The sequence below is a fragment of the Gordonia sp. ABKF26 genome (assembly GCF_041103195.1).
In the GTDB taxonomy this organism is placed as follows: Bacteria; Actinomycetota; Actinomycetes; order Mycobacteriales; family Mycobacteriaceae; genus Gordonia; species Gordonia terrae.
The window spans coordinates 4766195-4823865 of the sequence record NZ_JBGCVZ010000003.1 but is presented as its reverse complement, the minus strand read 5'-3'; the positions used below and the strand labels follow the sequence as shown (position 1 = coordinate 4823865).

At 67.2% G+C, this 57671-nt stretch carries 45 protein-coding genes (1 of these 45 cut by a window edge); 25 read left to right on the top strand and 20 right to left on the bottom strand.

The features are described 5' to 3' along the window. The 3 genes from AB4Z55_RS22270 to AB4Z55_RS22260 all read left to right on the top strand — a co-directional run. Window positions 1-475 carry the 3' portion of a TIGR04338 family metallohydrolase gene (locus AB4Z55_RS22270; RefSeq protein WP_369520565.1) on the top strand. It extends 44 nt beyond the left edge of the window, so 475 of the gene's 519 nt are visible here — the last part of the coding sequence; the start codon falls outside the window, past its left edge; it ends in the stop codon at window positions 473-475. A gap of 99 nt (window positions 476-574) precedes the next feature. Next, the gene (locus tag AB4Z55_RS22265; protein ID WP_239402528.1) at window positions 575-1057 is read left to right on the top strand and encodes a helix-turn-helix domain-containing protein; all 483 of its coding nucleotides are present in this window, start codon (window positions 575-577) and stop codon (window positions 1055-1057) included. After that, window positions 1009-1905, top strand: a complete 897-nt coding sequence (locus AB4Z55_RS22260; RefSeq protein ID WP_369521038.1) for an IS3 family transposase — start codon at window positions 1009-1011, stop codon at window positions 1903-1905. The genes AB4Z55_RS22265 and AB4Z55_RS22260 overlap by 49 nt, the downstream gene beginning before the upstream one ends. A gap of 84 nt (window positions 1906-1989) precedes the next feature. Here AB4Z55_RS22260 and AB4Z55_RS22255 read toward each other — a convergent pair whose 3' ends face one another. From AB4Z55_RS22255 to AB4Z55_RS22245, 3 genes are all read right to left on the bottom strand, one after another. Continuing rightward, window positions 1990-3603, bottom strand: coding sequence for a cytosine permease (locus AB4Z55_RS22255; protein ID WP_004021723.1), 1614 nt, complete (start codon window positions 3601-3603; stop codon window positions 1990-1992). A 116-nt stretch (window positions 3604-3719) separates the two neighbouring features. Further along, window positions 3720-5732, bottom strand: coding sequence for a hydantoinase B/oxoprolinase family protein (locus AB4Z55_RS22250; protein ID WP_239399892.1), 2013 nt, complete (start codon window positions 5730-5732; stop codon window positions 3720-3722). 37 nt (window positions 5733-5769) lie between these two features. Further along, complete coding sequence (locus AB4Z55_RS22245; RefSeq protein ID WP_369520564.1) at window positions 5770-7821, bottom strand: hydantoinase/oxoprolinase family protein; 2052 nt, start codon at window positions 7819-7821, stop codon at window positions 5770-5772. Between the two features lie 308 nt (window positions 7822-8129). Here AB4Z55_RS22245 and AB4Z55_RS22240 point away from each other — a divergent pair, with 308 nt between their 5' ends. After that, window positions 8130-9662, top strand: a complete 1533-nt coding sequence (locus AB4Z55_RS22240) for a PucR family transcriptional regulator (RefSeq protein ID WP_369520563.1) — start codon at window positions 8130-8132, stop codon at window positions 9660-9662. Here AB4Z55_RS22240 and AB4Z55_RS22235 read toward each other — a convergent pair. The 3 genes from AB4Z55_RS22235 to AB4Z55_RS22225 all read right to left on the bottom strand — a co-directional run bounded on the left by AB4Z55_RS22235 (window position 9603) and on the right by AB4Z55_RS22225 (window position 14246). Beyond that, window positions 9603-10721: a transporter substrate-binding protein gene (locus tag AB4Z55_RS22235; RefSeq protein ID WP_239399886.1), complete on the bottom strand. Its 1119-nt coding sequence runs from the start codon at window positions 10719-10721 to the stop codon at window positions 9603-9605. The genes AB4Z55_RS22240 and AB4Z55_RS22235 overlap by 60 nt on opposite strands. Before the next feature lie 95 nt (window positions 10722-10816). Then, window positions 10817-12844, bottom strand: a complete 2028-nt coding sequence (locus AB4Z55_RS22230; protein ID WP_033206350.1) for a CocE/NonD family hydrolase — start codon at window positions 12842-12844, stop codon at window positions 10817-10819. A gap of 214 nt (window positions 12845-13058) precedes the next feature. Next, window positions 13059-14246, bottom strand: coding sequence for a glycoside hydrolase family 76 protein (locus tag AB4Z55_RS22225; protein ID WP_354560506.1), 1188 nt, complete (start codon window positions 14244-14246; stop codon window positions 13059-13061). 279 nt (window positions 14247-14525) lie between these two features. On the opposite strand from AB4Z55_RS22225, the gene rplJ reads away from it, so the two are divergent. The 15 genes from rplJ (at window position 14526) to AB4Z55_RS22150 (ending at window position 35971) form a co-directional block, all read left to right on the top strand. Further along, window positions 14526-15056 (top strand): 50S ribosomal protein L10, encoded by a 531-nt coding sequence (gene rplJ, locus AB4Z55_RS22220; RefSeq protein ID WP_004019499.1) that lies wholly within the window; start codon window positions 14526-14528, stop codon window positions 15054-15056. 86 nt (window positions 15057-15142) lie between these two features. Beyond that, window positions 15143-15532, top strand: a complete 390-nt coding sequence (gene rplL, locus AB4Z55_RS22215) for a 50S ribosomal protein L7/L12 (protein WP_004019500.1) — start codon at window positions 15143-15145, stop codon at window positions 15530-15532. A 435-nt stretch (window positions 15533-15967) separates the two neighbouring features. Further along, the gene (locus tag AB4Z55_RS22210; protein ID WP_064569568.1) at window positions 15968-17194 is read left to right on the top strand and encodes an ABC transporter ATP-binding protein; all 1227 of its coding nucleotides are present in this window, start codon (window positions 15968-15970) and stop codon (window positions 17192-17194) included. 2 nt (window positions 17195-17196) lie between these two features. Beyond that, window positions 17197-18003, top strand: coding sequence for an ABC transporter permease (locus tag AB4Z55_RS22205; protein ID WP_004023366.1), 807 nt, complete (start codon window positions 17197-17199; stop codon window positions 18001-18003). Window positions 18004-18005: 2 nt separating this feature from the next. Further along, complete coding sequence (locus tag AB4Z55_RS22200) at window positions 18006-18887, top strand: ABC transporter permease (protein ID WP_004023367.1); 882 nt, start codon at window positions 18006-18008, stop codon at window positions 18885-18887. A gap of 1 nt (window position 18888) precedes the next feature. Next, window positions 18889-20259 carry an MCE family protein gene (locus tag AB4Z55_RS22195; protein WP_064569567.1) on the top strand — a complete coding sequence of 457 codons (1371 nt, stop codon included), beginning with the start codon at window positions 18889-18891 and terminating at the stop codon, window positions 20257-20259. After that, window positions 20256-21338 (top strand): MCE family protein, encoded by a 1083-nt coding sequence (locus AB4Z55_RS22190; protein WP_004023369.1) that lies wholly within the window; start codon window positions 20256-20258, stop codon window positions 21336-21338. The genes AB4Z55_RS22195 and AB4Z55_RS22190 overlap by 4 nt, the downstream gene beginning before the upstream one ends. Window positions 21339-21343: 5 nt before the next feature. Next, window positions 21344-22450 carry an MCE family protein gene (locus tag AB4Z55_RS22185; protein ID WP_004023370.1) on the top strand — a complete coding sequence of 369 codons (1107 nt, stop codon included), beginning with the start codon at window positions 21344-21346 and terminating at the stop codon, window positions 22448-22450. Next, window positions 22450-23781: an MCE family protein gene (locus tag AB4Z55_RS22180; protein ID WP_369520562.1), complete on the top strand. Its 1332-nt coding sequence runs from the start codon at window positions 22450-22452 to the stop codon at window positions 23779-23781. The genes AB4Z55_RS22185 and AB4Z55_RS22180 overlap by 1 nt, the downstream gene beginning before the upstream one ends. Then, window positions 23781-25112 (top strand): MCE family protein, encoded by a 1332-nt coding sequence (locus tag AB4Z55_RS22175; RefSeq protein ID WP_239399876.1) that lies wholly within the window; start codon window positions 23781-23783, stop codon window positions 25110-25112. The genes AB4Z55_RS22180 and AB4Z55_RS22175 overlap by 1 nt, the downstream gene beginning before the upstream one ends. Further along, window positions 25109-26350, top strand: a complete 1242-nt coding sequence (locus tag AB4Z55_RS22170) for an MCE family protein (RefSeq protein ID WP_369520561.1) — start codon at window positions 25109-25111, stop codon at window positions 26348-26350. Before AB4Z55_RS22175 ends, AB4Z55_RS22170 begins: the two co-directional genes overlap by 4 nt. A 100-nt stretch (window positions 26351-26450) precedes the next feature. After that, window positions 26451-27089: a hypothetical protein gene (locus AB4Z55_RS22165; protein ID WP_369520560.1), complete on the top strand. Its 639-nt coding sequence runs from the start codon at window positions 26451-26453 to the stop codon at window positions 27087-27089. Beyond that, window positions 27089-28102: a hypothetical protein gene (locus AB4Z55_RS22160; RefSeq protein ID WP_369520559.1), complete on the top strand. Its 1014-nt coding sequence runs from the start codon at window positions 27089-27091 to the stop codon at window positions 28100-28102. Before AB4Z55_RS22165 ends, AB4Z55_RS22160 begins: the two co-directional genes overlap by 1 nt. A 360-nt stretch (window positions 28103-28462) precedes the next feature. Continuing rightward, window positions 28463-31951: a DNA-directed RNA polymerase subunit beta gene (locus tag AB4Z55_RS22155; protein WP_004023376.1), complete on the top strand. Its 3489-nt coding sequence runs from the start codon at window positions 28463-28465 to the stop codon at window positions 31949-31951. Between the two features lie 63 nt (window positions 31952-32014). Continuing rightward, window positions 32015-35971, top strand: coding sequence for a DNA-directed RNA polymerase subunit beta' (locus tag AB4Z55_RS22150; protein WP_004023377.1), 3957 nt, complete (start codon window positions 32015-32017; stop codon window positions 35969-35971). An 80-nt stretch (window positions 35972-36051) separates the two neighbouring features. Here the strand turns inward: AB4Z55_RS22150 and AB4Z55_RS22145 are convergent, their stop codons facing one another. Next, window positions 36052-36756: a TetR/AcrR family transcriptional regulator gene (locus tag AB4Z55_RS22145; RefSeq protein WP_004023378.1), complete on the bottom strand. Its 705-nt coding sequence runs from the start codon at window positions 36754-36756 to the stop codon at window positions 36052-36054. Window positions 36757-36867: 111 nt separating this feature from the next. Between AB4Z55_RS22145 and AB4Z55_RS22140 the strand changes: the two genes are divergently transcribed. Then, window positions 36868-38322, top strand: coding sequence for an MFS transporter (locus AB4Z55_RS22140; RefSeq protein ID WP_369520558.1), 1455 nt, complete (start codon window positions 36868-36870; stop codon window positions 38320-38322). Between the two features lie 9 nt (window positions 38323-38331). On the opposite strand, the gene AB4Z55_RS22135 is transcribed toward AB4Z55_RS22140, so the two are convergent. Both AB4Z55_RS22135 and AB4Z55_RS22130 read right to left on the bottom strand, forming a co-directional pair. Then, window positions 38332-39324: an alpha/beta hydrolase gene (locus AB4Z55_RS22135; RefSeq protein ID WP_369520557.1), complete on the bottom strand. Its 993-nt coding sequence runs from the start codon at window positions 39322-39324 to the stop codon at window positions 38332-38334. 46 nt (window positions 39325-39370) lie between these two features. After that, the gene (locus AB4Z55_RS22130) at window positions 39371-40885 is read right to left on the bottom strand and encodes an acyl-CoA synthetase (protein WP_369520556.1); all 1515 of its coding nucleotides are present in this window, start codon (window positions 40883-40885) and stop codon (window positions 39371-39373) included. Window positions 40886-41028: 143 nt separating this feature from the next. On the opposite strand from AB4Z55_RS22130, the gene AB4Z55_RS22125 reads away from it, so the two are divergent. Then, window positions 41029-42006 carry an IS481 family transposase gene (locus tag AB4Z55_RS22125; RefSeq protein ID WP_369520555.1) on the top strand — a complete coding sequence of 326 codons (978 nt, stop codon included), beginning with the start codon at window positions 41029-41031 and terminating at the stop codon, window positions 42004-42006. Here the strand turns inward: AB4Z55_RS22125 and AB4Z55_RS22120 are convergent. The 3 genes from AB4Z55_RS22120 to AB4Z55_RS22110 form a co-directional block, all read right to left on the bottom strand. Further along, window positions 42003-42839: an SDR family oxidoreductase gene (locus AB4Z55_RS22120; protein ID WP_369520554.1), complete on the bottom strand. Its 837-nt coding sequence runs from the start codon at window positions 42837-42839 to the stop codon at window positions 42003-42005. The two genes, AB4Z55_RS22125 and AB4Z55_RS22120, sit on opposite strands and share 4 nt — an antisense overlap. Before the next feature lie 45 nt (window positions 42840-42884). Further along, window positions 42885-43682, bottom strand: coding sequence for a maleylpyruvate isomerase family mycothiol-dependent enzyme (locus tag AB4Z55_RS22115; protein ID WP_369520553.1), 798 nt, complete (start codon window positions 43680-43682; stop codon window positions 42885-42887). A gap of 70 nt (window positions 43683-43752) precedes the next feature. Then, window positions 43753-45207, bottom strand: a complete 1455-nt coding sequence (locus AB4Z55_RS22110; protein WP_369520552.1) for an aldehyde dehydrogenase — start codon at window positions 45205-45207, stop codon at window positions 43753-43755. A gap of 113 nt (window positions 45208-45320) precedes the next feature. Between AB4Z55_RS22110 and AB4Z55_RS22105 the strand changes: the two genes are divergently transcribed. After that, window positions 45321-46406, top strand: a complete 1086-nt coding sequence (locus AB4Z55_RS22105) for an AraC family transcriptional regulator (RefSeq protein ID WP_369520551.1) — start codon at window positions 45321-45323, stop codon at window positions 46404-46406. Here AB4Z55_RS22105 and glsA read toward each other — a convergent pair. The 7 genes from glsA to AB4Z55_RS22070 form a co-directional block, all read right to left on the bottom strand. Beyond that, on the bottom strand, window positions 46337-47551 hold the full coding sequence (gene glsA, locus AB4Z55_RS22100) for a glutaminase A (RefSeq protein ID WP_369520550.1): 1215 nt from the start codon (window positions 47549-47551) through the stop codon (window positions 46337-46339). The two genes, AB4Z55_RS22105 and glsA, sit on opposite strands and share 70 nt — an antisense overlap. Window positions 47552-47582: 31 nt before the next feature. Beyond that, complete coding sequence (locus AB4Z55_RS22095; protein ID WP_064569555.1) at window positions 47583-47954, bottom strand: VOC family protein; 372 nt, start codon at window positions 47952-47954, stop codon at window positions 47583-47585. A 161-nt stretch (window positions 47955-48115) separates the two neighbouring features. Next, window positions 48116-48991 (bottom strand): endonuclease domain-containing protein, encoded by an 876-nt coding sequence (locus AB4Z55_RS22090; protein ID WP_369520549.1) that lies wholly within the window; start codon window positions 48989-48991, stop codon window positions 48116-48118. A gap of 131 nt (window positions 48992-49122) precedes the next feature. After that, a complete protein-coding gene (locus tag AB4Z55_RS22085; RefSeq protein WP_369520548.1) occupies window positions 49123-50004 on the bottom strand; it encodes a helix-turn-helix domain-containing protein in 882 nt (293 codons plus the stop codon). A 64-nt stretch (window positions 50005-50068) separates the two neighbouring features. Beyond that, window positions 50069-50395, bottom strand: a complete 327-nt coding sequence (locus tag AB4Z55_RS22080) for a hypothetical protein (protein ID WP_004021206.1) — start codon at window positions 50393-50395, stop codon at window positions 50069-50071. Between the two features lie 146 nt (window positions 50396-50541). Continuing rightward, window positions 50542-51081 (bottom strand): RNA polymerase sigma factor, encoded by a 540-nt coding sequence (locus AB4Z55_RS22075; RefSeq protein ID WP_239399851.1) that lies wholly within the window; start codon window positions 51079-51081, stop codon window positions 50542-50544. Between the two features lie 63 nt (window positions 51082-51144). Continuing rightward, window positions 51145-51495: a hypothetical protein gene (locus AB4Z55_RS22070; RefSeq protein ID WP_369520547.1), complete on the bottom strand. Its 351-nt coding sequence runs from the start codon at window positions 51493-51495 to the stop codon at window positions 51145-51147. 203 nt (window positions 51496-51698) lie between these two features. Between AB4Z55_RS22070 and AB4Z55_RS22065 the strand changes: the two genes are divergently transcribed. The 3 genes from AB4Z55_RS22065 to AB4Z55_RS22055 are packed head-to-tail and all read left to right on the top strand — an operon-like array spanning window position 51699 to window position 56756. Continuing rightward, complete coding sequence (locus AB4Z55_RS22065) at window positions 51699-53093, top strand: dynamin family protein (protein WP_369520546.1); 1395 nt, start codon at window positions 51699-51701, stop codon at window positions 53091-53093. A gap of 3 nt (window positions 53094-53096) precedes the next feature. Next, a complete protein-coding gene (locus tag AB4Z55_RS22060; RefSeq protein ID WP_369520545.1) occupies window positions 53097-54980 on the top strand; it encodes a dynamin family protein in 1884 nt (627 codons plus the stop codon). Window positions 54981-55025: 45 nt separating this feature from the next. Next, window positions 55026-56756, top strand: coding sequence for an Hsp70 family protein (locus AB4Z55_RS22055; RefSeq protein ID WP_369520544.1), 1731 nt, complete (start codon window positions 55026-55028; stop codon window positions 56754-56756). A 48-nt stretch (window positions 56757-56804) separates the two neighbouring features. On the opposite strand, the gene AB4Z55_RS22050 is transcribed toward AB4Z55_RS22055, so the two are convergent. Continuing rightward, the gene (locus tag AB4Z55_RS22050) at window positions 56805-57392 is read right to left on the bottom strand and encodes a hypothetical protein (protein WP_369520543.1); all 588 of its coding nucleotides are present in this window, start codon (window positions 57390-57392) and stop codon (window positions 56805-56807) included. Between the last annotated feature and the right edge of the window lie 279 nt (window positions 57393-57671).

The following is a 57671-nucleotide window of genomic DNA, read 5'->3' as shown; positions in this document are numbered from 1 at the left end:
ACACCTCGTGCACCGTCTGTTCGACAACGTGTCGTCGTCGCGGACGGTGCAGCTCGCCGGCACCGAGGTGACTCTCCCCGCCGAGGTTCGGTTCGCCTCGATCGACGCCGTCGACGACTACGTGCGCAGGGTGCTCGAGCTACCCGGGGTGCGGTCGAGCTTCGAGCGTGCGGCTCAACCGGTCTCGGTCCGCGAGCGGCGCGGCCAGCGGTCCGCGCACTACGCCGCCCGGGTTCGCAGATCCGACGGCGTGCCGGTCGGCGCCGAGATCGCCATCCCGTCCGCGGCCGAGGGGCGCTGGGCGCTGCGCGAACTGGTGGTGCTCCACGAGCTCGCCCACCACCTGGACGGCACGACCGGTCCGGCGCACGGACGCGGATTCGTGCTGACGCTCATCGAACTCGTCGGGCTCGTACTGGGGCCCGAAGCCGCGTTCGTGTATCGCGTCGTGCTGTCGGACTCCGGAGTCGGCTGACCGGCAGATCCACCGCCGATCGACAGGTCCACCCCCGGGTATGGACTGCTCCCCGGGAGTTGGACTGAAAATCAGTTTCGACTACCCGGGGAGAGTTGTATGCATCCACGTAGTTCGTTGTCGGTGGAGCAGCGTGAGCGGGCGGTAGCCTTTTTCGAGGAAGGTTTCGCTGATCGCTGGGTCGCTAGGAAGGTAGGCGCGTCACGCGATGCGGTGAAGACGCTGTATCAGCGTTGGCGAATTCATGGCAGGGGTGCATTGGTGGAGAAGCGAGTCCAGGGCACGTACTCATTCGAGTTCAAAGTCGCTCTGGTGCAGCGTTTCCTGGCCGGCGAGAACGCGCTCACGCTCAGTCAAGAGGCCGGCCTGTCCTCCCCTCAACAGCTCAAAGCGTGGGCGCGAATCTACCGTCGTGACGGCGTCGATGGGCTCAAACCCAAGCCGCGTGGCCGCCCTCGCACCCAGCCGGTCGAAGAGCTCAGCGAGCTGGAACAGTTACGTCGGGACAACGAGCGGTTGCGGGCGGAGAACGCATACTTGGGAAAATTGCAGGCCTTGAGGCAGCAGCACCGACGGTCCTGAAGGTTCACGCCGTCGTCTCCCTCAAGGCAGAACATCGACTGGGCGATCTGCTCGCCGCGGCTGGGCTGGCACGCTCGACGTTCTTCTACCACCAGGCCCGACTCGCCCGCCCCGACCCATGGGAACAGACCAAGGCCGCGATCAGCGAGATCTTTCACGCCAACAAGGGCCGGTACGGCCACCGGCGAGTACACCGCGAGTTGGTCAACAGTGGCGAGCAGATCGCGAAGAAGACCGTGCTGGCGCTGATGCGTCAGCTCGGTCTGGCCTGTCAGGTCCGCCGGCGTCGTTACGTGTCGTACCAGGGCCAGACCGGGGTCATCGCCGACAACCTACTCAACCGCGACTTCACCGCCGAGGCGCCCAACCAGAAGTGGGTCACCGACGTGACCGAGTTCCATATCGGCGAGAACAGGCTGTACTTGTCACCGATCTTGGACCTGTACAACCGCGAGATCATTGCCTACTCGATCAGTCGATCGCCGAATCTAGATCTGACCCACTCGTCTTTGCGGGCCGCACTTGCCACCCTCGAACCCGGCCAGCGCCCGTTGGTGCACTCCGATCAAGGTTTCCAATACCAGCACAAAACTTGGGGACGTTTACTCGCCGAAGCCGGTGCGCAGCAATCGATGTCACGTAAAGGGAACTGCTACGACAATGCCGTGATGGAAGCGTTCTTCGGACACCTGAAGGAGGAATGCTTCCACCACGTCACCTACCTCGACACTCAAGCCCTCGAGGCCGCCCTGCATGACTACATCCATTGGTACAACTACAACCGCACCTCCGAACGCCTCGAGGGTCTAAGCCCGGTGCAATACCGGACTCAGACCCTCGTGGCGTAACCTCCCGAATTACCAGTCCAACTCCTGGGGACCAGTCCAGGTACGGCGGTGGACCTGTCGACCAGTGATGGATGTGCGCGAGTCCTAACGCGTCGTCGCCTCCCGGTCGGCGGCTCGCTGGAACTCGAGATCGTCGGATGCGCAGGCCAGACAGATCGGCGCGTGACCCGCGGACGGGTCGCGGTCCATCTCGTAGGCGATGTAGCTGTCCTCGCAGCGATGGCACCGGATGCGTGCCTCCCACATGTCGTCGACCTCGTCGCGGGGATCGTGCGGACGCACCATGGTGAACCAGCCCTCGCGGCGGAACGCCAGAGCCACCGCATAGATGAGACCGGCCACGACGAACGCGATGGGTGACGCCCAGACGGCGCCGAAGGTGCCGCCGAACAGGACGAGTGCGATGCCGATCACGGACGCGACCGCCCACGCGCCCACGCCTGCTGGGTTCACCGTCGGGACTCGACCCGGACGGAACTCCAGCGAATCGGCCGGGATCCTGCGCAGACGCATCCAGCCGATGTGCGTCAGCGCGATGGCGACCCACCCCACGATGAGGACACCCTGGTACTGCAGGGAAGTGGTGATCCAGGACAGCACGTTGGTCAGCATCATCAGGTAGACGATCACCGCGACGACACCTACCCAGAAGGTCCTGGGCATCGAGAACTTGACGGTCCGGGCGAAGAAGTTCTGGAAATTGGTGGACGCCAGGTAGAAATTGCCGCTGTTGACCCGAGTCTGGCTGACGACGACCCACAGCAGACCCCAGATCCCCATCATGCCGACGATCCCGAGGATCGCCGACTCCTCCGAGAGAGGTCCGGCGATGGTGATGGTCTGGGCGAGGAACATCCCGACAGCCGCGTTGACCAGGAGCGTGACGACATAGAACGGGGTGCCGAAGGACACGCGGGCATTGAAGCCGGCATCCTGCGGGCGGCCGAATCGGGCGTAGTCCCAGGCCATCATGGTGACGACCCAGACGCCCATGTAGATGACGAAGGCATACCACCAGCCGGGCACCCCGAGATCGGCTGCGGCTTCCGGCTCATAGGTGAGCCAGTCGTTGCTGTAACCGTATTCGGCGATCGCCCACACCACGGAACCGACCAGTCCGATGACGTAGAGCGGCAGCAGGACCCCGTTGAGCCGGTCGAGCCAGGTGGCGACGCCGCGCCACGCCAGGGGCGCCTGGTATGCGACGACCACGAACGCCCAGAACGCGATCGGGAGACCACCGAAGTAGGCGTGCAGGGCCGATGCGACGATCGCACCCTCCGCCACCACGTAGTAAGCGATGGTGATCCCGAACAGGGCTGCGGCGAAAGCGGATCCGGCGCGACCGAACACGACGCGGGAGAACAGCGAGACGCTGGTCCCGGTCTGGTTGGCGAACTTGGCGGCGACGGAGTTGATGGCACCGTAGGCCACCACCGAGAGTCCGATGCCGATGAGGGCGTCGGTGGCGCCCACGGAGAGGGAGACGGTGGCGCCGACGACCACGAAGAACATCGCGCTCATCAGGCCGAACCAGGCCATCGACACCGACGAACGCGACGTTCGCCACGAGTTGGGCACGATGTGCATGGAGTAGTCCTCGGCGGCGGCACGAGCCAGGACCTGGGGATCGTCGGTGTAGGTGACGTCCAGGGGCGGAACCCCGCCCGCCCTGGAGGATGAAATATCGAGAGTCATTGCTTTCCTAGGTGTTCGAGTGGTGGTCAGATGCGAAGCCAGCGGCGGGTGGATGGCGTCGATGCCACCACCCGCCGCTGGGTGTCGTACGAATCGGTCCCCGGAGCGGGGGGATGTCAGACGGTTGCCGGCTCCGACACCGTCAGCGTGCCCGGGACGAAATCGACGGCGGGGTCATCGGTCCAGTGGATGACGGTGCGCCGCTGCAACATCTGCCGGAACTGGGACGTCGTGTTGGTGAGCACCGCACCGCTGCCCCAGTCCAGGATCACGCCGTACTGGCGGACGCAGTCCATCTCGTTGATCAGACCGGAGCGATATTCTCCGGAGACCGCCTCCGGGTCACGCTCGATCCATGCATGCCGATTGCTGCGGATGTACTCGCGCGCACCAATGGTGGCTTCGAGATCGACTTCGTAGGCGAAGATCTCGGGATCGACCTCCTTGATGACCACGCCGTAGTCCTTCTCCGCGCGGGCGATCGAGACGTAACCGTCGATGACGTCCTCCAGCACCGCGTCGACGTCACGCTGGAGCGGGTCGCCGAGGCCGCCGCCACCGGCCGATGGGCGGGTGAACTCGTCTCCGGACTTGATGGGGACCGCGGCGAAGATCGAGCCGAGGTATTGCTCGTCGTCGGTGCCCTTGTTGAGCCAGACGCCATGGGGGATCGACGGCAGGCCGCCCCACAGTCCCCAGGTGACCGACCGTTCGCGATCGCAGCAGTAGGACATGACGGTGTTGTCGCTGGCCCACAGCTTTCCGCCCTTCTCGGCGCCGAGTCCGCCCCGGAACTTACCGGGGCCGCCGGAGTCGGGCACCAGGTCGTGGCACGACGTCAGAACCGGGGCCAGCCGTTCCTGTCCCTCGAAAGGCTGTGTGCCGTACTGGACTCCGAAGACGGCTGCGGACGCGTTGTAACCGTCGGCGCCGTTGCGGGCGCCCCAGCCGCCCATCATCCAGTCGTACCACATGAAATTCGGATTGCCTTCTCCGCGTTGATCGCGACCGCCCACCAGGAGGTACTCCAGGTTGAACGTGCAGGCCATCGCGCGCTCGGGCTGGATGTCCGACCAGATCTCGAAGACCGAACTCATGATCTTCTCGAACGGGCCCGAGCAGAAGCCGGCACACGGTGACGGCCAGTCGGCATTGACCACCGACCCGAGCGGCCCGAGGTCCGCCGTCACGACGCGGTAGAACCCGGAATTCAGTGGGATGTCCGGGAATTGCATCTTGGTACCGGCGACGATGCCGGCGAACGACCCGCCGAATCCGGCGTTGAGCATCGACGAGATCGACGCGTGCGACTCGCTGAGGTCGTAGTGGACGGTGTCCCCGGAGATCGTCATCCGTGTCTTGATCGGGATGAGGCCTTCGCCGCGCGCCGGGTCCTGGTCGATGTAGTCCTCGGTGTACCAGACCCCGTCCGGGAGCTCGGCGATCTTGGCGCGGGTGAGATCCTCGACGTAGTCCTGCACCTCGGCCATCGCGGTCTTGATGGTCTCGACGCCGTACTTGTCGCACAGACGCTGGATCTCGCGCTCGGCCACGCGGGTCGCCTCGGCCTGTGCCTGCATGTCGCCGATGATGTCGCGCGGGTTGCGGGTGTTCTTCGCGATGAGATAGGCCACGTCCTCGAGGAACAGGTCCTTGCTCCACAACCTCGTCGGCGGGATCCGCAGTCCCTCACCCATGTGATCGAGTGCTTTGACGTTGAACGATCCGGGAGTGGCACCGCCGACGTCGGCCCAGTGGCCGTTGGCCTGGGCGTAGCCGAGGAGTTCACCTTGGTAATAGATGGGCCGGATGATTCGGGTGTCGTTGAAATGGCTTCCGCCCTCGTAGACGTCGTTGATCACGAAGACATCGCCGGGATGGATGTCGCCTTCGAACTGCCGGATGACCGCCTTGGCGGTGTAGTGCAGGGTTCCGACGTGGGCGGCGATGTCGCCGGTGCCCTGCATGACCGTGTTGCCCTCGGTGTCGCAGAGGGCCGAGGAGAAGTCCCGCGAGTAGATGACGAACGAGTAGCAGGTGCGCAGGATCTGTTCGGCCATCTGGTCGACGGTGTTGATGAAGGCGTTCTTCAGCACCTCGAAGGTGACCGGGTCGAGTGTTGTTGCCATGGTGTGGTTTTCCTGTTCTGTCAGAGTCGATGGGAGATCACTCGGCGGCGGTGAGCAGGAGGTTGCCCCACTCATCGACCCGCGCGGAGGTCCGCGGCGGGACGACGGTCGTCGAATCGAGCTGGTCGACGATGCACGGCCCGGTGAGTACGGCTCCGGGCGGCAGGCCGGCTCGGTCATAGACCGGCGTGGCCAGTCGTGCGACCTCGTCGGGGAACAGCACGTCCCGCACCTCGAGGGGTTCCGGGGTGAAGGTCTCTGGATCGACCAGGTCGGCGGGGGCCGCGTCCATCCGCGGCGTGAGTCCGATGGCGCGCAACGAGATCCGGTAGATCTCGACGCCGGTGTCCTCCGCCGCGAAGTTGTGCTCCTTGAGATGTGTCGCGTGGAAGGTCGCGACGACCTCGTCCAGGTTTGTCAGCGGCATCGAGACCGGCACCGCGATCGCCCGCCACTGTCCCTCGTAGCGCATGTCGAGGTAGTACTCGAAGAGCATGTCGTCGGGATCGACGTGCTCGGCCGTCAGACGCTCCCGTCCCTCCTCCTGCAGTTCGGCGAAGGTGGCGGTGAGGTGGTCGAGGTCGGCGCCCGCGGCGTCGGCGAGATACATCCGGGTGATGTCGTGCTGGATGTCGACCAGCATGCAACCCATCGCCGAGGTGACTCCCGGGTGCGGCGGGATGATGACGGTCGGGATGCCCAGGTCCTTGGCGAGATAGGCGGCGTGCAGGGGTCCGGCTCCGCCGAAACCGACCAGCGCGAAGTCCCGCGGGTCGTGGCCCTTGCGGATGGAGATCAGGCGGATCGCGTCGGCCATGTTGGCGTTGGCGACCTTGATGATCGACTGGGCCGCCGTCTCGACGTCGAGACCCAGTGGTGCCGAGATCTTCTCCAGGGCGGCCCGCGCCATCGACTCGTCGAGCTCCTTCACACCGCCGGCCAGCTTCTTGCCGACGGTGCCCAGGATCAGGTTGGCATCGGTGTTGGTGGCGAGATCCCCGGACGCGCCGTAGCAGGCCGGCCCGGGGTCGGACCCCGCGGATTGTGGACCGTTGCGCAGCGAACCGGCGTCGTCGAGCCAGGCGATCGAACCGCCTCCCGCGCCGATGGTCAGCACTTCGATGCTGGGGAAGCAGATCGGGTGGCCGAACGCGACGCTCCACATGTTGGTCGTTGCCAGCACGCCGTTGTCGGTGAGCGACACGTCGGTGGAGGTCCCGCCCATGTCGAACCCGATCGAGTTCTCGAACCCGCACGTGCGGGCGATGTGTCGACTCGCGATGGCTCCCGCCGCGATGCCGGAGGCGGCCAGGCGGGCGCCGTATTTCTCGGCCATGGTCGGGGTCATGACCCCGCCGCCCGAATGGAGCAGTAGGACGTCGTTGTCGTATCCGGCTTCGGCGAGCCGGCCCTCGAGCGTCCGGGCGTAGGGGCCGATGATCGGGACCAGGGCGGCGTTGGCGACCGTCGTCGAGAACCGCTCGTACTCGAAGATCTCCGGCAGCACATCGCTCGAGGTGGTGATCGACACACCCGGCAGTTCCTCGGCGAGGATCTCGGCCATCCGGTTCTCGTGGGCGGGGTTGGTGAAGGAGTTGACGAAACAGACTGCCACGGTCTCGATCTCGCGTCGGCGCAGGATGCGGGCGACCTCGCGCGCGGAGCCCTCGTCGAGCGGCTCGAGGACGGTGCCGTCGTAACCGATCCGTTCGGGAACGGTCAGGCGGTGACGACGCGGGACCACCGGCGGGGCGACCTCCTGGTACGGGTCCCAGGACTCACGGTCGCCGCGCCGGATCTCGATCACGTCCCGGAACCCCTCGGTCGTCACCAGCGCGACCTTCGGGAACTTCCTCGTGATGAGCGCGTTGGTCGCGATCGTCGTTCCGTGCGAGAAGAATTCGACATCCTCCCACGCGACGCCGGCCTGCTCCATACCGGCCAGCACGCCCTCGATGGGATTGCTCTGGGTCGGATACTTGGCCGTGACGATCGTGCCGTCGGACTGCTGGATGAAGACGTCGGTGAACGTCCCACCGATGTCGACGGCGGTGCGGACCTTGTCGGTCCGGTTGATGGCTTTCGTCATGGGTACTTCCTCGTGGCTCAGCGGTCTCGGGACGCTCATCACGAAACCCGGCGCGGCGCCGTCGAACAATTGGCTCACCAGCCAGTGGTGCGGCGCGCAGGGCTGGACGGACGCACGCGGCCGACCGGCCGCGAGCACGCGACCTGCACAAACCGTCGTACTCGGCGCGTAACGCGGATGTGTCCGACATGGACCGGAAACGTGATGTCACACAACGGAAACAACGACGATGGTGCCCGGTCGGGTGGTGAGAACGACTGCGAGCGCCGATAATCGACGAACACCGATGGCGGCGAGGAGGCGATGGGATGGCGACCGTGGGCGACGTCGTCATCGGCGTGGGTCTGCTGTCGGTCACGCCGGGGGCCGCCGGGCGGACGCGACACGTCGAGGTGTCCGGCACCTGCGAGGCCGGTCGGATCGAGCCCGCGGACGTCGGCGCGGGCGACATCGTGCACATGGGGTCGACGGGATGGCCCGCTGCGGGCGCGCCGGAGGTGTTCGCGGCGACCCTGCGGCAGCGCGCAGCGGCCGCCGTGGTGGTGGACACCGACGACGACAACCTTTCCGCCGAGTTCGTGTCGGCCTGCGTGAGTCACGGTGTGCCGATCTACATGCTCCCCAGGACCAAGACGTTCCGTGACGTCGAGGTGGTCGTCACGCCGCATGCCGTCGTCGACGACACCGTCGGCGAATCCGGTCCGGTGGCCTCGATTCTGGCGTCCCTCGGAGCGTTTCACCGCGCGTCGGGCATCAGCGGGGCGGTGCTCCTCGACGGCGCGGTCCTCACCGCATCGTCGGCGACCGTCGATACCGATCTGCTGAGGAAGACCACCGCGTTGACCCCCGCCGTCCTGCATGCGATCGGTGGAACCGCGGCGGCCCTGCACATCACCCTGCCGAGGTCTGGTGCGGCGCTGGTCCTCTCGAACCCGCGCCGCCGACCATTCGAATCGACTCGGGTCCGCAAACTCGCGAACGACATCGACGCCGATGCGCACCTGCTGCGGGTGAACCGGGCGATGCGCAGACCGTTGGAGGGGGGCCTCGTCCGCGAGCTGATCGAGGCGCGGATCCCATCGTCGGCGATGGATTCGTGGGTGGGGTCCTTCGGCTACGGGCCGGGCGATCGCGTCCACTCGGTGGCGGTGGTCATCGGTCCGCACAGCGACACCTCGTCGGCGCGGGTCGTCGACGCCCTGCACGACCTGGGTGCCTGCGCCGGGTTGGCAACCGTTGCAGCAGCACATGACTCGGTGGCCTACGCGCTGATCAAGACCGGCACGGAGAAAGACTCGGTGCCACCGGCGGGACGCGACTTCGACGCACATCTGCAGGTGTTCACCGACGTCTTCGTCGCCCGGCACGCCGAGCTCGCCGTCGGCGGCAGCTCCTACGTCATCCGGAGCAGCGACGACCTGACCAGGGGGCTCATCAACGCGCGACAGATGGCCGAGCGGAACTCCCGCGCCGACGACGAGTCGCCGGCCACGATCGCGCTTCCGGTGCCGCTCGCCGCGACATTGCTGGCCGGTGACCCGGAACGGTCGGCGGAGCTGCGCCGTTCGCTGCTCGATCCCGTCCTCGCCTACGACAGGGAGAAGGACACGAGCTACGTGTCGACCCTCAGCACGTTCTTCGCGCTCGACTGCCACTCCGGCGCGACGGCCAACGAACTGGGCATCCACATCAACACACTGCGATATCGGCTGTCGCGCATCGAGAAGCTGACCGGACGTGGCTTGCAGTCGATGGTCGATCGCACCGACTACTACCTGGCCCTATGCGTCGGCGAGACGTCCCGCGGACGGGGGGACCGGAGCCGGCGGCCGACTCCCTGACCACCACGGATCGGGCTGGCGTGCGGCGAAGTCGGCGATGACCTCGTACCTGCCACCCGCGGCACGACCGACATAGGACGGGTGCGAGCTGTAGTGGTTGGCGCGGAAGAAGAACGGCGCGCCTTCGGGATTCTCCTCGAATCGGATGCCGATCAGGGCGCGGGACAGGGCGTCGACGTCGAGCGATCGGGCCTGCTCGGCGGCCAGCGCGAGCGCGTGCACCGCGTTGAAGGCCCCGACCTGGGCGGCGTGACTCCAGCGCTGGCCCCGCACGTCGGCCAGCTCGCGCCGGAACGTGTCGTTCACCGGCGACGACAGCTCGGCGAAGTAGGTCGCGACCATGTAGTGACCGTCGCTGACCGCGGTCGGCATGTGGGCCAGGTCCAGCTCGGTGGTGACGGTCGCCGCGATCGGCATCGTGTCCGCGGTCAATCCGCCGAGGTGGTACTGGGTGTAGAAGGCCGTCGTCGAGTCGGCGCCGACGAGATTGCAGACCACCACGTCGGGTCGCACGCGTCCGATGTCGTCGATGATCGATTCGAACCTGGTCTCTCCGAGGGGTGCATAGCGGTCGCCGACGATCTCGATCCCGAGGCTCCCGGCGAGTCGGCGGATGGCTTCGGCCAGAACCCGCGGATAGATGTAGTCCGAGCCGGCGATGTATACGCGCCGGCCGAGAGTGCCGGCGATCCACGCGAGATAGTCGGCGACGTACTGGTTGGGTGCGGCACCGCAGTAGAAGATGCGCGAGTCGGTCTCTTCGCCCTCGAAGTAGGTGGGATACATCAACAGCGAGGCGTTCGCATGGATGGCCGGGGTCAGCGCCAGGCGTGCCGCCGAGGTGTACCCACCGACGATGGCGTCGACGTTCTCGGTGGTGCACAGATGATCCACCCCGCGGGCGGTCGACGACACCTCGGAGTGGTCGTCATAGATCGCGACCTGGACGTCCGAGCCCAGAACGCCACCGCGCGAGTTGATCTGGTGGACCGCGAGCATCGCCCCGTCCAGGATCGACTGCTCCATCTCCGCCTGGGCGCCTGACAACGAATACAGCATGCCGAGTCTCACGTCGGTCCCCGATCGGCGCGATCCGTGTGCATGGCAGCCACTATGCCAGTTGGGCCGCCCCTCGGCTTGTCCGGCGAATGCCCTCAGCGCAGCCCGTCGCCGGCCAGCAGCGTCAGGTGGCTCGGGTGGTCGGGGTCGAGGACCAGACGCTGATGGCGACGCCCGCGTGCCTTGATGAGATCGGGTACCAGGGTCAGGTAACGCGGCAGGCTCGCGGCGTAGACATCGACCCGGAGACGATGGCCCGGCTGGAGGACCGCATCGGTGGGGACGAGGTCGACGTCGATGCGGATCGCTTCGTCGGCGGGTACGGGCAGCTTGCGCTTGCGGGACAGGTAGTGGTGCGCCGAGAGCAGGCTGCCGTCGTCGGCGTAGGTCGACTTCGACTGGTCCAGAGCGCGATTCGACGCCGACAACGCACCGTTGGTCAATACGACCGACGTGCCGTCGGGAGCGACATCGTTGACGGTCACCGCCCAAATGGCCTCGTGTGCGGTCGTCGCGACGTTGAGCCGGAGGTTCATCGCGCCGCTGATCGGGGTGGCCTCGCCGACCGGCTCCGTGGTGAACGACAATGCGCCACGCTCCTGGTATCGCGCATCCCGGGCGAAGTCGGCGCCGAGGGCGAGCGTCGCGCCCGCGGTCACCTGGGTCATGTCGCGGGAGCGGAGGCCCCGGCTGTCCGGGCGCACGTGCAGGGACGACACAGACTGTGCGGGAGCGGTGCTCAGTGAACCGTCGTGGACGCAGTGATCCGCGGTCGACGACGGTTCGCCGGTCAGGTAGAGCCGGGTCGGGGCCACCCCGGGACGGGGGAAGCTCTGCCCCGCGGTCCATGCGCCACCCTGCTGCAGCATCGTGACCGGCCCGTAGTACTCGATCCCGTTGCGGTGTCCCTTGAGCCAGCGGTCGAACCACGCGCGTTCGAGGACGTCGAGGCGTGGCGGCGCGAACTGCCCGCCGTAGCCCGACCCGACGTCGAGGTGATAGCCGTCGCCGACGATCATCTGTTTGCGGCCCGGCTCCATCTGCAGACGTTCGTACACCCCGGTTGCGCTGCGGCCGAACAGATCATGCCAGGCTCCGACGGTGAAGGTCGGCGCCTCGATGCGGTCGACGATCGGGTCGCGGTCATCGAAGTACGGGTCGTCGAAGATGCGGGGATCGCGTGCGGTGAGGAATCCCCACAGCAGCGAGGGGATCTCGGTGGCCGGGGACTTCACCCGATCGATCGCCCAGCGCACCGCGTCACCGCGCACGAGGTCGCGGATCACGTTGGCGGGGTTGGGAACCCACTTGAGCATGTTGACCGCGGACAGCCACACCGGGATGAAGGCCGACGGCATGCCGCCGGTGATGTAGATGTCGCGCACCAGGTCGTCGCACCCCTCGACGGCGAACACGGCCTTGAGTGCGGCGGGCCGCTTGTCGGCGGCCTGCAGCGAGTTGATGGCGGAGTACGACCAGCCCGCCATCCCGACGGTCCCGTCGCACCACTCCTGCCCGGTCACCCAGTCGATGACCTCCACCGAGTCCTGTTGCTCGCGAGGACCGAGGATCTGCCATTTGCCGAGGCTCGCACCGGTACCGCGGACGTCGACGACAACCTGCACATACCCGCTGCGCACCAGGTTGCGGTTGATGCCGAAGACGTCGAAGACGCCACCCGACAGCGTCTGCGTCAGCGTCGTGAGGCCCTCGAGGGCCGTTCCGGTCCCGTCGATGGAGCGGGAGGCGGTGTGCAACGCCTTCCCGAGCACCGGCGCGTGGAGGGTCTGGTCGATGAAGTCGATGGCCGCGCGGTTGTACGGGTTGATGTTGATGACCGCGGGGTACGGCGTGAGGACCGTCTGACCGAACCGGTTGGCGGGCCGGATGACCGTGGCGCGCAGGACCACCCCGTCACTCATGGTGATGGAGACGTCGCGGTCGATGACGACCCGAGGGTAGAGCTGCTTGCCGTCGACCTGCTCGCGCCAGCGGATGCCGTCGGCGCCGCCGGTGGGATCGCCGAGGGGGAGGGTGCCGAAATGCGGCGCACCGGTGGTGCGGGTGCGCGTCGACGGAACGACACGTGCGCGCGACCGTGTGGGATCCAGCTGGTACGTCATGGTGCATCACCCTGCCTGGGATGAGGTGACGCACCCGCGGGTTGTTGCACGGATCGAGACGGCCGGGTGGACACCGACACCCCGTCGTGTCGGTCGCTTGCTTCCCGGCCCGTCCGCTGGCTGCGGATTACAGTGTGGTCCAGGTCACTTCACGCATTTGCTGAAGGATAACTCAGCGTCGATATCGGATGGCTAACGAGGTGGCGTCTTTTGGTCATGGGCGAGTGTGTTCCTGGTCACATTCGGGTAAACCAAGGTCGATGGCGGCGGCCGCCTCGAGCACCATCCACGCCGACAGCTGGACCGACAGGTCTCGCTCCGGGATCTCCGACGGATTGACCGCACCCTCGACGAACTGGGCTTTTGCCCCGTTGCCGGTCGGGATCACCGCTTGCCGGCGCCAGTCGCTGGAGAACACCGCGTGGCCGGCGACCTCGCGGCGGTTGGCCCATGCGGCGTCGGCGCTGCGGGTGACGATCCGGGCGGCGCGCTCTCGCAGGTCATCCGAACCGTCGACGTCGGGCAGGTCGGTGGCGACGAGTGCCAGGTAACGGGCCAGCACGCCGTGGAAGAGCCCGCCGTCCCCGCCGCCGCCTCCGTTGATCACCCCGTCGGTGCAGGAGTGGCGTTCGACGGCGCCGAGGAGCCGGGTCAGACGGTCGAGGTGCCGACGATCTCCGGTCGCACGCAACGCCTCCAGCTCGGCGCCCAGGACGACGCCCTGACAGTAGGTGTAGGTGCCGGTCTCGGGCTTCAGCGAACCGTCGGGAAGCTTCTTGAGTCCGTCGATGACCAGATGGGTGTCGGGATCGATGAGGTTGGCGTCCATCCAGTCGCACATCGCCACCGCGCGCTCGACGTGACCCGTGCGCGCCAGCAGGATCGCGGCCGGACCGTTGGCCGGCGCGTTGAAGAACTGATCGGCCTTGCGCCACGGGATTCCGCCGCCGTCGTCGGGCACCCACGCGTCGAGCATCTGGCCGGCGAGGGTGCGGAGTCCGCCCGCGTGGTCGAGGTGAAGGTGACGGTCGGCGCGTTCGATGGCGAGGCCGAGCCAGGCCATGTCGTCGTAATAGTTGTTGGTCCAGCGGCCGCCGTTGCGGATTCGGATGCCGCGCAGCAGCCGGTTGACGTCGTCGGCGACGTCGGGGTCGAAGGAACGGTCCGCTCCCACTCGGTGGATCGCGGCGTCGACGAGGAGGTCCACGAGGTGCGCGTGCCACCAGTAGTGCCAGGATCCGAACTGCGCCTGCATTCGTCCGATCGGCCATGCCACGGCCGCGGCGCGTGTCCCCGGCAGCCAGAACGCGCGTTGCAGATGCCGGTCGTAGACGGCGCTCGCGGCGGCCGCTGCGCGGCCGTTCGGGTCGTGCCGGTCCGGCGATTTGGATTGTTCGTCCACGTCCGCGTAGCCTAGTCGTCGATGTGATGCACACCCGTGTGTCGTATCGGTTCAACCAGAGACCGTTGGTCGTCGGGATTTCCCGGACGAAGGCGCGACGAGGTCGCCGGCCCACGCAGGATGAACGAGGAATGTCGCCCCACACGAACAGTGTGTGCGGTCACGCCCCGTGCCTGTGTGCCGGGGCGTTTGTCATCTCCGCCCTCGATCGCCTCCCGTTGCCCGTCGCTCTCTTGTTGGACTCGACCAACTCATAGTGACGAGGAGAGGAGGCGAAGTATGGCCAAGTCCGAAAAGGTCGCCGCAGTTGCGGAGATCGCGGAGCAGTTCAAGAGCTCCACGGCGACGGTTGTCACGGAATACCGTGGCCTGTCCGTCACCCAGATCAGCACGCTGCGACGTTCCCTCGGTGAGGGTGCAACCTACTCCGTCGCCAAGAACACCCTGGTGAAGCGTGCCGCTGCTGAGGCGGGCGTGGAAGGGCTCGACGAGCTGTTCACCGGTCCGACCGCCATCGCCTTCATCGAGGGTGAGCCGGTCGTGGCCGCGAAGGCGATCAAGACTTTCGCCAAGGACAACAAGGCGCTGGTCATCAAGGGCGGGTACATGGACGGCCGCGCGCTGTCCATTGCCGAGATCGAGCAGATCGCCGACCTTGAGACCCGTGAGGTCTTGCTGGCCAAGCTCGCCGGTGCCATGAAGGGCAACTTGGCAAAGGCTGCCGGTCTGTTCAACCAGCCGGCTTCGCAGGTGGCGCGCCTGGCCGCGGCCCTGCAGGAGAAGAAGAACGAAGCCGGCGAGACCGAATAGGTCGCCCGCCGCACCACCGCAATCCCCGAACCGTACGGGGATGAACACCAAGCCCCGTACGGGGACATACAGGAAGGACGCCGATCATGGCGAAGCTCACCGCTGACGAGCTCATCGATCAGTTCAAGGAACTGACCCTGCTGGAGCTCAGCGATTTCGTGAAGAAGTTCGAAGAGGTCTTCGAGGTCACCGCGGCTGCTCCCGTCGCCGTCGCCGCTGCCGGTGCGCCGGCTGCCGGTGGCGCCGAGGCTGCTGCCGAGCAGGACGAGTTCGACGTCATCCTCGAGGGTGCCGGCGACAAGAAGATCCAGGTCATCAAGGTCGTCCGCGAGGTCGTCTCGGGCCTGGGCCTGAAGGAAGCCAAGGACCTCGTCGAGAGCGCTCCGAAGGCTCTGCTGGAGAAGGTCGACAAGGAGGCCGCCGAGGCTGCCAAGGCCAAGCTCGAAGAGGCCGGCGCCAAGGTTTCGGTCAAGTAAGACCGAGTCACGCGCAAGCGTTCACGAGCCCGGGACAGCATCGCTGTCCCGGGCTCGTTGCTGTCCGAGGGGTCGTAACGCCGAGTTCGGTTCGTTCGAATCAGTAACAGACATCACGTCGACACCCCGCCCGCCGAGCATCGTCCGGCGGGCGTCGGGTCGTCGATCCGATGTTCCGCAGGTGGAGCCCAGGTCTGCGGTGGCCGTCACATCGGGGGCCGTGACCCGACTTCCCTCACCGCGAACCATCGGATATTGTCATCGTCGCGGCGAGAGTTACCGGGCGGTAGGTTTCCCCGCAGCCAATGCTGAGAACCATGCGGTGGCGTTGTGGGGTGGGTCAAGTCGGTTAGAGTGACCGCAACCACAAATGCCACCGGTTGGTGCGCGGTCACACCGTGGCCGCCTCGGGGGCAGCGATCGTCTGGAGGAATTGTGGGTGTTGAGGTCAGCGTCGAAGGACTCACCAAGTCGTTCGGTTCGCAGAACATTTGGCGTGATGTCTCTCTGACCCTGCCGGAGGGGGAGGTCTCCGCGCTGCTGGGTCCGTCGGGTACCGGTAAGTCGGTGTTCCTGAAGACCTTGATCGGTCTGCTGCATCCCGAGCAGGGGTCGGTGATCATCGATGGCACCGACATCACGCAGTGTTCGGCCAAGGAGCTCTACGAGATCCGCAAGCTGTTCGGTGTGCTGTTCCAGGACGGTGCGTTGTTCGGGTCGATGAGTTTGTTCGACAACATCGCGTTCCCGCTTCGTGAGCACACGAAGAAGAAGGAGAACGAGGTCCGCGACATCGTTATGGAGAAGATCGACCTCGTCGGTCTGACCGGTGCCGAGGACAAACTCCCGGGTGAGATCTCCGGTGGTATGCGCAAGCGTGCCGGTCTGGCGCGTGCGCTGGTGCTGGATCCGCAGATCATTCTGTGTGACGAGCCGGACTCGGGTCTGGATCCGGTGCGTACCGCGTATATCTCGCAGTTGTTGATCGACATCAACGCCCAGATCGATGCGACGATCCTGATCGTGACGCACAACATCAACATCGCGCGGACGATCCCGGACAACATCGGCATGTTGTTCCGCAAGGAGTTGGTGATGTTCGGTCCGCGTGAGCAGTTGCTGACCTCGGAGCAGCCGGTGGTCAAGCAGTTCCTCTCCGGTGACCGGTTCGGTCCGATCGGCATGTCGGAGGAGAAGGACGAGGCGGTGCAGAAGCAGGAAGAGGCGATGCAGGCCGCGGGTATCTCCGGTGGTGGTACCAAGGAGGACTTCACCGAGATCATCCCGCAGGTGCAGCCCAATCCCGGTATGCCCGAGCGCAAGGCGATCGCCCGTCACCGCGAGCGCGTCCATCAGATGCTTCCCGACCTGCCGCAGAACGCCCAGGAGGCGATCCGCCGCAGCCAGGAACAGGAAGACCAGATCCGCGAGGAGAGCCGCGCCCACGCCGACAACATGGCGAACGGCAACGACCCGGGCGCGAACAACCAGGGCGGCAATGAGTGGACCCCCGCGCAGGGAAATGTGGCGGTCGCGGATTCCAAGACCGACGTCATCGACTACGGCGGCAGTGATGCCCCGACCGAGCAGTGGCACACACCCGGTGATGCACTGACCAAGCCCAGCCATCGTGCTGATGGGAACGAAGGGCGGAATCCCTAAGGATGAGCAGTGCCACCACGCGTGGCGTCGATCGAATCGCGCAAGCCGGGACAGGTGCCCTGTCGCAGACCGGCAATATTGTTCAGCTCTTCGTCGATGTTGCACGCCAGACCTTTGTGCGCCCGTTTCAGTGGCGGGAGTTCATCCAGCAGGCGTGGTTCATCGCCAGCGTGACGATCCTGCCGACGGCACTGATCGCGATTCCGTTCGGTGCGATCGTCTCGCTGCAGACGGGTTCGCTCATCAAGCAGCTCGGTGCGGAGTCCTACACCGGTGCGGCGAGCGTTCTCGTCGTCATCCAGCAGGGTTCGCCCCTGGTGACGTCGTTGCTGATCGCCGGTGCGGCCGGGTCGGCCGTCGCCGCCGACCTCGGGTCGCGGACCATCCGCGAGGAGATCGACGCGATGGAGGTGCTCGGCATCAACCCGATCCAGCGCCTCGTCGTACCGCGTGTGCTGGCCATGGTCCTGGTCGCGATGCTGCTCAACGGACTGGTCGCCGTCATCGGCATCGGTGGTGGCTACTTCTTCAACGTCGTCGTCCAGGGCGGAACGCCGGGCGCCTACCTCGCGTCGTTCGGCGCGTTGGCGCAGCTGCCCGACCTCTGGGTGTCGACCCTCAAGGCCGCGATCTTCGGTGTCCTCGCCGGAGTCGTGGCGTCCTACAAGGGCCTCAACCCCAAGGGCGGTCCGAAGGGCGTGGGTGACGCGGTCAACCAGAGCGTCGTCATCACGTTCCTGCTGCTGTTCCTGGCGAACCTGATCATCACTGCGGTCTACCTGCAGGTCGTCCCACCGAAGGGGAGCTAGAAGTGACCGATGGTGGGGGCGGTGTGACAATCGCCAAGAGCCGGCCCGAGTACTACATGTACGAGGCCCGCAAACAGCTGGGCAAGCCGCTGAAGGTGCTCGACGGCGCAGGCGAGCAGATGTCGTTCTACGGCCGGACGCTCGCCTGGATGCCGAAGACGATCGTGCATTACACGCGCGAGGTCCTCCGCCTTCTCGCCGAAGTCGCGTTCGGTTCGGGCGGGCTCGCGGTCATCGGCGGCACGATCGGCGTGATGGTGCTGATGTCCGGGTTCACCGGCGTCGTGGTCGGCCTGCAGGGTTATGCAGCACTCGATCAGATCGGCTCGCAGGCCCTGACCGGCTTCCTCTCCGCCTACGTCAACACCCGTGAGGTGGCGCCGCTGGTGGCGGGACTTGCGCTGTCGGCGACCGTCGGCTGTGGCTTCACCGCCCAGCTCGGTGCCATGCGCATCTCGGAGGAGATCGACGCGCTGGAGACGATGGCCGTGCCGTCGATCCCGTTCCTCGTGTCGACCCGCGTGATCGCCGGGTTCATCGCGGTCATCCCGCTCTACGTGCTCGGCCTGCTGTCGGCGTATCTGGCGTCCCGGGTGGTGACGACGGTCTTCAACGGCCAGTCCGGCGGCTCCTACGACCACTACTTCAACCTGTTCCTGCCACCGGCCGACGTCTTGTGGTCGTTCGGCAAGGTGCTGGTCTTCGCGTTCGTGATCATCCTCGTGCACTGCTACTACGGCTACTACGCCTCGGGCGGTCCCGCGGGTGTGGGCGTGGCCGTCGGTCACGCGGTACGAGCGGCTCTGGTGCTCATCGCCGTCCTTGACTTCTTCCTGGGCCTGGCGATCTGGGGCACCACGACAACCGTGCGAGTGGGGGGTTAGCGTGACGCTGCTGCGTAAACGGTTGCTCGGGCTGGTCTTCTTCCTCGTGGTCGCGCTGTTCCTCACCTTGACGATCACGAAGTTCAACAAGACGTTCACCGAGTTCACCGACGTCACGCTGGTGACCGATTCGACCGGCAACGCCCTGCCGGCGAATGCCGACGTCAAGGCCCGCGGCATGACGGTCGGTGAGGTGCGCGAGGTCAAGCCCGGACCCGACGGTCGCGTCGAAGTCGTGTTGGGACTCAATCCCGACCAGGCCTCGACGCTGTCGGACGAGACCACCGCGCGCATCCTGCCGAAGACCCTGTTCGGCGAGCGTTACGTGGCCCTGCAGGTGCCGGAGGACAACTCGGGGCCGACACTGACCAACGGTGCGACGATCCAGACCGATCGCAGCGGCAACGCGCTGGAGATCCAGCAGTTGTTCGACAAGCTGCTCCCGGTCCTCGAGGCGATCCCGCCGCAGGATCTGAACGCCACCCTCACCTCCCTGTCGTCGGCGCTGTCCGGACGCGGCGAGCAACTGGGTACGACGCTGGAAGAGCTCGATCAGATCTTCGGCGAGATCAACGAGAACCTGCCCGAACTGGAGGGCACCCTCGAAGGACTGGCCAGCTTCTCGCAGACGTATTCGCAGGCGCTGCCCGACGTGGTCGACGCGCTCGACTCGCTGCGCACGACGACGAACACCATCGTCGAACGCCAGGACGACCTGCGCACGCTCATCGCCACCCTGGGCGTCGCGTCCGACGACCTGACCGGCTGGCTCCGGGCGAACCGCACGGACCTCATCGACCTCGCCGTCGACTCCGAGGAACTCCTCGTCGGACTGGCCAAGCAGTCGCCGACCTTCGTGTGCACGTTCCGCAACTTCGCGGGCCTGATCCCGGAGTCGCGCAAGATCGTCGGCCAGGGCACCAAGAACCCGGGCGTGCGCGTGAACCTGCAGTTCACCAATCCTCGTGGCCGTTACCTACCGAACCAGGACGAACCCCGCTTCATGGACCTCGATCCGCCCGCCGTGTGTTACGACCCCAAGATGGGCGGCAACCGCCCGTTCCCGCAGTACCCGGGTGGTTCGCTCGCCGACGGCAGCTACCAGCCGCCGTCGCGTAATGCCGGCCCCCGCACCATGCGTGAGCTGCCGCAGCCGCAGTTCAGCGGCGTGCCCGCCGGCTCGGTCTCGGCCGCACCGGCAGGCGCGAAGCCCGTTGCGGTGGAGTCGAACCCGTTCGACGACCCGGACTTCCGCAAGCAGCTGCAGGTCATCTACGGCGCGACGTCGGGCAAGTCGCCGGAAGAGGTGCCCACCTGGGTGACCATGATCGGCGGCGGTGCGCTGCAGGGTGCGAAGGTCGACATCAAATGAAGTCGATCGTCGGACCGCTGATCAAGCTGGTCGTCTTCGGCGTGGTCACCGTGGTGACCACGAGTCTGCTCGCCGTGACCATCGCCAACGCGGGCGGTGACGGTGACGCGAAGTTCAACGCCGTCTTCACCGACGCCACCCTGCTCAACCCGGGCGATGACGTCCGTATCGCGGGTGTGCGTGTGGGACAGGTGGAGAGCGTCGAGGTCTATGACCGCAACAAGGCCAAGGTCGCGTTCAACGTCGACCGCGACCGTCTGCCCGACGGCACGCAGCTCTTCATCCGCTACCGCAATCTGACCGGACTGCGGTACCTCGCGCTCGAGCGCGGCGCAGGCGACCCGTCGCAGACGGTCGCGCAGGGCCACACGTTCGGTCTGACACCGGGCGTCAAGGACACCCACCCGCCGGTGAACCTGACCGAACTGTTCAACGGATTCCGGCCGCTGTTCCAGCAGTTGTCCGCCTCCGACGTCAACAAGCTGACCGAGCAGATCATCGCGATCTTCGACGGGCAGGGTGGTTCGATCACCCGTCTGGTCAGCGACACGGCCGACCTCACCAACGCGATCGCCGACAAGGACAAGGTCATCGGTGAGCTGATCACCAACCTCACCAAGGTCCTCGACACGGTCAATCGCAACGACGAGCAGTTCACCAGCCTCCTCGACAACACCGAGAAGCTCGTGACAGGGCTTGCGGCGCAGCGTGGTTCGGTGGGCTCGGCGATCACCTCGGTGTCCAACCTGACCTCGGTCACGGCCAACATCCTCGGTGCGACACGCCCGTCCATCCAGGGCGACATCGCGGGACTGAAGTCGCTCGCCGACCAGATCAACAAGCGCGACGCGGACATCGAGGAGACGTTGACCAACCTGCCGATCAAGCTCCAGAAGATCGGTCGCGCAGCGACATTCGGGTCCTGGTTCCAGTTCTATCTGTGCGGCATCGACGTGGTGGCGGGCAACGGCAAGTCGCCGGTGCTGACGCAACCGCTGGTCCCGCTACCCGACATCAATCATGTGCTCTACACCAGCGCGGCCACGCGCTGCTGGGCCGACGACCGGCCAGGGGGGTGACCACGATGGCAGACAACAACGATCCGAACCCACGCGGCGGTGACCACGACGACACCGAACGCGATGAGGCGCAGGCCCCGGTGCAGCATCCGCACCGGCGTTTCGGTGGCCGGCGCAGCCCGGTCAGCATCGGTGCCATCGGCATCCTGATCCTGCTGATGCTCGGACTCAGCTCGTTCTATCTCGCCGAACTGCCGCTGCTGGGCGCGGGCGCCCGCTACACGGCGAAGTTCACCGAGGCCGCCGGCCTGAAACCGGGCAACGAGGTGCGCGTCGCAGGCGTCAAGGTGGGCGAGGTCGACGACGTGACCCTCGACGGCGATCGCGTCAACGTGACCTTCCGGGTGGAGAACACGTGGATCGGCGACCAGACGCAGGCGACCATCCAGATCAAGACGATCCTCGGTCAGAAGTTCCTGTCGCTGAACCCGCGCGGCAGTGAGCCCGCCGATCCCGACGTCCCGCTGACCGACACGGTGGCCCCCTACGACGTCATCGAGGCGTTTTCCGGGGCGGCCGAGCAGATCGGCGAACTCGACAACGACCAGCTGGCGGAGTCCATGCGCGTCCTGTCGGACACGTTCTCGGGTACGGCGGGGACGACCGGTCCGGCGCTCGAGGGCATCGCGCGTCTGTCGGAGACGATCTCCAGCCGTGATCAGGAGGTCCAGCGGTTGCTCGCCGCGACGAAGGACACCTCGAAGATCCTCGCCGATCGCAATGAGGAGTTCGTGCGCCTCATCGGTGGTGCAGGCCAGCTGCTCGACGAGCTGAACAACCGGCAGCGCAACATCTCGGCGCTGCTGGCCAGCACGACGAGCCTGGGCGACTCGCTCACCGGCATCGTGCGGGACAACGAAGAACAGATCGGACCCGCGCTCGATGCGCTGAAGGGCGTCAATGAGCTGCTACAGCGTCAGAACCAGAATATTCGCGACTCCATCAAGTACATGGCGCCGTTCTACCGGTTGTACGCCAACGTGCTCGGCAACGGTCGCTGGTTCGAGTCGTCCGTGGTGAACCTGCTGCCGCCCGCGCTGCCGCAGCAGAACACGACGCGGCCGCCGAACAAGCAGGCCATGGAGAACAACGCCGGAACGGGGGTCGGCTGATGACCACACCGGATCTGACCCGACACGCGGGTCCAGGCCGCTGGTTCACGCCGCGGCACATCGTGGTGCTCGTGATCGGACTGATCATCGCGCTCATCCTGGCGGGAGCGCTGTGGTGGGTGTTCACCTCGATCGGGACCACCAAGATCACCGCGACGTTCAAGCGTTCGGTCGGCATCTACGAGGGCTCCGACGTCCGCGTTCTCGGCGTGGCGGTCGGCAAGGTCGACTCGGTGACGCCGCAGGGCGAGACCGTGAAGGTGACCATGACGGTCGATCGGGGAGTGGAGCTGCCCGCGGATGTCCGTGCGGTGCAGGTCATCCCGTCGGTCGTGGCGGACCGCTACGTGCAGCTGACCCCCGCCTACACGGGCGGGGAGAAGGCGCCGCGCGATCTCACCCTCTCGGTGGACCAGACGATGATCCCGGTGGAGGTCGACCAGATCTACGCGAGCGTCAAGGAGCTGTCCGACGCCCTCGGACCCGACGGCGCCAACAAGACCGACGGCACCGGCCGACAGGGCGCCGTGAGCGAACTGGTCACGACCGGCGCGGAGAATCTCGAGGGCAACGGCGAGAAGCTGGGCCAGGCGATCGAGGGACTGTCCAAGGCGTCGACGACGCTGAGTGATTCGCGCGGCAACCTGTTCGACACCGTCAAGAACCTGAACACCTTCGTCGGCGCACTGCGCGAGAACGACGCCCAGGTGCGGCAGTTCAACACGCAGATGGCCTCGTTCAACCAGTTCCTCGCCGGCGAGCGCGAGCAGCTCGCCGCCGCGCTGAACAAGCTGTCGATCGCGCTCGGCGATGTGGCGACCTTCCTCGCCGACAACCGTGAGCAGATCGGGGAGACGGTGAAGGACCTCCAGCCGACGACCCAGGCCCTGCTCGACCAGAAGAACAACCTCAAAGAAGTCTTGACCGTGCTGCCGATCACGGTGAACAACCTGATCAACGCGTACGACGCCGAGTCGGGCACGTTGTCGATGCGTCTGACGATCCCGGATCTGCAGGATCTGATCGGGGCCCAGTGCCGCCTGCTCGACCTCGGTGCGCTGCTCCCGGGCAACCCGGCTGCCGATCAGTTCAGCAACACGCTCCGGCCGCTGATCAGCCAGTGCGAGGAGATCGGTGACCAGATCCAGCGCGGTGTCCTGGAGCCGCTGTTGCCGGTGCTGCCGTTCGGCATCATGAGCAACAACAAGCTGCAGCGCGCACCGGTGCCGGGCACCGTCCCGGGCAACCCCGATCCCGAGATCGGCAACCCGTCGCCCTCGAGGTCTCCGGCGGCTCCGTCGTCCACCCCGCGCCCCCGGGGAGGTAACTGATGAACCGCAGGACGATGCGTACGGCGGTGGCCGGCGCCGCTCTGTCGCTCACCCTCCTGCTGTCGGGCTGTATGTCCAACGGCATCCAGTCGATCCCACTGCCCGGCGGCGTGAACACCGGCGACAACGCGCGCACCTACAAGATCCAGTTCGACGACGTGCTCGATCTCGTGCCGCAGTCGATGGTCAAGCGCGACGGAATCCCGGTCGGCCGAGTGACCAAGGTCGAGGTGCCCAACGACCAGTGGTTCGCCCAGGTCACCGTCGAGGTACAGAACAACGTCGACCTCTCCGACGAAGCCGAGGCGAGCGTCCAGCAGACCTCGCTGCTCGGTGAGAAGTTCGTGTCGCTGACCGAACCCGACGGCAGTGCCGAAGCGCCGCGCCAGAATCCCGACCAGCCGATCCCGGTGTCGCGGACACGTACCGCAACCGACATCGAGCAGGTCCTCGGGGCCCTGGCCCTGCTGCTCAACGGCGGTGGCCTCAATCAGCTGCAGCCGATCGTCACCGAACTGAACAAGGCGCTCGACGGCCGGACCGACAAGGTCCGTGACCTCATCGGCGAGACCGAGGACCTGATCGCAGGCCTCAACCGTCAGCGCGACGACATCGTCACCGCGATCGACGGACTGGCCGAACTGTCCACCCGGACCGCGGCGCAGACCGCGCAGATCGATCGCATCCTCAAGCAGTTGCCCGCGGGCGTCGAGGTACTGGAGGAGCAGCGGCCGCAGTTCGTCGAACTGTTGACCAAGCTCGATCAGCTCGGTCAGGTCGGCACCGACGTGCTGGGCAAGTCGCGCAAGGCGTTGATCAACGACCTGAAGGCGTTGCGGCCGGTGCTGACCCAGCTCGCCGCGGCGGCTCCGGATCTGATCACCGCGGCACCGCTGATGCTGACCCACCCGTTCCCGGACTGGTTGCTGCCGGGTGTGCGTGGTGACTCGACCAACCTGTTCATGACGCTCGACCTCCGCGTCCTCAACCAGCTCGAGGCGCTCGGCGTCGGCCAGGGGACCCCGAAGTACTCGCCGCCCGCACGGGTGAGTGTGCCGGTCGATCGCCGCAACCCGTACTACCGCGGCAACGGCCCGCGCTACGGCTGGCCGACCATCACCCTGCTGCCGCCGGGTCCGAACTGGCGTCCGGGACCGAACACGCCGCCGTCGGGCGGGCGCTACCCGGCGTCCTTCGCCCGGCCCGCGGAGGCTGCCGGCCCGATGCCGACCCCGGCGACACCGGGGCAGGGCATCCTCGACGGCCCGCTGGCCGCGATGGGACTCGCGCCGGCCGCGCCCACCCAGAACCCGTCAGGAGCAGGACGATGATCGGCAAGCTCGTCAAGATCCAGCTGATCGTGTTCGTCGTCGTCGGCCTCGTCGCCCTGGTGTACGTGGGTGCGAAGTACGCGCGCCTGGACAAGCTCGCCGGTGTCGGCATGTACACGGTCACCGCCCAGCTGCCCGACTCCGGCGGCATCTTCACGAACGCGGAGGTCACCTACCAGGGTGTGCCGGTGGGTCGGGTCGGCAAGCTGACGCTGACGCCCGACGGGGTCGACGTCGCACTCGACATCGACTCCGGTGGGCCGGAGATCCCGGCGTCGGCGACCGCGGTCGTCGCGAACCGGTCCGCGATCGGTGAGCAGTTCGTCGACCTGCAGCCGACGTCGTCGGAGGGGCCGTACCTGAAAGACGGCGACACGATCACCAAGTACGCGCTCCCCGAACCGCTCGAGGACGTGGTCGCCTCGGCGATCGACTTCACCGACTCGATCCCGGTCGACGACCTGAACACGGTCATCACCGAACTCGGCCGCGCGTTCAACGGCCAGGGGGAGAACCTCACCCGTCTGGTCGACTCGCTCGGCAAGCTGTCCCGGGCCGGCGTCGACAACCTGAGCGAGACGGTCGCCCTCATCCAGAACTCCGATGTCGTGCTCGACACCCAGGCCGATCAGTCCGACGCGATCCTCACGTGGTCGCGCAACCTGAACCTGGTGACCGCGACCCTGGCCTCCGCCGATCCGGACCTTCGTCGACTGCTGACGACGGGCACGTTGTCGGCGACGCAGATCTCGGAGCTGATCCAGAAGAACGGCAACGACCTCTCCAAGGTCGTGAAGGACCTCGCCGAGGTGGCCCGGACCATCGAGCCGGCGACGTACACGACGTCGACGACGTTCGCGATGCTGTCAGCGCTGTCGGCGGGCAGCCATGCCCCGGCTCCGGGCGATGGTCAGATCCACTTCGGTGTGGTGCTCGAGACCAACAATCCCGCCGCGTGTACGCGCGGATACGAGGGCACCGACGCGGTGCTCGCCGAAGCCCGTCGGAAGAACCCGAACTTCGACGTCCACTACGACGACTTCGCATTCAACACCGACGCGAGGTGCACCGTGCCGTTCGGTAATCCGACCGGCGTCCGAAGCGCCGAGCGTGCCCAGTACGCCAACCCGGCGTACCCGCAGCCGTGGGACAACACCCCCAAGAAGGATCCCGACAAGCTCAACCTCAACCCGCTCGCCCAGCAGCTCGCAGCGTTGCTCGGCGTCCGGCCGCGGTAGACCCCACCACCCGACGCGCGTCGCCGCCGGCGACCGGACCGCACGGTCCGGTTCCCGGCCTTGGCTTGTGCTCAGGAGCGATATATACAGTGTGTTCCCGATGACTGGCACCCCAGAACCGACAGAGAAGAAGCCCAGCGGCATCCGTCCCGCCGTGCGGCGGGCGGCGGGGTTCGCGCCCCGCGCCCTGGCCTCCGCGGCGATCGTGGTCGGCGTAGTGCTCGTCGCCGTGTTCGGTGTGCGTGCCTACAACGTCTACTTCGACGAGTACCCCGCACAGGAGACGCGCGACGCGGCGACGCAGGCGGCCGAACAGGCCGTACTGAACATCACGACGATCGACCCCGCCGACGTCGAGGGCTTCCGCAAGCGTGCCGAGGCCTCGCTGACCGGCAAGGCGAAGGAAGAGGTGCTGGGCGGCAAGGACGGCAGCGTCCTCGACATGCTCGGCACGGCCGGGCCCAACACCGCCAAGCTGAGCGCGCGCCTGTTGCGCAGCGCGCCCAGCGAGGTCGACGCCGACGAGGACAAGGCCAAGGTGCTCGTCTACGTGGTGACGACCCTGCAGCGTCCCGGCCAGGCCGGTATCGACGAGACGCGCGGCTTCGACGTCAGCATGACCAAGGACGGCGACACCTGGAAGGCCGAGAACGTCCTCGGCCTCGAGGGCATCGCCTACGCCGACGGTGGCGGCGGTGCGCCCGCTCCGGCGGCCCCGGCTCCGGAGGGAGGCAACTGATGGCCAACGATCGCGGTAAGAAGAAGCCCACCCCGAAGCGCCGCCCGACCCCGAAGGTCGCCGGCCGTACTTCCCTGCCCCCTGAGGTGCGAGGAGCGCAAGCGACGAGCCACGAAGGGCCTGGTGACGAGACCGCGGAAACCGTCACCTCTCTGCCCCCTGAGGTGCGAGGGGCGCGAGCCGCCGGGCAGAGCGAGCGCAGCGAGTCGAAGTCGACGAGCCACGAAGGGCCTGGTGACGACACAGCCAAGGCCGACACCACGACAACCGACGCCGTCGATCTGGAGAAGTCCACCCCGGCTGAGTCGGCCGAGCCCGAGTCGACCACCAACCCCGAGACCCCCACCAAGCCTGAACTCACCAAGCCCAAGACCAAGCCGGTCGCGCGGGTCTCGACCTTGCGTCGGGGCGACGCGTCGGCAGCGGGTTCCGACACCTCGGGCACGCCGAATCGGCCGATGGGCCGGCGTCCCGGCCGGCGGGACCGGCGGGGGAGCGGTGCCTCGCGCGGTCCGCTCGGCATCCGCACCGGGGTTCTCGCGGCCATCGCGGCCGGCTTGTTCGTCGTCGCCGCGATCCTGGCGTTCCATCCCGGTGCCGAGAAGGGGCCCAACAAGGCGTTCGTCGACCAGGAGTCGACGGCGCAGCTGACCTCGCAGGCCCAGGAGCGGATCTGCGCGGTGTTCGGGTACGACCACACCGAGCTCGACAAGTGGCAGCAGCGTGCGCAGGACGCCCTGACCGGGCAGGCCCGCACCGAGTTCGACGAGACGCTCAAGGCGCAGCGGGATCTCATCACGCAGACGAAGACGGGCGCCGAATGTCGCGTCGACGCGATCGGCGTGCGGGACCTCTCCGGGGGCGGCGACGGCGCCACGGCGACCGTCATCGCCAATCTGATCGTGAGCGAGACGCAGAACAGCATGGCCACCAACAGCGGTGCACCACGTGCCCAGTTCGCCATGGTGCGTGAGGGTGATCAGTGGCGGATCCGTGCGGTCGAGCCCTTCTGATCGTCCTGCGCCGCACCCTGATCACCAGGTCGGGAGCCGAGTTCGGCACCGACTTCACGAAATTCGCGCGTAGCGCTTGACGTGGCGGCGATGTCGGGCCAGTCTGTGACCAGCGATCGACGTGCAGGCAGCCACCCGCGCGAACTCGCTTTCCAGACGGCTTGACAAAGTGCGTCTATTTTCTGCTACAGTTGGACGTTGCGCTGGCTGCCTCCTGTCCATCTATCGATCCTTCTTCGGCCACTCCTAGACGTGTGTGCTGCGGTGATCGCCGATCCCAGGGTGTCACCAGCGAACGGCCCATCAAGCCACGTACTGCACATCTAGGTTGTGAATAACGTCGTGTTGGAAGGACGCATCTTGGCAGTCAACCGCCAGTCCACCTCAACAATCCCCGGCGCGCCGCATCGCGCGTCGTTTGCAAAGATCAGCGAGCCGCTGGAGGTTCCGGGCCTCCTCGACCTCCAACTCGATTCGTTCGAATGGCTCGTCGGTTCGCCGGAGTGGCGCGCGAAGGCGATCGCCCGCGGTGACGAGAACCCGACGGGTGGCCTCGAGGACATCCTCCACGAGCTGTCCCCGATCGAGGACTTCTCCGGTTCGATGTCCCTGTCGTTCTCCGAGCCGCACTTCGACGAGGTCAAGGCCTCCGTCGAGGAGTGCAAGGACAAGGACATGACCTACGCGGCGCCGCTGTTCGTCACCGCGGAGTTCATCAACAACAACACCGGCGAGATCAAGTCGCAGACCGTCTTCATGGGCGACTTCCCGATCATGACCGAAAAGGGCAGCTTCATCATCAACGGCACCGAGCGTGTCGTCGTGAGCCAGCTGGTCCGCAGCCCGGGCGTGTACTTCGACGCCTCGATCGACAAGACCACCGAGAAGACCCTGCACACCGTCAAGGTGATCCCGGGTCGCGGCGCGTGGCTGGAGTTCGACGTCGACAAGCGCGACACCGTGGGTGTGCGTATCGACCGCAAGCGCCGTCAGCCGGTCACCGTGCTGCTCAAGGCGCTGGGCTTCACCGCCGAGGAGATCACCGAGCGTTTCGGCTTCTCCGAGATCATGATGTCGACGCTGGAGAAGGACAACACCGGCAACCAGGACGAGGCGCTGCTCGAGGTCTACCGCAAGCTGCGCCCGGGTGAGCCGCCGACCAAGGAGTCCGCGGAGAACCTCCTGGAGAACCTGTTCTTCAAGGACAAGCGTTACGACCTCGCGCGCGTGGGCCGGTACAAGGTCAACAAGAAGCTGGGTCTGACCGGCAACCCGATGGTGGGCGAGTCGACCCTGACCCGCGAGGACATCATCGCGACCGTCGAGTACCTGGTGCGTCTGCACGAGGCCGACCCGCACACCACCACCTACATGACCGTCCCCGGTGGCGTCGAGGTGCCCGTCGAGGTCGACGACATCGACCACTTCGGCAACCGTCGCCTGCGTACCGTCGGCGAGCTGATCCAGAACCAGATCCGCGTGGGCCTCTCGCGTATGGAGCGTGTCGTGCGTGAGCGCATGACCACCCAGGACGTCGAGGCGATCACCCCGCAGACCCTGATCAACATCCGTCCCGTCGTGGCGGCGATCAAGGAATTCTTCGGAACCAGCCAGCTGTCGCAGTTCATGGACCAGAACAACCCGCTCTCGGGTCTGACCCACAAGCGTCGTCTGTCGGCGCTGGGCCCGGGTGGTCTGAGCCGTGAGCGCGCCGGCCTCGAGGTGCGCGACGTGCACCCGTCGCACTACGGCCGCATGTGCCCGATCGAGACCCCTGAGGGTCCGAACATCGGTCTGATCGGTTCGCTCTCGGTGTACGCGCGGGTCAACCCGTTCGGCTTCATCGAGACCCCGTACCGCAAGGTCGTCGACGGCAACGTCACCGACGACATCGAGTACATGACCGCCGACGAGGAGGACCGCTTCCTCATCGGTCAGGCGAACACCAACTTCGACGGCAACGGCCGCATCACCGACGAGCGTGTCCTGGTGCGCAAGAAGGGCTCCGAGGTGGAGTTCGTCGGCGCGACCGATGTCGAGTACCTCGACGTCTCGCCGCGTCAGATGGTGTCCGTCGCGACCGCGATGATCCCGTTCCTCGAGCACGACGACGCGAACCGCGCCCTGATGGGTGCGAACATGCAGCGTCAGGCCGTGCCGCTGGTCCGCAACGAGTCGCCGCTGGTCGGTACCGGCATGGAGCTGCGTGCCGCGGTCGACGCCGGCGACGTCATCGTCTCGACCAAGACCGGTGTGGTGGAAGAGGTCTCGGCCGACTACATCACCGTCATGTCCGACGACGGCACCCGCGACACCTACCGGATGCGCAAGTTCGCGCGGTCCAACCACGGCACCTGTGCCAACCAGCGTCCGATCGTGGACGAGGGTCAGCGCGTGGAGTCCGGCCAGGTCCTCGCCGACGGCCCCTGCACCGAGAACGGTGAGATGGCGCTCGGCAAGAACCTGCTCGTGGCGATCATGCCGTGGGAGGGTCACAACTACGAGGACGCGATCATCCTGAGCCAGCGTCTCGTCGAAGAGGACGTGCTCACCTCGATCCACATCGAGGAGCACGAGATCGACGCCCGCGACACCAAGCTCGGTGCCGAGGAGATCACCCGGGACATCCCGAACGTCTCCGACGAGGTGCTCGCCGATCTCGACGAGCGCGGCATCGTGCGTATCGGTGCCGAGGTCCGCGACGGCGACATCCTGGTCGGCAAGGTCACGCCGAAGGGCGAGACCGAGCTGACCCCGGAAGAGCGTCTGCTGCGTGCGATCTTCGGCGAGAAGGCCCGTGAGGTCCGCGACACCTCGCTGAAGGTGCCGCACGGCGAGACCGGCAAGGTCATCGGCGTGCGCGTGTTCAGCCGCGAGGACGACGACGATCTGGCTCCCGGCGTCAACGAGCTGGTCCGCGTGTACGTGGCCCAGAAGCGTAAGATCCAGGACGGCGACAAGCTCGCCGGCCGTCACGGCAACAAGGGCGTCATCGGCAAGATCCTCCCGCAGGAGGACATGCCGTTCCTGCCCGACGGCACTCCCGTCGACATCATCCTGAACACCCACGGTGTCCCGCGTCGTATGAACATCGGCCAGATCCTGGAGACCCACCTCGGGTGGGTCGCCAAGGCCGGCTGGAACATCAACGTGGCCGAGGGCGTGCCGGAGTGGGCGTCTCGTCTGCCCGAGGACATGTACTCGGCTGAGCCCGACACCAACACCGCCACCCCGGTGTTCGACGGCGCGCGCGAGGAGGAGCTGACCGGACTGCTGTCCTCGACGCTGCCGAACCGCGACGGCGAGGTGATGGTCAACGGCGACGGCAAGGCGACGCTGTTCGACGGTCGTTCCGGCGAGCCGTTCCCGTACCCGGTGTCGGTCGGCTACATGTACATCATCAAGCTGCACCACCTGGTCGACGACAAGATCCACGCTCGTTCGACCGGTCCGTACTCGATGATCACCCAGCAGCCGCTCGGTGGTAAGGCGCAGTTCGGTGGTCAGCGCTTCGGTGAGATGGAGTGTTGGGCCATGCAGGCCTACGGCGCCGCGTACACGCTGCAGGAGCTGCTGACCATCAAGTCGGACGACGTGGTGGGCCGCGTCAAGGTCTACGAGGCGATCGTCAAGGGCGAGAACATCCCGGAGCCGGGTATCCCCGAGTCGTTCAAGGTGCTGCTGAAGGAACTTCAGTCGCTGTGCCTGAACGTCGAGGTGCTGAGCTCCGACGGTGCGGCCATCGAGATGCACGACACCGACGACGAGGACCTGGAGCGTGCAGCTGCCAACCTCGGCATCAACCTGTCGCGCAACGAGTCGGCCACCGTCGACGATCTCGCCAACTGACCTGACCCTCACCCGGCCGGGTTCACCCCGGCCACTGACAACAGAGCTCTGGAAAGGTAACAAGTGCTCGACGTCAACTTTTTCGACGAACTGAAGATCGGTCTGGCGACAGCCGACGACATCCACAACTGGTCATACGGTGAGGTCAAGAAGCCGGAGACGATCAACTACCGCACGCTCAAGCCGGAGAAGGACGGCCTGTTCTGCGAGAAGATCTTCGGCCCGACCCGTGACTGGGAGTGCTACTGCGGTAAGTACAAGCGCGTCCGCTTCAAGGGCATCATCTGTGAGCGCTGCGGCGTCGAGGTGACCAAGGCCAAGGTGCGCCGCGAGCGCATGGGCCACATCGAGCTGGCCGCCCCGGTCACGCACATCTGGTACTTCAAGGGTGTGCCGAGCCGGCTGGGCTACCTGCTCGACCTGGCGCCGAAGGATCTCGAGAAGATCATCTACTTCGCCGCCTACGTCATCACCGCGGTCGACGACGAGCTGCGCCACAACGAGCTCTCGACGCTCGAGGCGGAGATGGAGGTCGAGAAGAAGGCCGTCGCCGATCAGCGCGACGCCGACCTGAACGAGCGTCAGCAGAAGCTCGAGCAGGACCTCGCCGAGCTGGAGGCCGAGGGCGCCAAGGCCGACGTGCGCCGCAAGGTGCGCGACGGCGCCGAGCGCGAGATGCGTCGCATGCGCGACGCCGCTCAGCGTGAGCTCGACGGTCTCGAGGAGATCTGGGACAAGTTCGTCAAGCTCAGCCTGGGCGATCTCATCATCGACGAGAAGCTCTACCGTCAGCTCGAAGAGCGCTACGGCGAGTACTTCCAGGGTTCGATGGGCGCCGAGGCGATCAAGAAGCTGCTCGAGACCTTCGACATCGACGCCGAGGCCGAGTCGCTGCGCGAGACCATCCGTAGCGGCAAGGGCCAGAAGAAGCTGCGTGCGCTCAAGCGACTCAAGGTCGTCGCGGCGTTCCAGCAGTCGGGCAACTCGCCGCTGGGCATGGTCCTCGACGCCGTGCCGGTGATTCCGCCGGAGCTGCGTCCGATGGTCCAGCTCGACGGTGGCCGCTTCGCGACCTCCGACCTGAACGACCTGTACCGCCGTGTCATCAACCGCAACAACCGCCTCAAGCGTCTGATCGATCTCGGTGCGCCCGAGATCATCGTGAACAACGAGAAGCGGATGCTGCAGGAGTCGGTCGACGCACTCTTCGACAACGGTCGTCGCGGCCGTCCGGTCACCGGGCCGGGCAACCGCCCGCTCAAGTCGCTGAGCGATCTGCTCAAGGGCAAGCAGGGTCGTTTCCGTCAGAACCTGCTCGGCAAGCGCGTGGACTACTCGGGCCGTTCGGTCATCGTCGTCGGTCCGCAGCTCAAGCTGCACCAGTGCGGTCTGCCGAAGCTGATGGCTCTCGAGCTGTTCAAGCCGTTCGTGATGAAGCGTCTGGTCGACCTGAACCAGGCGCAGAACATCAAGTCCGCCAAGCGCATGGTCGAGCGTCAGCGTCCCGCGGTGTGGGACGTCCTCGAAGAGGTCATCGCCGAGCACCCGGTGCTGCTGAACCGTGCACCGACGCTGCACCGCCTCGGCATCCAGGCCTTCGAGCCGCAGCTGGTGGAGGGCAAGGCCATTCAGCTCCACCCGCTGGTGTGTGAGGCCTTCAACGCCGACTTCGACGGTGACCAGATGGCCGTGCACCTCCCGCTGTCGGCGGAGGCGCAGGCCGAGGCGCGCATCCTGATGCTGTCGTCGAACAACATCCTGTCGCCGGCGTCGGGCCGTCCGCTCGCCATGCCGCGTCTGGACATGGTGACCGGTCTGTACTACCTGACCACCCTCAAGGAGGGCGCGGCGGGCGAGTACACCGCGGCGAACGGCGACGACGTCGAGCGTGGCGTCTACTCGACCCCGGCCGAGGCCATCATGGCCGTCGACCGCGGCGTGCTGACCGTGCAGTCGCGCATCAAGGTGCGCCTGACCGACCAGCGTCCGCCGGCCGACATCGAGGCCGAGCAGTTCCCCGACGGCTGGAAGTACGGTTCGCCGTGGGAGCTCGAGACCACGCTGGGTCGGGTGCTCTTCAACGAGCTCCTGCCGATCGAGTACCCGTTCGTCAACGAGCAGATGCCGAAGAAGCGTCAGGCCGTGATCATCAACGATCTCGCCGAGCGTTACCCGATGATCGTGGTCGCCCAGACCGTCGACAAGCTGAAGGACGTCGGCTTCTACTGGGCCACCCGTTCGGGTGTCACCGTCTCGATGGCCGACGTGCTCGTGCCGCCGCAGAAGGCGGAGATCCTCGACAAGTACGAGGAGCGGGCCGACGGTCTGGAGCGCAAGTTCCAGCGTGGTGCCCTCACCCCGGACGAGCGTCGTGACTCCCTCGTCGAGATCTGGAAGCAGGCGACCGAAGAGGTCGGTGCGGCCATGGAGGCGCACTACCCGGACGACAACCCGATCCCGATGATCGTGAAGTCGGGTGCGGCGGGCAACATGACCCAGATCCGCTCGCTGGCGGGCATGAAGGGTCTGGTGACCAACCCGAAGGGTGAGTTCATCCCGCGTCCGATCAAGTCCTCGTTCCGCGAGGGTCTGACCGTCGCCGAGTACTTCATCAACACGCACGGCGCCCGTAAGGGTCTGGCCGACACCGCGCTTCGTACCGCCGACTCGGGCTACCTGACCCGTCGTCTGGTGGACGTCTCGCAGGACGTCATCGTGCGTGAGACCGACTGTGGCACCGAGCGTGGCATCACCACGACGATCGCCGAGAAGCAGGCCGACGGCACGCTCATCCGCGATGCGCACGTCGAGACCTCGACCTACGCCCGCACGCTGGCGCAGGACGCGGTCGACACCGACGGCAACGTCATCGTCGAGCGTGGTCACGATCTGGGCGATCCGGCCATCGAGGCACTGCTGGCCGCAGGCATCACGCAGGTCAAGGTCCGTTCGGTCCTGACCTGTGGGACCGGCACCGGTGTGTGCGCGATGTGCTACGGCCGTTCGATGGCCACCGGCAAGCTCGTCGACATCGGCGAGGCCGTCGGTATCATCGCGGCCCAGTCGATCGGTGAGCCCGGTACCCAGCTGACGATGCGTACGTTCCACCAGGGTGGCGTCGGTGACGACATCACCGGTGGTCTGCCGCGTGTCCAGGAGCTCTTCGAGGCCCGCGTCCCCAAGGGCGTCGCGCCGATCGCGGAGGTCTCGGGCCGGGTGCGCCTCGAGGACGACGACCGCTTCTACAAGATCACCCTCATCCCGGACGACGGTTCGGAAGAGGTTGTCATCGACAAGATCTCGAAGCGTCAGCGTCTGCGCGTGTTCAAGCACGACGACGGTTCCGAGCGGCTCCTCGCCGACGGTGACCACGTCGAGGTCGGCCAGCAGCTCATGGAGGGCTCGGCCAACCCGCACGAGGTGCTCCGCGTCATGGGTCCCCGTCAGGTGCAGATCCACCTGGTCAACGAGGTCCAGGAGGTCTACCGCAGCCAGGGTGTGTCGATCCACGACAAGCACATCGAGACCATCGTGCGTCAGATGCTGCGGCGCGTGACGATCATCGACCACGGTTCGACCGAGTTCCTGCCCGGTTCGCTCGTCGAGCGCGCCGAGTTCGAGGCGGCCAACCGTCAGGTCGTGACCGAGGGCGGCGAGCCCGCCGCCGGACGTCCGGTGCTGATGGGTATCACCAAGGCCTCGCTGGCGACCGAGTCGTGGCTGTCGGCGGCGTCGTTCCAGGAGACCACGCGTGTCCTGACCGACGCGGCGATCAACAGCCGCAGCGACAAGCTGATCGGTCTGAAGGAGAACGTGATCATCGGTAAGTTGATCCCGGCCGGTACCGGTATCAACCGCTACCGCAACATCCAGGTTCAGCCGACCGAAGAGGCACGCGCCGCGGCGTACGCGGTGCCGTCCTACGACGACACCTACTACAGCCCGGACGGCACCTTCGGTGCTCCGGCCGGCGCTGCGGTGCCGCTGGACGACTACGGATTCTCCAACGACTACCGGTAGTCGGGTTTCGTAGCAGAACCGAATACGACGACGGCCCCGCACTCGATGAGTGCGGGGCCGTTTCGTCGTGCGCCGGGCACCTAACGGGCGTCGGGGCGCTCCGCGTCGAGCCGTAACCCGGTGAGCAACAGTTCGAGACCGGCACGGAACTGGTCGATGTCCTCGTGGCCGTCGAACTCGTCGACGATGTAGTGCATGAACGGGTATTCCGCGCGGTCGAGCGCGCGCCACTGGTCGGCGATCGAACGCAGATAGTCGCCGGCGGCGACCGTTCCGTCGATGACCTCCTGCGGCGGATCCTGACCGAGGTCCGCGGCGACGCCGATGACGTAGCCGAGGATCGCGGACACCGCATGAAAGCAGCGCCGGGGGGACAGATCCAGACGCATCACCTGTCGGCCCAGGCGCTCGTAGAAGAGCAGAGCGTTCGACTGGACCGTCGTATTACGCATGAAATACGCAGCGAGCCAGGGGCGCTCGGCGATGGCGGCGAACAGGGTCTCCGCCATCGTCCGGATGTTGTCGATCGGATCGGCGTCGGTGCCGATCCCGTCGAGCGCGGTGAGCACTCCCGCCAGCACGTGGTCGGTGGCGCGGTCGAGGAGTTCGTCCTTGTTCGACACGTACCAGTAGACGCTTCCCACGCCGCCGCCGAGACGGGCGGCCAGGGCCCGGAACGTGAGGGCGGCTTCGCCGGATTCGTCGAGGAGTTCGACGGCCGCGTCGACGACAGCCTCGAGTGAATGCGTCACGCGACGCCGAGTGCCGCGCCGTTCGGGGGTCATGACGTCTATCCCATCACACCGCGGGACACGCACTTGCTCCGACTCGAACAACGTTCTAGTCTCGAACCATGTTCGATAACCGAACAACGTTCGATGAAAGGAGGTGCGGAGATGATCCCGATGCTTCAGTCGTCCCCGGCCCGGTCGTATACATCCCTGCGTGCCGCATGGATTCCCCTCGCCGCCCTGTGTCTGGCCTTCTTCGTGGAGATGGTCGACAACACGCTGCTCACGATCGCTCTGCCGACGATCGGCCGTGATCTCGGTAGTGGTACGACCGCCCTGCAGTGGGTCACCGGCGCCTACTCGCTGACGTTCGGCGGGCTGCTCCTCACCGCGGGTTCGGCTGCCGACCGCCTGGGCCGACGCCGGGTCCTGCTCGTCGGGCTCGCCGCGTTCGGGCTGTTGAGCCTGTTGGCGATCGCCGTGCACTCCGCGGGGGAGCTGATCGCCCTGCGTGCCGCCCTCGGTGTCTGCGCCGCAGCCATGGCGCCGATCACCAACTCCCTGGTGTTCCGCCTGTTCGACGCGGACGAACTGCGGATGCGTGCGATGACGCTGATGATCATCGTCGGGATGAGCGGCTTCATCCTGGGGCCGGTACTCGGCGGGACCGCGCTCGCCCACGTGAGTTGGGAGTGGCTGCTGGTCGTCAATGCCCCGATCGCGCTCCTCGCATGGATCGGGGTGCGGCTCGGCGTGGCGGCCGACCGCCCCGAGGGTCTGACCGGTGACGCCCTCGACCTGCCGGGCGCGGTCCTGAGCATCACGACGATCGGTCTGGCCTGCTATGCGCTGACCAGCGGAGTCGAGCACGGATGGGCGTCGATCGTCACGGTGGGATGCGCGCTCGGTGCCGTCCTCGCCCTCGTCGCCTTCGTCTGGCACGAACGTCGCACCGCACAGCCGATGCTCGACCTCTCGATCTTCACGTCCGGCACGGTGCGCGGCGCCGCGATCGCCCAGATCGGGACCTCGATCGCGATGGCCGGTGTCATGTTCGGACTGATCCTGCATTTCCAGTACGCCTACGGGTGGAGCCCGGTGAAGGCCGGACTCGCGAACCTCCCGATGATCGTCACCATGATCGCGGCGACACCGATCTCGGAGGGTCTGGCGAAGAAGTTCGGTCACCGGATCGCGTGTCTCGTCGGCGCAGTGCTGCTCGCCGGCTCCCTGGCCGGCCTGGCCTGGGGCGTCGAGCACGGCTACCTCGCCATCGCGCTGTTCATGGTCACCCTCACGATCGGTCTGCGCACGGTCATGACGATCTGCGCGGTCGCCCTCGTCGACGCGATGCCCGAGAACCGGACCTCGATCGGCGCCGCGCTGAACGACACCGCCCAGGAGGTGGGGACGAGCGTGGGGACGGCTGTGGTGGGCACCCTCATCGCGGTGCTCGTGACTGCGACCCTGCCGGCCGGGGTGTGGAGCAGCGATCTGGTCGCGTCGTTCTTCACCGGGGAGCGGATCACGTATGCGGCTCTTGCGGTGGTCGTCGGTCTGATCGCCGGATGGGGTGCCCTGACCCTGACCGACTCGCGGACGGCGGAAGAGCCCCACTAGAGAGGGATGTCAGCGCACGGCAAGTGTGGTGATGGTGCGGGTGTCCAGCAACAGGTCGTAGTAGCGGCCGCCGGGGTAGTAGGTCGCGGTGACGGCGTCAGCCACCATGTCCGACGACCAGCCGGTGGCCAAGGTCCGGAGGACCCGGCCGTTGCGGGGACGCGGGACGGCCAGTTCGGACAGTTCGCCGATCAGATCGGTCGACTCGCCTTCGGCGTCGATGTGGATCCCGGTGACCAGCCGCGAGCCGAGGAACGTCTGCCGCGTCGTCCGTTGGAGGACGGCCACACCCTGCCCGAAGTTGTTGGAGGCCGACGGCTGCGACGCGATCACTCGGATCGGAAGCCGATCGGCGCCGAGAGATGCTGCGGCGGAGGCGAAGTTGACGCCGAAGAACGAGTTCACGGGGTCGAACAGCATGAGCCCGGCGAGCCGGCGGTAGGCGACCGGGTCGGCGCGGCGGAGCGCGTCGGCGGCCACCACGACGAACTCGCCGCCGGCCGAATGTCCCGAGAAGATCATCCGGTAGGGCATCGTGACGTCGGTCCGTCCGGCGGCGGCTCGCGCTCGCACAAGGCTGTTCGCCAGCGGGCTGTCGAGGTCGCGCCCCGACCCGAAGACTCCGCCGATGGTCCGGGCGAAGGCCGCGTTGTCGGCGATGTTGTACGCGACCGCGCACCCGCCGAGGTTGACCGAGTCCAGCGTCGGGCTCACGACCAGGAACCCGTCATCGGCGTACGCGCGGGCCACGCGGTCGAGGTTGGCCGCGGTGCGGGAGAATCCGTGCTGCAGCCAGACGAGCGCCGATGGCTGCCCGGGTGGGAAGTACCAGCGGGCCGAGACCCGGACGGGCTTGCCCGCACATTCGGTGGCGATGTCCGACGACTCGACGACCGGGCCGCCGGTGCCGGGCGCGGCGCGGGCCGCTGGTGGCGCGGCACCGGCGAGCGCCATCGCCGCAAGCGTTGCGATCAGGAACCAGCGGAACCATCTCCCGGACATCCGGCCAGTCTAGGACCGGCCGGATGACACGGTGCGTGGATTCCGCCTAGAGCTTGCGCTTGACCAGCTTCCCGGTCGGCGTGCGCGGCAACGTGTCCCGGAAGATCACCTCGCGGGGCAGCTTGAACTTCGCGATCCGCGGGCGCAGATGGTCCAGGAGCGCGTCGGCGAGATCATCGTCCCCGCTCCGGCCCTCGACGGGTTGCACGACGGCCGTCACCCGCTCGCCGAGATCGGGGTCGGGCACGCCGATGACCGCGGCGTCGAGCACCGCCGGGTGGGCGAGCAGCGCGTCCTCGATCTCCCGCGGATAGATGTTCACCCCGCCCGAGATGATCAGGAACGAGTCCCGATCGGTGAGGAACAGGTGACCCTCGTCGTCGACATATCCGACGTCGCCGGTCGTCGTCCACGTGGGGTGGTCGGGATGCTGTGCGGCGCGGGTCTTCTCGGGATCGTTGTGATACTCGAACGGAAGCGTGTCCCGCTCGAAGTAGATCGTGCCGATGGTGCCGGCGGGCACCTCGGCGCCGGTGGCGTCACAGACCCGGATCGTGCCCAGCACCGCCCGCCCCACCGTCCCCGGATGTTCGAGCCACTCCGGTGTGTCGACGATGGTGAGACCGTTGAGTTCGGTGGACGAGTAGTATTCGGAGAGGATCGGCCCCCACCAGTCGATCATGGCCCGCTTGACGTCGACCGGACACGGTGCTGCGGCGTGCACCGCGACCTTCAGGCTCGAGGTGTCGTACCGCGCGCGCACCTCCTCGGGCAGGCGGAGCATGCGGACGAACATCGTCGGCACCCACTGGCTGTAGGTGACGCGATGCTCCTCGATCAGCGCGAGCGCGCGTTCCGCGTCGAACCGCTCCATCACGACGACGGTGCCGCCGAGTGCCTGCACCGATGCGCAGGTCCGAAGCGGCGCAGCGTGATACAGCGGCGCGGGCGACAGGTACACCGTGTCGGGTCCGACGCCCCACACCGAGGCGTTCATCGCTGTCATGGTGTCGCCGGGCTCGTCGATCTGCCGGTTGGGCAGCTCGGGCTTGATGCCCTTGGGGCGGCCGGTGGTGCCCGAGGAATAGAGCATGTCCGCGCCCCGCGGTTGATCCACCGGCGGTGTGGTCGGCTGCGCCGACGCGGCGGCGTCGAGGTCGTCGTGACCCTCGATCGGCCCGGAGTAGGCGAAACGCGTCTCGACACCGGGGGTGAGCGGGATGAGCTCGGCACCGAGGTCGTCGAGAACCGCGTCGACGATCAGTGCCTTGGCCCCGCAGTCGGTCACGATGTAGGCGCTCTCGGCCGGGGTGAGGTGCCAGTTCACCATGGTCAGGTAGAGGCCTGAACGCATTGCCGCCCAGTAGATGTCGAAGATCCGGGCGGTGTTCGTGGCGAGTACCGCGAGGTGGTCGCCCGGGCGCAGGCCGCGATCGGCCAGGGCCCGGGCGACCTGGATGGACCGGGTCTCCAACTGTGTGAACGTGACCGTCTCCCCGGACTCGGCCATGATGACCGCGGGGTCGTGCGGGCGGGTGGAGAGGTGGGCTCCGGGGTACATCAACACTCCTCGTGCATGAGTGGGGTGGGTCGATCTAGTTGTAACTCTTGGGGAGGTTGTGAACGGCGTGGTTCCGGTCAACAGGTGAGGGCCTCCGGTATCGATGTGGTTACCACACACACGCCGATCACCAAGAGGCCCTCATGACCCACCGTAATGCTTTTCTCACCGAACGTGGCCGTCTGGCCCTGGCTCAGTGCGTCGTCGACCAGGGTTGGCCTCTGCGACGAGCCGCGGAACGATTCAACTGCTCCACCGCGACCGCCAAGAAGTGGGCTGACCGCTACCGGCAGACCGGTGAGGCCGGCATGGCAGATCACTCCAGCCGCCCCCGCCGCTCACCCACCCGACTTGCGGTGCGCCGTGAACGTCGAATCATCAAGCTGCGGTTTGTCCGCCGCTGGGGCGCTGCACGTATCGCCGCACACCTGCGGCTGGCGAGATCGACCGTTGAGGCGGTGTTGCGCCGGTATCGGATGCCGCTGTTGCGTCACTTGGATCAGGCCACCGGTCTTCCGGTACGCCGGACCCCGCCACGCCGCTACGAACACGACGCTCCCGGCGACCTGATCCACGTCGACATCAAGAAGCTCGGCCGCATCCCTGAAGGCGGTGGGCACCGCAAACTCGGGCGTACGATCGGCAACCGGCACAACAAGAAACACCGCCCGGGGTACGCGTACTTGCACCACGCCGTCGATGACCATTCCCGGCTGGCGTACTCGGAGATCCTCACCGACGAACGCAAAGAGACCGCCGCGCAGTTCTGGGACCGGGCGATGGCCTTCTTCCAAGGGCACGGCATCACCGTGCGGCGAGTGATGACCGACAACGGATCGTGTTACCGATCAAAGGTTTTCGCGGAATCTCTCGGCGTCGAGATCAAGCACAAGAAGACCCGTCCCTACCGTCCGCAAACCAACGGCAAGGTCGAGCGCTTCAATCGCACCCTGGCCTCGGAATGGGCCTACGCCGAGTTCTACAGCTCAGAGACCGCCCGCACAGCCACCTACGACGACTGGCTGCACCACTACAATCACCACCGAGCCCACAGCGGTATCGGCGGACTCACCCCGATCGAACGCCTACACGTTCACAACCTGCCCGGGTCTTACATCTAGTACAGGTAGTCCTCGCCGCTGGCGCGCACGGTCACGTCGGACAGACTGATGCCCCAGGGCTGATCGATGACGTGGACGACGGCGTCGGCGAGGTCGTCGGGCTTGATCAGCCAGTAGTTGATGGAGTCGACGTCGGTGAGTTCGGCGGGGAGGTCGTCGTTCATGAGGGCGGTGACGTGCTCGCCGTAGGAGGCTGCGCGCTGACCGACGAGGCCCATGATCGCGGTGTCGTTGACGATCCAGCTGGCGAGGTTGGTGCCGGTGATGCCGGTCGGCTTGACGGTGGTGACCTTGATCTTGCCCTTGGCCTCGATGCGCAGCGAGTCCGAGATGGTGGTGACGGCGGCCTTGGTGGCGCTGTACACACCCGATCCCTCGATGCCGGCGTTGCCGTAGATCGACGAGATGTTGACGACCTGTCCGCGACCCTGGGCGATCATCTGGTCGTACACCGCGGAGATGCCGTTGACGACGCCCTTGATGTTGATGTCGATGGCGGCGTGCCATTTCTGCCAGGCCCGGGCGTGATCGGCGAAGTACGCCAGCGGCATCACGCCTGCGTTGTTGACGAGAACGTCGATGGCGCCGAACTTCTCGACGGCGGCCGTCGCCGCTGCGGCGACCTGCTCCATGTCGGTGACGTCGGCGACCTGGGCCAGCGCCGACCCGCCTGCTGCGCGGATGCCCTCGACGACGGTGTTGACGTTGTCGGCGTTGACGTCGACCCCGACGACATGCGCGCCGGCGGCCGCGGTCTTCTCCGCGATGAGCTTGCCGAAGCCGCTACCGGCGCCGGTGATGACGATGACCTTGTCCTTCAGGTACTGGGACATGGGTGTACTCCGTTCTGGTCGAGAGGTTGCGCTGGGGGGTGACGGTCAGACGATGTCGACGGCGTCGAGGACGGCGGCGACGTGGTGCCGGTCGCCGTCGATGGTGACCGCTGACCGCCAGGCGCTGCGGGTGGTGGCCCAGCGCAGGAAGTCGGTGGCCGAGGAGGTGGCGACATCGGCCGGCAGGCCGGCGGTCTCGCGCACGGTGACGATCGTGCCCGCGGGGTCCCGATCGAGGACGAACGAGCGGTCCGTGACGCCGGTGAGACGCAGCCCGATGGGCCGCTCGAGCGTGGGATACAGTGCGGTCCCGTTCATCTGCGGCAGACCGGCGATCATCCAGTCGATGGCGGGATCGATGGCGGCGCTCACCGACACCTCGGACGAATCCACCGGCCCGAAGGGTTGCAGGAGATCGCTGGTGAGGTGCACCAGGTGGTCGAAGGCGACGGCGTCGCTGAGCTGACTGAGCCGATAGGTGCCCAGGTCCATCATGTCCAGCGGCTGGTCCCGCACGTCCTCACCCTGCAGCGCCGCCAGGGTGGCGAGGCCGGCCTCGGACTGCGCGTGGTAGTACTCGACGGCCTGCTCCGGCGTCCAGTCGGCGCGCTCGCGCACCGCGGCGTCGTTGAGCCGCTCGGACTTTCCGCTCGGATTGTCGGGAAAGACCAGGTTGGGGTCGGCGATGAAGTTGAAGAAGAATCCCATGTGGGTGACGACGTCGTGGACGCGCCATCCGTGGCACGCGCTGTCGGCCGCCCAGTCGGCGGGCGTGAGCCGGTCGAGCAGGGCGAGGGTGTCGTTCACCAGTGCTTTCGCAGCGGTGACTCCGGCATCGGACATGGCCGATCGCCTCCTTGAAAAGTGATGTGGAAGAGGTGTTGTGAGAAGAGATATGCGGGGAAAGGAGTGCTCAGCCCGGCAGGAAGATCGACTTCAGGTTCTGGTAGGCGGCCAACCCCTCGGGGCCGAGTTCACGGCCGATCCCGCTGGCCTTCACGCCGCCGAACGGCGAACCCCAGTCGAGGTTGAAGTAGTTGACGCCGAACGAGCCGGTCTCGACGCGGCGGGCGACGTCGACGCCGCGGTCCGGGTCCGATGTCCACACCGTTCCGCCGAGCCCGTACGACGAGTCGTTGGCCAGGCCGATGGCATCGTCGAGGTCGTCGTAGCGCAGGACGGTGAGCACCGGTCCGAAGACCTCCTCGCGGGCGATGGTGGCCGAGTTGTCCACGCCGCCGAAGACGGTGGGCTCGACGAAGAACCCGCGGTCCAGATCGGACGGTCGGCTGCCGCCGGTGGTGATGGTGCCGCCCTCCTCGCGAGCGCTGTTGATCATCGCCAGCACGCGGTCGCGGTGCCGACCACTGGCGAGCGGACCCACCGCCACGGACTCGTCCATCGGGTCGCCGACCGGCAGCGACGCGCACATCGCACTGATGGCGTCGAGGTACTCGTCATAGCGGCTGCCGGGCACCAGGATTCGGGTGGACATGTAGCAGGTCTGGCCGGTGTTGAGCAGCGAGGCGGTGGCGAGGCCGCCGACGGTCTGCTCCAGGTCGGCGTCGTCGAGCACCAGGGCGGCGGACTTGCCGCCGAGTTCGAGGGTCACCGGGCGGATGAGTTCGCCACAGACACGGCCGATCTCGCGACCGGCCGGGGTCGAGCCGGTGAACGCGACCTTGTCGACGTGCGGGTGCGACACCAGGTGGCGGCCGATCTCGCTGCCGCCGTTGACGATGTTGAGGACGCCGGCGGGCAGTTCGGCGGCGATGGCCGCCTCGGCGAGGACGTAGGCGTCGAGGCTCGTCTCGGGGGAGGGCTTGAGGACCACGGTGCAGCCGGCGGCCAGCGCGGGAGCGATCTTGAACATCGAGAGGATCGCGGGGAAGTTCCACGGCGCGATCGCCCCGACGACGCCGATGGCCTCGCGGCGCACGATCGTCGAGCCGGGCAGCGGCTGGCTGGTGCGTGTCTCCTCCACCGGGGTGGACTCGACGAGGTCGGCGTAGTAGCGCAGCAACTGGACCGGGGCGGCGCCCTCGGCGAAACGTGCCAGCGCGATGGGCATGCCGTTCTCGGAGGTCACCGCCGATGCGCGGTCCTCGGCACGCTTGTCGAGCTCGTCGGCGAACCGGCGCAGGTGCGCTGCGCGGTCGGCAGGCGTGAGGTCACGCCAGCCCGACGACCGGAAGGCATTGCGGGCGGCCGCGACTGCCGCGTCGACGTCGTCGGTGGTCCCCGCGGGTACCGAACCGAACTGTGCCTCGGTCAGCGGCGAGATGACCGGGATCGTGGCCGAGCCGGACGGCGCGCGCCAGCCGCCGTCGATGTAGAAACTCGTGCGAACGGATTCGATGGTGGTCATCTCGTACTCCTTGCTGTGTCAGCCGTCGAGCGTCCGGCCGTGTGTGTCCATGATCACTCCGGACAGTCCCGAATTTCTTGACATCTCATGACGACTATTTGACAGTTGATGCCATGGCCGATCTGATCTGCGCGTCGTCACTCAGTCAGCTGCCAGAACTGATCGAGGAGCACGACGGCGACGCCCGCGCGATGCTGGCCCGCGTCGGCGTCGACCCGGCTGTGGTCGGCGCCTATGACCGCTTCATCCCGTTCACCGCGTTGTCCACGATCATCGGCCTGTGCGCCGCCGAGTTCGGTGTGCCCGACTTCGGGCTCCGGCTGGCCGCCCGGCAGGACCCGGACATCCTCGGTCCGGTCGCCATCGCGGCCCGCAACGCCGAGACCGTCGGCGATTCCTTCCAGCAGATCTCCGCCTTCGCGCACGTCTACAGCCCGGCCATCACCGCGCAGATGCACTACGGCGAGCGGGAGGTCGCCTACGAATTCGACACGGTGCTCCAGCGGGTGCCGTACCGCCCGCACGTCGTCGAACTCGCGATGGGCGTCACCCGCTCGACGTTCCGTATGACACTCGGACACGAGTTCCGAGCCAATCGCATCACGCTGGCGCACCCTGCCATGTCGGAGCCGCGGGTGTACGCCGAGTACTTCGGTTGTCCGGTCGACTTCGAGGCCCCGGCCAACCTGGTGGTGTTCCCGCGCGGGGTGATGCACCAGACGCTGCGGCGGGTGGACCCCCTGGCCTACGACGTGGCCATCCGGTTCATGACCGGACACGACCGGGAGACGGCGTTCGTCGACGCGGTCTCAGCGCTGATCGTGCGCGCAGTCCCCGCAGGCGCCGCCACGCTCGACGCGGTGTCGAAGCTGCTCATGATGCATCCCCGCGCGGTGCAGCGGGGTCTGGCCGACGACGGCGCGACCTTCGAGCAACTCGTCGACGACGCTCGCCGCGACCTCGCCGTCTCGCTGCTCGCGAATCGGGGTGTCCCGCTGTCCGCGGTGGCACGTCAGATCGGGTACTCCGAGCAGAGCACGCTGACCCGGAGTTGCAAACGCTGGTTCGGGATCCCGCCGCTGGCGAAGCGACGTGAGCTGAGCGCAGCCGGTCTCGGCGAGGCCGGGCGTCAGGTGTCCGGGTTCGCCGCGTCATCGGGGTCCATGAGATCGCTCGGGTCCTCGATGCGCACGTCGTAGTCGTCCCCGAGTCGCCGGGCGACCTCGTCGATCAGCCGGCGGGCGGCGTCGTCCATCACCCGGACGTGGGTCAGGTCGAGAACCACCGACTCGGTGTCGAAGCCCTCGCAGGCGCGGCTGGCGACGATCTCCGCTCCCGCGAAGCGCACATCGCCCTGTAGTTCGACGACGGTCGCGCCGTCGCGTTCGGTCACCGATCGCAGCGCGGGCCGACCGGTGGGGGCCACGTGCATCATGTGCAGTTCCATGTCGCGGGACAGACGCTCGAAGACCGCGACGCCGCGCACGCTGTTGCCCTGCTCGTCGAGCCGCGGCGACCACACCGCGAGCCCGACCTGACCGGGCAGCACGCCCAGGATCGCGCCGCTGACACCGCTTTTCGCGGGGATCCCGACGGTCGCCATCCAGCTGCCGCTGCCGTCGTACATGCCGCAGGTGGCCATGACCGACAGGACGTGCCGGGTGATCCAGCCTTCGATCAGGCGCTCGTCGTCGCCCGTCGACAGCCCGCCGTTGGCGAGTACGGAGCCCATCACCGCGAGGTCGCGGCAGGAGACCCGAATGGAGCACTGGGCGGCGTAACCGTCGACGACCTCATCGGGTTCGCAATCGAGTTTGCCTGCCGACCGCAGCAAATAGGCCAGGGCCGTGTTGTGGTCGTCGGAGGCGAGTTCGGCGCGGTGGACGTCCTTGTCGACCGTGACGCGGCGGCCGGCGAGGGTGCTGACGAGAGCGATGACGCGGTCGGTCCGGTCGGTCGCGTCGGTGCCGTCGATCAGCCCGTGGACGGCGACCGCGCCCGCGTTGATGAGGGCATTCCGTGGCCGCCCGGTCTCCGCCTCGAGTGAGATCTCGTTGAACGCATCGCCCGACGGTTCGGTGTCGACGCGTTCGAGCACCGTGTCGAGCCCTCGGTCCCGAAGTGCGAGCGCGTAGGCCGGGACCTTGGAGATGGACTGCAGGGAGAACTCGTGGTCGGCGTCCCCGGCGGTGTACACGGTGCCGTCGATCGTTGCCATCGCGATCCCGAACGACGACGGATCTGCATGTTCGAGTTCGCGATTGCCCGCCGCCACCTCACCGCCGTCGTCGTCGCGGCATTCGTGCAGGACACGTTCGAGGTAGTCCTCGATGGGGGAGCGCATATCCCACGGTAGCCACTCCGGGTCGGCGGGCTCAGTTCTGGCGGTACGGCATGTACTGCACAGACCAGGAATTGCCGTCCGGATCGTCGAAGTACACGAAGTGACCCCAGGCCTGCTCGTCGACCTCGCCGGGGTCGACGCCCGCCGCGAGCAGTTGTTCGCGAGCCTCGTTGATGTCGGTGACGACGATCTGCAGTCCCTTCACCGACCCGGGCTCGGCGTCGGTGAGTCCCTTGCCGAAGGCGATCGAACAGGCCGAGCCGGGCGGGGTGATCTGGACGAAGCGGATCTCGTCGGAGACGACGTGGTCGTGGTCGACGTTGAAGCCGATCTTCGAGTAGAAGTCCTTCGCGCGGTCGACGTCGCTGACGGGCAGGATGACGAGCTCGAGTGTCCAGTTCACGGTTCCTCCTGGGTTGTGGTGTGACACCAGCCTCTCAGGAGATGCGGACAGTTACGGTCCTTATTCGACGATGTTCACCCGCCGCACCCTGAGGAGGCCCGGGGCTTGCGGAGGGCCGTCTCGCCCGCTCCCTGAGGAGGCCCGGAGCTTGCGGAGGGCCGTCACGAAGGGTCCGTGTGTCTTGTGTCTGCGCGTCGTCGGATCCGGTGCCGGTCAGGGCGGGTCACCGCGCGGATCTCTTCGAGGACCTCGTCCCACCCGTAGAGGACGTCGTCGTAGGTCAGTCGCATGGTCATCCACCTGTGGATCATCGTCTTCCGATCGCGTCGGCGGTCGTTGCGGAACGCGTCCGCGTCGGAGTGGTAGGAGCGCCCGTCGCACTCGATGAGCAACGACCCGGTCCGCAGATCCGCGTGTTCGCGACCGCCGATCGACGGTTGGACCTGCACGCCGAACCCGGCGGCGACGAGCCGTAACCGGGCGACCGACTCGGTCCCCGACTGCGAACGTGCATCGCACCGCTCGAACATCGCCGCCACCGTCCGTGCGACGCGCCCCATGTCGGCTTGGATGTCCGGGATCGTCCACTCGGTGGTGTTGAGAATCGAGTCGACGACGGCGATCCACTCCTCCGCCGCGAGACACCGTGCCGCGCAGCCGATCGCCAACGGGATCGGATCGACGGCCGTCCGCACCGGCAACGGTTGTCCGAATCCCTGGCACCAGCGGAACGGACCGCTGGGCCGTGGCGTGGACTTCATGTGCTTGCTCAGGCGGACATGGGTCTCGCTGTGGCCCGGCGGAATCCAGATCCCGGGGTTGCCGTGCGCCTGATGAAAACGCAGCGCGCTGACGCAGGACAGCGCGCCTCCGGCGCTCACCGCCGCGACCGCACTCGAGTCGGCGCCGGATGCGCGAACCCACCCGTAACCGAGCGAGGTCAGCCTCCCGGCGCGCCGGGCTTGCTTGATGCCGTCCGCCGTCCAGCCCATCGCGGTCAGTTCGTTCAGCCTGAAGACGCCACAGTCGGAGCTCATGCCTGCTTTGACGCAGCGGAGGGCCACCCGGTTTCATCCGGTTCGGCCGATGTTCGCGATTTCTCGTCCATCTCATGGGTGCCGGAGGGCAATCTGCCCTTGGGGGCTGCTCAGGTGGACGAGATTTTCGCTCATCCGGCTGAGAAGCGGATGGCAGCGCGGATCTGGGCGGCGATCGCGCGCCCGGCGCCGAGGGGCCAGCGGTGCATGACGTAGTCGGCGGCGGCATCGACGGTGAGCTGGCGGGTGGAGTTGCCTGCGCGAACCCAGAACTCGGGCGGGTTGTTCTTGCCGGCCCGCAGATAGACCGGACGCGGCGACGGCGAACACGTCACGCGGCACACCGGGACCGTTCCCGACTCCCCGGGCCGGGCGACCGATTCGACGGTGATCCCGACGGCCGCCGCCGTGTTCTGCCCGAGCGTGGTGGTCAGGAGATCGCGCAGCCAGAGCTCGAAGCGGTCGGCGTCGGGCACCTTCAACGTCGCGAAGTCGGGGTCGAGCCCGAGGGGTGTGCCGTCGTCGGCGACACCGATGAGCAGGGTCCCGCCGTCGGAGTTGAGGAACGCCGAGACCGTCTTGACGATCACCTGCTCCATCCGCGGGTCCTTCTCGCCGCTCCGCAGGTTCACCCGGGCGGTGGACTTGAACTCGAGCCGATCGGACTCGCCGTCGGAGAGCAGTTGGGCGACTGTGGCATTGGATTGCCGCTGTAACCGTGCGGCGAGTAGACCATAGGCCCCCACCGCGACGACCGAGCTGATCAGTCCCAGCACGACCGTTGTCACGCTCCACACCCGGAGATGTTTGTCGACGAGGCCGGCGATGTAGAGACCGAGCGCGGTGCCGAGGATCGACAGGACCATCGCCGTGGTCGCGTCGAGCCGAGCGCGCCTACGCAGCAACCATCGCGCGACGACGCCGAACATCCACGAGACCACCAGCACCAGGACCAGCGCGGTGGCGGTCGCCCAGACCGGTACCGCGAATTCGATTCCACCGATCGTTCCCACACCGTTTTATAGCCCGAAGCCGCGTGTACCGCGGCTTCGGGCTATGGATCGGGGGGGGGTGGGGTCAGACGGCGTCGCCGCCGTCGATGCTGCCGAAGTCGCCGACCTCGACGTTGCCCTCGTCGTCGACGGCGGTGTCGAAGGTGCCGTCACCGTCGGTGTCGGCCACCGCGATGTCGGTGAGACCGTCGGCGTCGGTGTCGGCTTCGATGACGTCGATCTCGCCGTCGGCGTCGGTGTCGTAGGCGATGGAGTCGGCCTGGCCGTCGCCGTCGGTGTCGAGGATGGCGTCGGTGGTGCCGTCACCGTCGACATCGGTGAGTGCGGCGTCGACGGCTCCGTCGCCGTCGGTGTCGATGAGAACGGCGTCGGCGGGGATCTCGGTGCTCATGGTGGGGGTCCTTTCGGGAGTGGGTGCCGGGGCCGGCGTGTGCGGTTCTGGTTGCTTGGAGTCGAGCGTGCCGGGGTTTGTTCCCGTCCGTTCCGAAGTCGCGGTGAGGTCATTCACCTGGGCGACGACCAGGGCCGCAACCCCGACTATCGAAGGTCCGCAAGCAATTCGGACAAGATGGACCGCGCGCGCGAGATGCGACTGCGTACCGTCTGCAGACCGATGCCCTGCGCCTCGGCGATCTCCGAGTAGCTCAACTCGCCGTAGACGCGCAGCACGAAGGTCGCCCGATAGGCGTCCGGCACCTGCGACAACGCGTCGGCGATGCGGTCGGACACCACGACCTGCGCCGCGACGTCCAGATGGCTCATCGGGTCGTGATCGGCGATGTCGTCGGCGTCCGTGCGCTTGCGGATGCGGGCGAGCGCGGCGTTGGACCCGATCCGGTACAGCCAGGTCGACAGTTGTGCGTCACCCCGGAAGTTGCCGATCGCGCGCCATGCGGCGACGAGCGCGTCCTGCATCGCGTCCTCGGCGTCGTGCTGGTTGCCGGTGATGCGTAAGCAGATGGCCCACAATCGGTCTCGGTGCTGTTCGACGAGTGTGGTGAAGGCCGCCTGGTCACCGGCGCGGGCAAGCTCGAGCAGGTCTGCGCCGGAGGAGGATTCGTCGATCAACGACTGCACCCGCTCATCGTAGGACCGCCTCCCGGGCACGGCAGCGCATCGCGGTTTTCGATGCGGGCGATCTCAGAAGTCGTCATCGAGCGCTCCGTCGTCGAAGGAGTCGTCCGCAGAATGCTCGGAACCGCTGAAGACATCGTCGTCCTCGTCGAGGCCGGATGCCAGGTGATCCCCGGTCACGTCGTCCGCCGGCGGGTCGTCGAAGCCGCCGACGTCGGGGTCGGATTCGGAGTCGCCGTCGGAGTCCAGCGGATCCGGCCCGGGCGCCGCGGTCAGGTCGGTGGTGAGTTCGTATGACGGATCGAACGCGGTCTCGACGGCGGCGTCCCACGCGGCGGCGGGCACGCTCAGCTCGTCGGGCGGGTCGCCGGCGCGCAGCCACGCCTCGAAGTCGTTCTCATCCAGATTGTCGGTCATGCTCTTCCGCCTCTGCTGGTGTGTCGGTCATCCGATATCGGTACCGATGGATTCGTCGACGCGCGGCGCCCGACACGGATACTGTCATCCGGTCGAGGGGTCGGCACGCCGACTCCGAGGGACATTCTCGGCATGTCCCTAGGAGTGTCGCCGAGCCCGGAATGTTCCCATCGGTCGGCGAAAGTCTCGGGAGGTCGGATTCCGTGGAGCAGCGCTTGACCGTGCGTGGCCGCGTGGAGCAGTTGCTCGACGAGGTCGGCCCGCTGTCGCCGGACACCGCGGGCCTGTCCGCCTTGCGCGCGCAACTGGCCGAGCCGTTGACCGTTGCGCTCGTCGGACGCGTCAGTTCGGGCAAGTCGACGCTGCTCAACGCCCTCGTGGGCGACCGCGTCGCCCCGACCGACCGCGCCGAGTGCACCCGCGTCGCCGCGCTGTACACCGAGGGCAACCCGCAGCGGGTCGAGGTGATCGGCCTCGACGGTACGGTCACCGAACTCCCCGGCCCCATGCGCGGCGACCTCGGCCGGCCACCCGAGGAGATCGACCACGCGATCGTCCACACCCCGTCCCGGTTGCTGCGTGAGCGCTTCCGGGTCGTCGACACCCCCGGCCTCTCCGGATTCACCGACACCGCCGAGATCGCCACCCGTCGGGTGTTCGGCCGACAGGGGAGGCTGGCCCGACCGGACGTCATCCTCTTCCTGCTCGACGACGCCGCGGGCCCGAAAGCCGACGAGGTCGCGTTTCTCGCCGAGGCCGGTGCGTCGGCGCAGAACACGATCCTGGTGATCTCGCAGGCCGACCTCATCGCCGCCGACAATCCGATGCTCAAGGCCCAGGAGATCGCGCGCCGGGTGTGGCGACGGTTCCCGGCGATCGCGGGCGCGGTGGTCGCGGTGTCCGGACTGATGGCCGAGGCCGGGGTCTGCGGGGTCACCGAACGTGAGACCGCGCAGATCTCGCGGCGCGGGCAGCTCGAGTCGTGGGAGTTGCTGACCATCCTCGACGGCGGGATGCCCGCTCCGCCGGGCATCGACGTCGATGAACTGGGCCGGCTCGAGCAGCTCGTGGGGACCTATGCGATGGATGCCGGGGGTGAGATCGCACAGCAGGGTGCGCGAGCGTACTGCGAATGGCTGCACCGGGTTTCGGGCATCGACGAGTTGCGGCTGGCGATCGGACGTCGATTCCTCGCCGTCGGCGACATCCTCAAGGCCCGCACCGTCCTGGCGGCGCTGCGCGAGACCGCCTACCGCAGCCCGCGCCGCGACGTCTTCCTGGAGGCCATCGACGAGGCCGAGACGTCACCGGCCCTGCACCGGTTGCGCGAGGTGTCCGCACTCGAGGCCCTCGCGCGGTGGCAACCCGACAGCGACCTGGTCGGCGAGCTCAATGTCGTGGTCGCGAGTCGTGATGTGCGGGTGCTGTTGTCGCTGCCGCCGACCGCCGGACCACCGCAGATCGCCGACGCCGCGCGAGCGCGGGCCACCGACTGCCGGTCGAGGCGCGCGTTCGCTGCGACGTCGGCGGAACGCGAGGCGCTGCTGGTACTCGAGCAGACCTATCAACTCGTCCGGCGCGGACTCTGGGTCAACTGACCGATGGTGAACGAGGAGCAGGCTGTGACCACCAGCGAACCCGGGCCGGCCAAGGGATTGGTGAAGGCGCCGGCGAAGACCACGACGCCGACGCCGGAGGCGGTCTTGCGCACCGCGATCGACGCGTTGCGCAAGCACGGTGAGGACGCGATCGCCGACCGGGCGCTGCGGGTCCGCGACCGGCCGGCGCCGCAGGGCACCGTGGTGGTCATCGGTGAGGTCAGCCGGGGCAAGAGCTCGCTGGTCAACACCCTCCTCGGGGTCGGCGACCTCGCGCCGGTCGACACCGAGATCACCACCTCGGTCTATGTCCGGTTCACGCCCGCCACCGACGACCTCCCCGCCGGGACCGCGCTCGTGGAGTTCCCCGGTGCCGCCCACCGGATCCCGGCCGCCGAGCTCGCCGAGTGGGTGACCGTCGGCGGACGCCACGCGGCCGGCGTCCCCGCGGAACGTCTCGCGCCCGGCACACCGATCGATTCGGTTCTCGTGCCACCGGTCTCGGCACGCGTGGGTGTCGACGCCGTGGTGCTGCCCGGGGTCACCGTCGTCGACACACCCGGTGTCGGGTCGCTGGTCCCCGAACACGTCGAGGCTGCCGTCAGCGCGGCTCGCGGAGCGTCGGTTCTGGTCATGGTGTGCGACGCGACCGCACCGCTGAGCGCACCCGAACTCGACTTCCTGCGCAGCGTCAGCGAAGAGGTCGCATCCGTGGTGCTGGTGGTCACCAAGACCGACCTCGTCATGCGCCAGTGGCGGACGATCGTGGCCGAGAACCGAAAGCTGATCGGCGCCAACGCCCCCCGCTTCGCCCACATCCCGATCATCGGCGTCTCCAACCGCATCGCCGCCCAGGCCGCGGCGATCACCGACCCCGACCGTCGCGAACGGGCCCTCGCGGCCTCCGGCGTCCCCGAACTCGTCGACGCCCTGACACCGCTGGTCCGCGACGGGGCCACGTCCCCGGTGCGCAACGCGCTGCAGCTGACCTTCGCCGGCCTCGACGACGTCCGCACGCGTCTCGTCCTGGAGATGAAGGCCGCGACCGCGAACCCCGCCGAGCGCGCTGAGATCGAAGCCGAGCGCGACCGACTCCAACGTCTCAAGGATCGCCGTCGGGAGTGGCGGGCGCGCCTCACACAGGACATCACCGCGGCTTCGCTGCGGACCGACGACCTCATGCGCGATCGCTTCGACACGCTGCTCGGCCAGTGGAACACGCGGATCGACAAGCTGCGCTTCTACGAACCGCACCGGGCGGGTCAGGAGCTGATCGCGCAGATGACCGTCGATCTCGAGGCCGCCGCTCGTGAGGTGAGCGCCTCGTTCGTCGCCGGCATCGAGCGGATCGCCGACGCGCTGTTCGCCGACGCCGCCATCTCCGAGGAGCTCGTCGGGCAGATCGCCGGCGGTGCCGGCGAACTCAAGCTCCGTGAGCAGGAGAAGATCTCGCCCTGGAAGAACATGGTCGACCCGATCCTGCTGTCCATCGTCGCCGCGGGCGGCCCGCTGGCGATCATCCCGGTGGTCAATGTCGTCGCGGTACCGGTGTGGGCGGGTGTGGTGGTGGGGTTCCGCGCGTCGAAGGTGGGTAAGGAGAACCACCGCAAGTGGTTGACGAAAGCGGTCAACGACATGAAGGCCGACGTCCGGTCCCAGCTGCAGTCGATCAAGGCGCAGGCGAGCGGTGATCTGCAGATCGCCTACGACGAACTGCTCGAGCGGCTCCTGGCCGAGTCGACGAAGATCCTCAACGACGCCGCGGCGGAGTCCAAGAGATCGGCGGCCGAGCGCGAGAAGACGGCCGCGGATCTGCGTAATCAGATCGTCGCCGTGGACAACGTGCGCAAGGCGATCGCCCGCGTTCTTCGAGCGCCCACCGGATGAATGCCGGTGTCGTGTGCAACGATTTGCACCTGAGGAGGTGACCACGTGGCGCAGGAGAGCAGGCGGCGACTGTGTATCGACTTCGGCACCAGCAACACTGCGGCTGCGTACCGGGTCGGGCTGGGCGAGCCGGTCATCGTGCCGCTCGGACAGGGCGGACCCGCGATGCCGTCGGCGGTGTTCGCGGGGGACGGGTCCGTCGTCGTCGGTCACGATGCGGTGCTGCGGCGGCTGCAGGCCCCCGACGCCTTCGAGGACACCCCGAAGTCGCGTATCGACGACGGCGAGATCGAGCTCGGTGACCGCTTCTGGTCGGTCGAGGATCTGATCGGCGCCGTCCTGCGACATGTGCATCAGATCGCGTTGCGCCACAGCGGACTGGCTGCCTTCGACTCGATCGTCCTGACCCATCCCGACCGCTGGAGCGAGCGGCGCAAGAACGTCCTCCGACGCGCGGCCGGCCGGGCCGGGATCCCTGCCGAGACGCTGCGAATAGCCTCCGAATCACTCGCTGCCGCTTGGTATTACGTCTACCGCGGGTACGACGTCAGCGGTGCCGAACGGATGTGCGTCTTCGACTTCGGCGCCGGCACGTGCGACGTGGCGCTCCTCGTCCGCGACGGTGTCGACGGGTTCACCGTCACCGGCTCGGGTGGCGACAACCATCTCGGCGGCCGTGACCTCGACGCCCGGATGATCCGCTGGGTGCACGACGAGGCCGCCGAACTCGATCCCGACCTCCCGGGCCGACTCCGCGCCCCGGCGGCCGCGATCGCCCTGGCCGATCGGGTGCGGACGGCGAAGGAAGCACTGTCCGACACCGCCCAGGCCGTCATCGAACTCCCCGGCACCCGGCACACGTTGCTGCTGACCCGGCGCGAGTTCGAGTCGATGATCGGGCCGTTCGTGGAACGGGCCGTCGAGCTGACCCGGGATGCGATCGCCCGCGCCGACGCCGCCGGCACGGGGCCGGGCGGACCCGTCATCGTCTACGTCACGGGCGGGACCAGCAGCATTCCGATGCTGCAGTCCGCGTTGTCGGCGGTGGGTCGCGTCGCCCGGATCGGCGACCCCAAGGTCGTCGTCGCGCAGGGCGGGCTCCTCCGGTCGACCAATGTCGTCCCGGGCGTCGACACACAGAAGGTCGGCGCGGAGGTGTCGGCTCGCCGTATCGCCTTCCCGCAGCTGCCGGCCGGCTCGGTGATCGCGGGTGTCTCCGTGCGTGACGGGCAGGTCGTGCGCGCAGGCGAGCCGCTGGCCACCGCGGACTCTCCGGCCGGCCGGGTGACGATCGACGCGCCGGTCGCGGGCACTCTGCACGGTCTCGACCTCCGGCCGGGCGTGGCCGTTCAGCCGGGGGCGGTCTTCGCGGCCGTCGGGCCGGCCGGTCTGCGGCCCGACCAGTGGCCGCGGTTGCACCGCACACCGGCCGGGACCTCGCCGGTGCGGGGCCACTCCGGTCCCGTGCCGTCGGCTCCGCACCGCGTCGTCCCGCAACCCGTTCCCGCGCAACCCGTTCCCGCGCAACCCGTGCTCGCGCAACCCGTTCCAGAGCAACCGGAGAAGGTGAACGGGTTCGGTCTGGCCGGATTGATCGTGGGTATCCTGGGCTTCCCGCTGTGCCTGGGCACGATCGTCGGGCTCGTACTCACGGTCGTGGGGATCACGCGGGCCGGCGGACGACGCGATGCCCTCACGACGACGGCGCTGGTCGTCAACGTCCTCGGTGCCGTCGCCTGGGTGGCGTTCGTCATCTGGGCGGTCGTCAGCGGCTGAGGCGGGGTTCTTTCGGCCCGCTCGCTCCGCTCCCGGCGCCGTAGCGGTTCAGGGGTGGCTGTCGATGTCGAACTGCCGCCACTCGGCATCCCAGCGTCGTGACCGGTGCTGATCGGCGACCATCCGGACGAGCACGGTCGAGCCCCACCAGCCGAGCACGACGAGCATCCCCACCGCGGCCCCGGCGATCAGGCCCTCCATCACGGCGTCCGTGGTGGTGACGGGTGGGTCCACCACCGAGCCGGAGTCGTCGAGCCAGACGACCCGGACCCGACCGACCGAGTCGAGCGGCTCGGCGCTGACGGCGGCGGTGAGCCGGTGACCGTTCGGGTCCTGCCACGCCACGGTGGTGAGGTCCGCGTCCGCCCCGCCGCCGCTCTGGGCGCTGCCCTGGCCGGGCGTGCGAATGATCGTCGCGCTCACCGAATGTCGGGGTTCTTGACGTTCCGCGGCAGCCTTGTGCGCCGCATAGGTGTCGCCCCCGATGGTCAGGGCGATCATCATCCCCGCGGCGGCGGCCAGCCACAGCATCACCAGCGTTGCGGTCTCCAGACGGTCGCCACGGCGGACCAGACCGTTCGACGATGCGTGCATGACACGCCAGCTGTGGAGTTCGCGGGCGAGGAATCGCAGCATGTGCACCCTCCTGTGCCGTTCGCCCCTTACATGGTCGCGGGCGGGCGAGCGCCGGGACAGGGCCTTTGGTCCCTATGCGCGCGGCGATACCCGTGTTTCAGTCATTCGACTCACAAACTACCCCGACTCCGCGTATTCTCACGGTGCGTCAGGGTGGCCGGCATCGCGCGGGGTGCCGGGGCGTAGGGGGTCGACTCGAGGGGCATCACATCGTGGCCCTCGTCGGTGTTCATGAATGTCACTGTTCGTGATCGTCACTGTTCATGGTCTATGTGGAGG

Bases quoted from the DNA above. Each gene is read 5' to 3' on its own strand.
- AB4Z55_RS22235 (WP_239399886.1), bottom strand. From the start codon at position 10,721: ATGCTGTATTCGTTGTCAGGCGCCCAGGCGGAGATGGAGCAGTCGATC.
- AB4Z55_RS22145 (WP_004023378.1), bottom strand. From the start codon at position 36,756: ATGACCCCCGAACGGCGCGGCACTCGGCGTCGCGTGACGCATTCACTC.
- AB4Z55_RS22120 (WP_369520554.1), bottom strand. From the start codon at position 42,839: ATGTCCCAGTACCTGAAGGACAAGGTCATCGTCATCACCGGCGCCGGT.
- AB4Z55_RS22135 (WP_369520557.1), bottom strand. From the start codon at position 39,324: ATGTCCGGGAGATGGTTCCGCTGGTTCCTGATCGCAACGCTTGCGGCG.
- AB4Z55_RS22190 (WP_004023369.1), top strand. From the start codon at position 20,256: ATGAAGTCGATCGTCGGACCGCTGATCAAGCTGGTCGTCTTCGGCGTG.
- AB4Z55_RS22160 (WP_369520559.1), top strand. From the start codon at position 27,089: ATGGCCAACGATCGCGGTAAGAAGAAGCCCACCCCGAAGCGCCGCCCG.
- rplJ (WP_004019499.1), top strand. From the start codon at position 14,526: ATGGCCAAGTCCGAAAAGGTCGCCGCAGTTGCGGAGATCGCGGAGCAG.
- AB4Z55_RS22060 (WP_369520545.1), top strand. From the start codon at position 53,097: ATGGTGAACGAGGAGCAGGCTGTGACCACCAGCGAACCCGGGCCGGCC.
- AB4Z55_RS22230 (WP_033206350.1), bottom strand. From the start codon at position 12,844: ATGACGTACCAGCTGGATCCCACACGGTCGCGCGCACGTGTCGTTCCG.
- AB4Z55_RS22175 (WP_239399876.1), top strand. From the start codon at position 23,781: ATGAACCGCAGGACGATGCGTACGGCGGTGGCCGGCGCCGCTCTGTCG.
- AB4Z55_RS22050 (WP_369520543.1), bottom strand. From the start codon at position 57,392: ATGCTGCGATTCCTCGCCCGCGAACTCCACAGCTGGCGTGTCATGCAC.
- AB4Z55_RS22165 (WP_369520560.1), top strand. From the start codon at position 26,451: ATGACTGGCACCCCAGAACCGACAGAGAAGAAGCCCAGCGGCATCCGT.
- AB4Z55_RS22110 (WP_369520552.1), bottom strand. From the start codon at position 45,207: ATGACCACCATCGAATCCGTTCGCACGAGTTTCTACATCGACGGCGGC.
- AB4Z55_RS22115 (WP_369520553.1), bottom strand. From the start codon at position 43,682: ATGTCCGATGCCGGAGTCACCGCTGCGAAAGCACTGGTGAACGACACC.
- AB4Z55_RS22140 (WP_369520558.1), top strand. From the start codon at position 36,868: ATGATCCCGATGCTTCAGTCGTCCCCGGCCCGGTCGTATACATCCCTG.
- AB4Z55_RS22180 (WP_369520562.1), top strand. From the start codon at position 22,450: ATGACCACACCGGATCTGACCCGACACGCGGGTCCAGGCCGCTGGTTC.
- AB4Z55_RS22265 (WP_239402528.1), top strand. From the start codon at position 575: ATGCATCCACGTAGTTCGTTGTCGGTGGAGCAGCGTGAGCGGGCGGTA.
- AB4Z55_RS22170 (WP_369520561.1), top strand. From the start codon at position 25,109: ATGATCGGCAAGCTCGTCAAGATCCAGCTGATCGTGTTCGTCGTCGTC.
- AB4Z55_RS22240 (WP_369520563.1), top strand. From the start codon at position 8,130: ATGGCGACCGTGGGCGACGTCGTCATCGGCGTGGGTCTGCTGTCGGTC.
- AB4Z55_RS22090 (WP_369520549.1), bottom strand. From the start codon at position 48,991: ATGAGCTCCGACTGTGGCGTCTTCAGGCTGAACGAACTGACCGCGATG.
- AB4Z55_RS22125 (WP_369520555.1), top strand. From the start codon at position 41,029: ATGACCCACCGTAATGCTTTTCTCACCGAACGTGGCCGTCTGGCCCTG.
- AB4Z55_RS22250 (WP_239399892.1), bottom strand. From the start codon at position 5,732: ATGGCAACAACACTCGACCCGGTCACCTTCGAGGTGCTGAAGAACGCC.
- AB4Z55_RS22185 (WP_004023370.1), top strand. From the start codon at position 21,344: ATGGCAGACAACAACGATCCGAACCCACGCGGCGGTGACCACGACGAC.
- AB4Z55_RS22130 (WP_369520556.1), bottom strand. From the start codon at position 40,885: ATGTACCCCGGAGCCCACCTCTCCACCCGCCCGCACGACCCCGCGGTC.
- AB4Z55_RS22255 (WP_004021723.1), bottom strand. From the start codon at position 3,603: ATGACTCTCGATATTTCATCCTCCAGGGCGGGCGGGGTTCCGCCCCTG.
- rplL (WP_004019500.1), top strand. From the start codon at position 15,143: ATGGCGAAGCTCACCGCTGACGAGCTCATCGATCAGTTCAAGGAACTG.
- glsA (WP_369520550.1), bottom strand. From the start codon at position 47,551: ATGCGCTCCCCCATCGAGGACTACCTCGAACGTGTCCTGCACGAATGC.
- AB4Z55_RS22245 (WP_369520564.1), bottom strand. From the start codon at position 7,821: ATGACGAAAGCCATCAACCGGACCGACAAGGTCCGCACCGCCGTCGAC.
- AB4Z55_RS22205 (WP_004023366.1), top strand. From the start codon at position 17,197: ATGAGCAGTGCCACCACGCGTGGCGTCGATCGAATCGCGCAAGCCGGG.
- AB4Z55_RS22105 (WP_369520551.1), top strand. From the start codon at position 45,321: ATGGCCGATCTGATCTGCGCGTCGTCACTCAGTCAGCTGCCAGAACTG.
- AB4Z55_RS22070 (WP_369520547.1), bottom strand. From the start codon at position 51,495: ATGACCGACAATCTGGATGAGAACGACTTCGAGGCGTGGCTGCGCGCC.
- AB4Z55_RS22080 (WP_004021206.1), bottom strand. From the start codon at position 50,395: ATGAGCACCGAGATCCCCGCCGACGCCGTTCTCATCGACACCGACGGC.